General features: G+C 63.4%; 43 protein-coding genes. 22 read left to right on the top strand and 21 right to left on the bottom strand.

Annotated features, from left to right (window positions below; all coding sequences use genetic code 11):
- The 4 genes from icmH to ABI582_RS27805 all read right to left on the bottom strand — a co-directional run.
- The coding region (gene icmH, locus ABI582_RS27820) for a type IVB secretion system protein IcmH/DotU (protein WP_442120880.1) at positions 1–787 on the bottom strand (787 nt) is incomplete at its 3' end.
- Between the two features lie 216 nt (positions 788–1003).
- A complete protein-coding gene (locus ABI582_RS27815; RefSeq protein ID WP_442120879.1) occupies positions 1004–1975 on the bottom strand; it encodes a biotin-dependent carboxyltransferase family protein in 972 nt (323 codons plus the stop codon).
- Positions 1972–2859: a 5-oxoprolinase subunit B family protein gene (locus tag ABI582_RS27810; RefSeq protein ID WP_442120878.1), complete on the bottom strand. Its 888-nt coding sequence runs from the start codon at positions 2857–2859 to the stop codon at positions 1972–1974. The genes ABI582_RS27815 and ABI582_RS27810 overlap by 4 nt, the downstream gene beginning before the upstream one ends.
- Positions 2860–2949: 90 nt before the next feature.
- Complete coding sequence (locus ABI582_RS27805) at positions 2950–3708, bottom strand: 5-oxoprolinase subunit PxpA (protein ID WP_086979726.1); 759 nt, start codon at positions 3706–3708, stop codon at positions 2950–2952.
- Between the two features lie 120 nt (positions 3709–3828).
- Between ABI582_RS27805 and ABI582_RS27800 the strand changes: the two genes are divergently transcribed.
- The 4 genes from ABI582_RS27800 (at position 3829) to ABI582_RS27785 (ending at position 8494) form a co-directional block, all read left to right on the top strand.
- On the top strand, positions 3829–4746 hold the full coding sequence (locus tag ABI582_RS27800) for a LysR family transcriptional regulator (RefSeq protein ID WP_063423564.1): 918 nt from the start codon (positions 3829–3831) through the stop codon (positions 4744–4746).
- A gap of 228 nt (positions 4747–4974) precedes the next feature.
- Positions 4975–7041, top strand: a complete 2067-nt coding sequence (gene treS, locus ABI582_RS27795; RefSeq protein WP_338747257.1) for a maltose alpha-D-glucosyltransferase — start codon at positions 4975–4977, stop codon at positions 7039–7041.
- 112 nt (positions 7042–7153) lie between these two features.
- Positions 7154–7783 carry a riboflavin synthase subunit alpha gene (locus ABI582_RS27790; RefSeq protein ID WP_442120877.1) on the top strand — a complete coding sequence of 210 codons (630 nt, stop codon included), beginning with the start codon at positions 7154–7156 and terminating at the stop codon, positions 7781–7783.
- Between the two features lie 9 nt (positions 7784–7792).
- A complete protein-coding gene (locus ABI582_RS27785) occupies positions 7793–8494 on the top strand; it encodes a YoaK family protein (RefSeq protein ID WP_258657102.1) in 702 nt (233 codons plus the stop codon).
- Here ABI582_RS27785 and proP read toward each other — a convergent pair whose 3' ends face one another.
- The 6 genes from proP to glaH form a co-directional block, all read right to left on the bottom strand.
- Positions 8495–9997, bottom strand: coding sequence for a glycine betaine/L-proline transporter ProP (gene proP / locus ABI582_RS27780; protein ID WP_442120876.1), 1503 nt, complete (start codon positions 9995–9997; stop codon positions 8495–8497).
- A 160-nt stretch (positions 9998–10157) separates the two neighbouring features.
- Complete coding sequence (gene hemB, locus ABI582_RS27775) at positions 10158–11132, bottom strand: porphobilinogen synthase (RefSeq protein ID WP_016499972.1); 975 nt, start codon at positions 11130–11132, stop codon at positions 10158–10160.
- Between the two features lie 200 nt (positions 11133–11332).
- Complete coding sequence (locus ABI582_RS27770) at positions 11333–12226, bottom strand: PA4780 family RIO1-like protein kinase (RefSeq protein WP_442120875.1); 894 nt, start codon at positions 12224–12226, stop codon at positions 11333–11335.
- Between the two features lie 87 nt (positions 12227–12313).
- Positions 12314–13705, bottom strand: coding sequence for a GABA permease (gabP, locus tag ABI582_RS27765; protein WP_442120874.1), 1392 nt, complete (start codon positions 13703–13705; stop codon positions 12314–12316).
- Positions 13706–13854: 149 nt separating this feature from the next.
- Positions 13855–15105, bottom strand: coding sequence for an L-2-hydroxyglutarate oxidase (gene lhgO / locus ABI582_RS27760; RefSeq protein ID WP_442120873.1), 1251 nt, complete (start codon positions 15103–15105; stop codon positions 13855–13857).
- Between the two features lie 114 nt (positions 15106–15219).
- Positions 15220–16197 carry a glutarate dioxygenase GlaH gene (glaH, locus tag ABI582_RS27755; protein WP_258657093.1) on the bottom strand — a complete coding sequence of 326 codons (978 nt, stop codon included), beginning with the start codon at positions 16195–16197 and terminating at the stop codon, positions 15220–15222.
- A gap of 194 nt (positions 16198–16391) precedes the next feature.
- Between glaH and csiR the strand changes: the two genes are divergently transcribed.
- The 3 genes from csiR to ABI582_RS27740 all read left to right on the top strand — a co-directional run bounded on the left by csiR (position 16392) and on the right by ABI582_RS27740 (position 19338).
- Positions 16392–17087 (top strand): DNA-binding transcriptional regulator CsiR, encoded by a 696-nt coding sequence (gene csiR, locus ABI582_RS27750; RefSeq protein ID WP_012272506.1) that lies wholly within the window; start codon positions 16392–16394, stop codon positions 17085–17087.
- A gap of 201 nt (positions 17088–17288) precedes the next feature.
- Positions 17289–17969, top strand: coding sequence for a response regulator transcription factor (locus tag ABI582_RS27745; RefSeq protein ID WP_016499978.1), 681 nt, complete (start codon positions 17289–17291; stop codon positions 17967–17969).
- Positions 17947–19338 (top strand): sensor histidine kinase, encoded by a 1392-nt coding sequence (locus ABI582_RS27740; protein ID WP_442120872.1) that lies wholly within the window; start codon positions 17947–17949, stop codon positions 19336–19338. The genes ABI582_RS27745 and ABI582_RS27740 overlap by 23 nt, the downstream gene beginning before the upstream one ends.
- A 137-nt stretch (positions 19339–19475) precedes the next feature.
- Here the strand turns inward: ABI582_RS27740 and cysS are convergent, their stop codons facing one another.
- Together cysS and ABI582_RS27730 are read right to left on the bottom strand one after the other, a co-directional pair.
- Positions 19476–20858, bottom strand: a complete 1383-nt coding sequence (cysS, locus tag ABI582_RS27735) for a cysteine--tRNA ligase (RefSeq protein WP_258657087.1) — start codon at positions 20856–20858, stop codon at positions 19476–19478.
- Positions 20859–20867: 9 nt separating this feature from the next.
- Positions 20868–22571, bottom strand: coding sequence for a glutamine--tRNA ligase/YqeY domain fusion protein (locus ABI582_RS27730; RefSeq protein WP_338747249.1), 1704 nt, complete (start codon positions 22569–22571; stop codon positions 20868–20870).
- A 248-nt stretch (positions 22572–22819) separates the two neighbouring features.
- Here ABI582_RS27730 and ABI582_RS27725 point away from each other — a divergent pair, with 248 nt between their 5' ends.
- Together ABI582_RS27725 and ABI582_RS27720 are read left to right on the top strand one after the other, a co-directional pair.
- The gene (locus tag ABI582_RS27725; RefSeq protein ID WP_041168048.1) at positions 22820–23323 is read left to right on the top strand and encodes a peptidylprolyl isomerase; all 504 of its coding nucleotides are present in this window, start codon (positions 22820–22822) and stop codon (positions 23321–23323) included.
- On the top strand, positions 23320–24042 hold the full coding sequence (locus ABI582_RS27720) for a UDP-2,3-diacylglucosamine diphosphatase (protein WP_442120871.1): 723 nt from the start codon (positions 23320–23322) through the stop codon (positions 24040–24042). The genes ABI582_RS27725 and ABI582_RS27720 overlap by 4 nt, the downstream gene beginning before the upstream one ends.
- A gap of 158 nt (positions 24043–24200) precedes the next feature.
- On the opposite strand, the gene pvdQ is transcribed toward ABI582_RS27720, so the two are convergent.
- Entirely contained in the window at positions 24201–26507 is a 2307-nt protein-coding gene (pvdQ, locus tag ABI582_RS27715; protein WP_442120870.1) for a bifunctional acylase PvdQ, read from the bottom strand.
- Positions 26508–26702: 195 nt separating this feature from the next.
- On the opposite strand from pvdQ, the gene ABI582_RS27710 reads away from it, so the two are divergent.
- The gene (locus tag ABI582_RS27710) at positions 26703–27077 is read left to right on the top strand and encodes a hypothetical protein (protein ID WP_016499985.1); all 375 of its coding nucleotides are present in this window, start codon (positions 26703–26705) and stop codon (positions 27075–27077) included.
- A gap of 36 nt (positions 27078–27113) precedes the next feature.
- On the opposite strand, the gene ABI582_RS27705 is transcribed toward ABI582_RS27710, so the two are convergent.
- Entirely contained in the window at positions 27114–27302 is a 189-nt protein-coding gene (locus tag ABI582_RS27705; RefSeq protein WP_016499986.1) for a hypothetical protein, read from the bottom strand.
- 150 nt (positions 27303–27452) lie between these two features.
- On the opposite strand from ABI582_RS27705, the gene ABI582_RS27700 reads away from it, so the two are divergent.
- From ABI582_RS27700 to ABI582_RS27685, 4 genes are all read left to right on the top strand, one after another.
- On the top strand, positions 27453–27911 hold the full coding sequence (locus ABI582_RS27700; protein WP_338747245.1) for a hypothetical protein: 459 nt from the start codon (positions 27453–27455) through the stop codon (positions 27909–27911).
- Between the two features lie 249 nt (positions 27912–28160).
- On the top strand, positions 28161–28541 hold the full coding sequence (locus ABI582_RS27695; RefSeq protein WP_258657081.1) for a Mor transcription activator family protein: 381 nt from the start codon (positions 28161–28163) through the stop codon (positions 28539–28541).
- A gap of 62 nt (positions 28542–28603) precedes the next feature.
- The gene (locus ABI582_RS27690; protein WP_338747244.1) at positions 28604–29251 is read left to right on the top strand and encodes a DUF2589 domain-containing protein; all 648 of its coding nucleotides are present in this window, start codon (positions 28604–28606) and stop codon (positions 29249–29251) included.
- A 73-nt stretch (positions 29252–29324) separates the two neighbouring features.
- Complete coding sequence (locus ABI582_RS27685) at positions 29325–29879, top strand: DUF2589 domain-containing protein (RefSeq protein WP_132840449.1); 555 nt, start codon at positions 29325–29327, stop codon at positions 29877–29879.
- A 19-nt stretch (positions 29880–29898) separates the two neighbouring features.
- On the opposite strand, the gene ABI582_RS27680 is transcribed toward ABI582_RS27685, so the two are convergent.
- From ABI582_RS27680 to ABI582_RS27670, 3 genes are read right to left on the bottom strand one after another with little or no spacing between them, the layout of a single operon-like run.
- Positions 29899–33573, bottom strand: a complete 3675-nt coding sequence (locus tag ABI582_RS27680; protein WP_442120869.1) for a translocation/assembly module TamB domain-containing protein — start codon at positions 33571–33573, stop codon at positions 29899–29901.
- Positions 33570–35312 (bottom strand): autotransporter assembly complex protein TamA, encoded by a 1743-nt coding sequence (locus ABI582_RS27675; RefSeq protein ID WP_338747242.1) that lies wholly within the window; start codon positions 35310–35312, stop codon positions 33570–33572. Before ABI582_RS27675 ends, ABI582_RS27680 begins: the two co-directional genes overlap by 4 nt.
- 52 nt (positions 35313–35364) lie before the next feature.
- Positions 35365–36015: a GNAT family N-acetyltransferase gene (locus tag ABI582_RS27670; protein ID WP_258910076.1), complete on the bottom strand. Its 651-nt coding sequence runs from the start codon at positions 36013–36015 to the stop codon at positions 35365–35367.
- A 162-nt stretch (positions 36016–36177) separates the two neighbouring features.
- Here ABI582_RS27670 and xthA point away from each other — a divergent pair, with 162 nt between their 5' ends.
- The gene (gene xthA, locus ABI582_RS27665; RefSeq protein ID WP_442120868.1) at positions 36178–36990 is read left to right on the top strand and encodes an exodeoxyribonuclease III; all 813 of its coding nucleotides are present in this window, start codon (positions 36178–36180) and stop codon (positions 36988–36990) included.
- Positions 36991–37436: 446 nt separating this feature from the next.
- Here xthA and ABI582_RS27660 read toward each other — a convergent pair whose 3' ends face one another.
- The gene (locus tag ABI582_RS27660) at positions 37437–38189 is read right to left on the bottom strand and encodes an anti-sigma factor family protein (protein ID WP_338747240.1); all 753 of its coding nucleotides are present in this window, start codon (positions 38187–38189) and stop codon (positions 37437–37439) included.
- A complete protein-coding gene (locus ABI582_RS27655; protein ID WP_063423586.1) occupies positions 38186–38707 on the bottom strand; it encodes a sigma-70 family RNA polymerase sigma factor in 522 nt (173 codons plus the stop codon). The genes ABI582_RS27660 and ABI582_RS27655 overlap by 4 nt, the downstream gene beginning before the upstream one ends.
- 123 nt (positions 38708–38830) lie before the next feature.
- Between ABI582_RS27655 and ABI582_RS27650 the strand changes: the two genes are divergently transcribed.
- The 5 genes from ABI582_RS27650 to ABI582_RS27630 all read left to right on the top strand — a co-directional run bounded on the left by ABI582_RS27650 (position 38831) and on the right by ABI582_RS27630 (position 42634).
- Positions 38831–39883, top strand: coding sequence for a catalase family peroxidase (locus ABI582_RS27650; protein WP_442120867.1), 1053 nt, complete (start codon positions 38831–38833; stop codon positions 39881–39883).
- Positions 39880–40413 (top strand): cytochrome b, encoded by a 534-nt coding sequence (locus ABI582_RS27645; protein ID WP_016499998.1) that lies wholly within the window; start codon positions 39880–39882, stop codon positions 40411–40413. The genes ABI582_RS27650 and ABI582_RS27645 overlap by 4 nt, the downstream gene beginning before the upstream one ends.
- 86 nt (positions 40414–40499) lie before the next feature.
- On the top strand, positions 40500–41705 hold the full coding sequence (locus tag ABI582_RS27640; RefSeq protein ID WP_063423589.1) for an MFS transporter: 1206 nt from the start codon (positions 40500–40502) through the stop codon (positions 41703–41705).
- Between the two features lie 81 nt (positions 41706–41786).
- The gene (locus ABI582_RS27635) at positions 41787–42332 is read left to right on the top strand and encodes a cupin domain-containing protein (protein ID WP_063423590.1); all 546 of its coding nucleotides are present in this window, start codon (positions 41787–41789) and stop codon (positions 42330–42332) included.
- A gap of 2 nt (positions 42333–42334) precedes the next feature.
- Positions 42335–42634 (top strand): DUF7693 family protein, encoded by a 300-nt coding sequence (locus ABI582_RS27630; RefSeq protein WP_338747238.1) that lies wholly within the window; start codon positions 42335–42337, stop codon positions 42632–42634.
- On the opposite strand, the gene ABI582_RS27625 is transcribed toward ABI582_RS27630, so the two are convergent.
- Both ABI582_RS27625 and ABI582_RS27620 read right to left on the bottom strand, forming a co-directional pair.
- Positions 42607–43221, bottom strand: a complete 615-nt coding sequence (locus ABI582_RS27625; RefSeq protein ID WP_338747237.1) for a 2-hydroxychromene-2-carboxylate isomerase — start codon at positions 43219–43221, stop codon at positions 42607–42609. The genes ABI582_RS27630 and ABI582_RS27625 overlap by 28 nt on opposite strands.
- A 29-nt stretch (positions 43222–43250) precedes the next feature.
- The gene (locus ABI582_RS27620; protein WP_338747236.1) at positions 43251–43982 is read right to left on the bottom strand and encodes an SDR family oxidoreductase; all 732 of its coding nucleotides are present in this window, start codon (positions 43980–43982) and stop codon (positions 43251–43253) included.
- A gap of 89 nt (positions 43983–44071) precedes the next feature.
- On the opposite strand from ABI582_RS27620, the gene ABI582_RS27615 reads away from it, so the two are divergent.
- Together ABI582_RS27615 and ABI582_RS27610 are read left to right on the top strand one after the other, a co-directional pair.
- Complete coding sequence (locus ABI582_RS27615; protein ID WP_442120866.1) at positions 44072–44635, top strand: TetR/AcrR family transcriptional regulator; 564 nt, start codon at positions 44072–44074, stop codon at positions 44633–44635.
- Positions 44622–45215: an eCIS core domain-containing protein gene (locus tag ABI582_RS27610; protein ID WP_442120865.1), complete on the top strand. Its 594-nt coding sequence runs from the start codon at positions 44622–44624 to the stop codon at positions 45213–45215. The genes ABI582_RS27615 and ABI582_RS27610 overlap by 14 nt, the downstream gene beginning before the upstream one ends.
- Positions 45216–45302: the final 87 nt, after the last annotated feature.

Here is a 45302-nt window from a genome sequence, read left to right as displayed (position 1 = left end):
GGGCGGAGATTACCAGCGGGCTCCACCAGGGCCACTCCCAGCGTCGCGGGCGGTGGGGGCAATGAACGACGTTGGTGTAGGGGTCGCACACCTCTTGCGGCGTGGGGCCACGCAGTTCGCGGATGACCTTGTGTATGCGCGAGATCAAGGCGTTGATGATGTCATCGCACTTGGGGTCCAGCGCATGCTTGCCCCTGAGGCCCAGGCAAAAGCAGAAGTACAGGAACTCCAGTACATCCTGGAATTCCTTGGGCGCCTGCATGACCCGTTCGAGCAGCACGAAGATCTTTTCGCCGCCCTGGGTTTCGTCGTGGAAGATGCTGAGCAGCGGCTCGTGGCTCCAGCACGAGTTGTTGCCCCACGGGCGGCTCATCACGGCCTCGTCCAGGTACAGGCACAGGGCATAGGAATAGACTTCCTGGTGGGCGATGGGGTAGCCGTGCTGCTGCATTTCTTCGCGAATGTTGCTGACCTGGTTTTGCACGGATTTGTGCACGTAGGCGATGTTTGGCAGGTCATCCAGGGTACGCAGGCGAATGACCAGGCCGAACAGCGGGCTTGCCGCGTCGAGCATCAGGTTTTCGAAGCCGCCGCGCAGCTGGAACTCCGGGTCGGCGGGGTAACCTTCAAAATCCGGGTCACCTGCCCGCTGCCGCTGGTCAGCCGGATAGGGTGAATCGCTAACCTCCGGCACTTCGAGCATCGCGTAGACGCTGCGTTCTGAAGCGTCATGGGCATCGACAGCGCCGTCGGGTTTTACCGGAGGCAGATCGGATGGGCCGGGCATGAAGTGGTCCTTGTCTTCGAGAAACTGAGGACAAGAACACTATCGAGGAATCAATTCTCCAAGGAGTCTGAGGCTTCCCAAATGCTTGTAGGATCCTTCTCTACATCAAGTTTCCAAACGTTTCCCTGGCAACATCCTGCTAGCGAATAGCGCCCTGAAGGAGCGGGTTTTCCGCTCCTGCAGGAATCGCACACCCCTTCCACAAGCGCGTCGCGCTCAGCCAAAGAGCCTTGCCAGGCAGGCCAGCTTCTTCTTGTACGACCGCCGCGCCTCCAGCGCCTGCTCCAGGCTCACCGCCAGGAACCGTGCCTGCTGGTTGGGCTGCATCTGGCCGATCAGGTCGAGATCGGCGCTGATCACCGTGCCGATCATGGCGTAGCCGCCACCCGACACCGCATCACGGTGCAGGATGATCGGTTCCAGCCCCGCAGGCACCTGGATAGAACCGATCGGGTAGCAGCTGTCGACGATGTTCGACGGGTCCGAGCCGGCACCGAACGGTTGCTCCCGCGGCTGGAAGCTCAAGGCGCTGCCGCCTTTGTAGCGATAGCCGATACGGTCCGCTTCGGAGCCGACTGTCCAGGCCTGGGTGAAGAAGCTTTGCGCTGCGGCCTCGGTCAGCCGATGGAAGTACAGCCCCGGCACCACCCGCACCACCACCTCGCCGCCCAGGGCCTGGCGCAGGGCCATTGGCAGGCTTGCGCCGGCGCGCGTCTTGCCGCTGGGCACACCGACCGGCAGCACGTCGCCTGCCATCAGCTTGCGCCCGTGGAACCCGCCCAATGCCCCCAGCGCGTAGGTGGAACGGCTACCGAGCACCTCAGGTACATCAATGCCACCGGCCACGGCCAGGTAGGCACGCGCGCCCGCAGTCGGGAAGCCAAAGCGCAACACCTGCCCTGCGCGCACGGTAAATGCCGTGTCGGGGCGCTGCTCGCGGCCATCCAGCAAAGCGGGCATCTGTGCACCGCAGACCGCCACCAGCGCATCCTGCTGGAACTCCAGCTCCGGCCCCACCAGCGCGCACTCAAGGGCTGCTGCGCCCGCCGGGTTGCCCACCAGGTGGTTGGCCGCGCGCAGGGCGTACTGGTCGAGTGCACCGGACGGCGGAATGCCCAGGTGGTAGTAGCCTTCACGGCCCAGGTCCTGCACCGAGGTGGCCAGGCCGGGTTTGAGTACCTTGATCATGCCAGTACCTCCTGCAGCGACTTGGGGTAACCGACCGGGTCGGCAAGGAAGGCATCCAGGGAGAACTCGACCGGGCGAATACGCAGGTCGAAGCGGCCCTCCTCCACATCTGCCACTGCCTGGTCGTAGGCCCGGCGATCAATGGGCTTGAACTGCACGATGTCACCCGGGCGGAAAAACACCATGTGCGCCTTCAGGTAGTTCAGTGTTTGCTGAGGGTCGTAGATCGGTGCTGGGGTGACGCCGAACATCTGGTAGCCCCCTGCACCGCGCACTGAGTAGATGCAACCGAAGCAACCGCCATGGCCCAGGGTGAGCTTGGGCGTGTCGGTACGCGGGCGCAGGTATTTAGGCACCTGCAGCTGCCGCTCGCGCTCGACCATCTGGAACATGAACGGCAGGCCGGCCACGAAACCGACCATCGACACGAACCAGGGCGCACCACTGTGGGCGGCGATGAACGCGTCGACATCGGCCAGCCCATTAATGCGTGCCGCGTATTCCAGGTCGGTGCTGGCCGGGTCCTGGTGGCGGTCTCGGAAACGCATGAGGGTTTCATGGGTCCAGGGGTCGTTGTACAGCACCGGGATCTCGATGATCCGCGTCTGCAACGAGCGCTCGGCCACAGCCTGGGCCTCGGCACTTTGCACCGCTTCAAGCAGCGCCTGCGGCGCGATGCGGTCGGGGTCGAAGCGGATCTGGAACGAGGCATTGGCCAGGCACACGTCCAGCACGCCATCCAGAGCCAGCCGTTCAACGGCGCGGGTGACGGCCATGCCCTTGAAAAAGGCTTCCAGCGACATGCTGTCGCTGACTTCGGCAAACAGGTGCTCGTCTGCGCCGAAGCTGTAGCGGATCGGGGTTGTAGCAAGCGGTTCGGCCATGACTGTTCCTTTTCTTGGAATCTTTATAGAAAGGCAGGCGAAAACAAATTATACGGGCTCCGGCTTGTGCCAGACGGATGCCTCACGGGCTCAGCGCGGCGCGCGCACCACAATACCGGCCGCGTCCAGCGCCCTGCGCGTAGCCTCGACCAGGTCGAGAGCGCCGGGGGTGTCACTGTGCAGGCAGATGGAATCGAATTCGATGGCCAGGTCCTGCCCCTCGACCGTGCGCACCAGGCCCTGCTGGCATGCCCGCAATACGCGCTCGGCAACCGCGTTGGGCTCATGGCCGCGCACATTGCGGGTGAACACGATCGAGCCGCTCAAGTCGTACTCACGGTCGGCGTAGAACTCGCGAACCACCGGCTGGCCCAGTGCCTGGGCAATACGGCAGATCACCGAGCCCGGCATGCAGTACAACAGCAGTTCCGGCTCGATCACCCGCAGGTTTTCCACCAGCAGGCGGGCGGCTTCTTCGTCACGCGCCAGGTGCATGTAAAGCGCACCGTGCGGTTTGATGTGCTGCAGGCGCACCCCTTGGGCACGGGCAATTTCGCGCAGTGCACCCAGCTGGTAGAGCATGTCGTCGACCAGTTCCTGGGCTGGCGCGTTGATGTGCCGGCGACCGAAGCCGACAAGGTCACGAAAACCCGGGTGCGCACCCACCGCCACGCCCAGGGCCTTGGCCCGCTCGACGGTGCGGCGCATGGTACCGGGGTCGCCGGCATGAAAGCCGGTGGCGATGTTGGCCGTGCTTATGTAGCCCATCAGCTCGTTGTCGACACCGTCGCCAATGGTCCACGGGCCAAATCCCTCACCCATGTCCGAGTTGAAATCCACCACCTGCATGACTGTCTCTCCTGGTGCTTGTGACTGCATGCAAGCCACGTTAGATTCTCCTTACCCCCTTGGGAAGATCTATAAACAGATAGGGTGTCTTCTGAAAATCAGATACCCCAGGAGCCAACCGTGTCACTGACCCTGCGCCAGGTCCGCTACTTCGTTGCCACCGCCGAGATCGGCCAGATTTCCCAGGCAGCCATCCACCTGAACATCTCCCAGTCGGCGGTGACCACGGCAATCAAGGAACTGGAAGCCATGCTTGGCGTGCTGCTGTTCCAGCGCTCGGCCCAAGGCATGAGCCTGACCGAGGCCGGCCGGCACTTCCTGAACCGCGCCTACGTGATTCTGCGCAGTGTTGACGACGCACTGAACAGCCCGCTGCCGAACGTGCGCGCCAGCGGCCTGCTGCGCCTGGCGGCAAGCTACACAGTGATCGGCTACTTCCTGCCACACCACCTGCAGCGCCTGGAACACTGGCACCCGGATGTGACCCTGGAGCTGTACGAGCAGGAGCGCAGCGCCATCGAGCAAGGTTTGCTGGAGGGGCGGTTCGACATGGCGGTTGTGCTCACGGCCAACCTCACCCACCCCGACATCGTCTCCGAAACACTGTTCAACTCCGAACGCCGGCTGTGGCTGCCCGGCCACCACCCGCTGTGCGAGCGCTCGGCAGTAAGCCTGGCCGATGTGGCCTGCGAACCGTTCATCCTGCTGACCGTAGACGAGGCCGAGCAAAGCGCCATGCGTTATTGGGAACTGGCCGGGCAGCGCCCGAGCGTGCGAGTGCGGACCAGCTCGGTGGAAGCCGTGCGCAGCATGGTTGCCAATGGCAGTGGTGTGGCGATCCTGTCAGATCTGGTGCACAGGCCTTGGTCGCTGGAGGGCAAGCGCATCGAGACGGTGACCATCAGCGACCCGGTGACACCCATGAGCGTGGGGCTGGCCTGGCACCGGGAGCGGGCGTTCAGCCCGGCGATGCAGGCCGTGCGTAATTACTTCCATGATGCGTTTCTGGCGCCCCAACAGTTGTCCGCCCGGCGCTGAGAGTGTGCGCTAGCAGGGCCGGCCTCTTCGCGGGTAAACCCGCTCCCACAGCTACTGCACCGGCCTTGAGAACAGTGGCTACCTGAATGAGCCACCACCCCCTGGTGCGACGCGGTCAATGTGGGAGCGGGTTTACCCGCGAAGAGGCCATCACAGGTTTCAGCCGAACGATCAGGCTGCAATGCCGTCATAACCTGAGCCGGTGCCGACACGCAAAGAGGACGCGAAATGACCCAGCCCGACCCGTCATACGTCAAATGGCTCGAAGACCGCGCCATGCTCAAGGCTTCCCAAGACCGGGCCAGCCTGTATTCGGGGCAGTCACGCCTGTGGCAACAGCCCTACGCCGAAGCCCAGCCCCGCCGCGCCACTGAAATCGCCTCGGTCTGGTTGACCGTCTACCCCGACGCTATTATCGCCCCGCAAGACTGCTCCGTGCTCGGCGCGCTGGCCCACGAAGCGCTGTGGAAGCGCTTGTCGGAGATCGGCATTCAAGGCCTGCATACTGGCCCGATCAAGTTGTCCGGCGGCATCCGTGGCCGCGAACTCACGCCCAGCGTGGACGGTAACTTCGACCGCATCAGCTTCGATATCGACCCGCTGTACGGCAGCGAACAGGAACTGGTGCAGATGAGCCGCATGGCCGCCGCGCACAATGCCGTGACCATCGACGACCTGATCCCCTCGCACACCGGCAAAGGTGCCGACTTCCGCTTGGCCGAGATGGCCCACGGCCCTTACCCGGGGCTGTACCACATGGTCGAAATCCGCGAAGAAGACTGGCCGCTACTGCCTGAGGTGCCCACCGGCCGCGATTCGGTCAACCTGCTGCCGGCCCAGTGCGACGAGCTCAAAGCCCGCCATTACATCGTCGGCCAGTTGCAACGGGTGATCTTCTTCGAGCCCGGTGTGAAGGAAACCGACTGGAGCGTCACGCCGCCCATCACCGGTGTCGATGGCAAAACCCGTCGCTGGGTATACCTGCACTACTTCAAGGACGGCCAACCCTCGCTGAACTGGCTGGACCCGACCTTCGCCGCCCAGCAAATGATCATTGGCGATGCCCTGCACGCCCTGGACTGCCTGGGCGCGCGCGGCCTGCGCCTGGACGCCAACGGTTTTCTGGGCGTGGAAACGCGGGCCAGCGGCACCGCCTGGTCGGAAAGCCACCCCCTGTCGATCGTCGGCAACCAGTTGATCGGCGGCATGATTCGCAAGGCGGGCGGCTTCAGCTTCCAGGAACTGAACCTGACCCTGGACGACATCGCGCAGATGTCCAAGGGCGGGGCCGACCTGTCCTATGACTTCATCACCCGGCCGGCCTATCAGCATGCGCTGCTGACCGGTGATACCGAGTTCCTGCGCCTGATGCTCAAGGAAATGCACGCCTTCGGCATCGACCCCGCCTCGCTTATCCATGCCCTGCAGAACCACGACGAACTGACTGTGGAACTGGTGCATTTCTGGACCCTTCACGCCCACGACATGTACCTGTACAAGGGCCAGACCTTGCCCGGCAGCATCCTGCGTGAGCATGTCCGCGAAGAGATCTACGAACGCCTCTCGGGCGAGCACGCGCCCTACAACCTGCGCTTCGTGACCAATGGCATCGCCTGTACCACGGCCAGCCTGATCACCGCAGCGCTGGGCATCCGCAACCTTGAGCAAATCGGTGCAGCAGACATCGAGCTGATTCAGAAAGTGCATCTACTGCTGGTCATGTACAACGCCATGCAGCCAGGGGTGGTCGCGCTGTCTGGCTGGGACCTGGTCGGTGCCCTGCCCTTGCCCGCCGAAGCAGTCGCGCAGCGGATGCTGGATGGCGATACCCGCTGGATTCACCGGGGCGGTTATGACCTGGCCGGTCTCGACCCACAGGCGGAGGTATCGGTGCGTGGCATGCCACGGGCCAGGGCACTGTATGGCAGCCTCGACAGCCAGCTGGAAAACGCTGATTCATTTGCCTGCAAGGTGAAGAAGCTGCTGGCTGTGCGGCAGGCCTATGGCATCGCCACCAGCCGCCAGGTGCTGGTGCCTGAGGTCAGCAGCCCAGGATTGCTGGTGATGGTGCACGAACTACCAGCCGGGCGCGGTATCCAGATCAGCGCACTGAACTTTGGCCAGGAAACGATTGCCGAGGAGCTGCAGCTGACCGGGTTCACGCCCGGGACGGTGGTAGACATGATCAATGAAACGGTCGAAGGCGATCTGACCGAGGACGGGCGATTGCTGGTGAACCTGGACCCTTACGAGGCGCTGTGCCTGCGCATCGTCAACAGCAGCGCTCATGTGTAAGGGGCGCCGCAGCTAAGGCGGTGCAGTAGCCGTGGGAGAGGCCGGTCTTGCATTTACCGCTCCAGGGGCATAGCGTTCGGAAAGTTTCTTTTCCGTGCCCAGGAGCAACTCCATGTACACCGGCATCGTCCAGGCCGTCCGCCCTCTGCTTGATGTGACCACCTACCCGGGCCACAACCAGTTCACCATCGACCTCACCCCGGAACTGCTCGACGAACTGAAGATCGGCGCCAGCGTCAGTGTCGAAGGCACCTGCCTGTCGGTCACCGAAATCGCCGGCACGCAAGTCAGATTCGACGCCATGACCGCCACGCTCGAACGTACCAACCTGCGCTTCCTCAAGGCGGGCCAGGGGGTCAACATCGAACGTTCGGCGAAGATGAACGCCGAAGTCGGTGGCCACCTGATGGCCGGCCACATCGCCACCACCGCCGAAATCGTCGAACTGTCGATCAAGGAAACCGGCGCCTTCATCAAGTTCCGCATGCCGCCGGAATGGGGCAAGTACGTGTTCCCGCGCGGTTTCATCGGGGTCAATGGCTGCAGCCTGACCGTCGCCGATGTCGACGACAACGTCATCACCATCAACCTGATCCCGGAAACCCTGCGCCAGACCACTTTTGCCAGCTACAAGGCCGGCGAACAGCTCAATATCGAGGTCGATCACCAGACCATGGTGCTGGTCGATGTGGTGGAGCGCACCATCAAAGGCACTCTGGCCCGCGAAAAACTGCTGCCCTGAGGCCTGCCCATGCTGCCCAACGCCCTCCCCGCGCGCACGGCCAGGCGGCTACGCCTGCAAGTGTTGCGTGGCCGTGTCGGCCTTGGCCTGGTTGCCGGTTTGTCGGTGCTGGCTGGCATGACCGACGCCATCGGCCTGCTGGCGCTGGGTGACTTCGTGTCGTTCATGAGTGGCAATACCACACGCCTGGCCGTGGCCATCAGTGAGGCAGACCTGGCCTTGGTGCTGCGCCTGAGTGGCGCGATACTGGGCTTCGTCGCTGGCAATACGCTGGGCGTGCTGCTGGCGCGTGGCTTGCGCCGCCGGGCCTGGCCTGTGTTGCTGATGGTTGCGGTACTGCTGGCGTTCGCAGCGGCGTGGCCGTTGGCGGCCACCTTCCCGGCATTGTTGGCCGCCACACTGGCCATGGGCATGATCAATGCCGTGGTTGAGCAGGTGAACGGCCTGCCCATCGGCCTGACTTACGTCACCGGCGCCCTGTCCCGCTTCGGCCGTGGCCTGGGGCGTTGGCTGATGGGCGAGCGGCGCAACGGCTGGCGGGTGCAGCTGGTGCCCTGGGCCGGCATGCTGCTGGGCGCCGCGTTGGGCGCCTGGCTGCAACAGCGCCTGGGTCTGCAGGCACTGGCTGGCAGCTGCGCGCTGGCCGGTGTGCTGGCCCTGGTGTCGCGGTTCATCCCACGCGGCTGGCAGCGTGGCTACATGCCGCGCTGATCAATCGATGCGCGGGTGCTGCTGTGCCAGGGTCTGGCGCTTGGCTTCCAGCTCGGCAATCTGCGCATCGATGTCCTCGATCTTCTGCTCGATGTTGTCGTGGTGCTCCTGCAACAGTTCACGCGCTTCTTCGATGTCCGATGCCGCCGGTGCCGCACCGCGCAGCGGTTTGTTGGCGGTTTCCTTCATGGTCAACCCGGTCAGCAGGCCAATTGCGGCGATCACCATCAGGTAGTAGGCCGGCATGTACAGGTCGCCCGTGCTCTCCACCAGCCAGGCAGTGAGGGTCGGGGTAAGCCCGGCGATCAGCACCGAAATGTTGAAAGCGGCCGCCAAGGCGCTGTAGCGGATGTGCGTAGGGAACATTGCCGGCAGCGTCGAGGCCATCACACCGATGAAGAAGTTCAGCAGCACGGCAATGATCAGCAGCCCGGCAAAAATCACCCCCAGCACGCCGCTGTTGATCAGCATGAACGCCGGAATGGCCAGGGCGAACAGGCCGACACTGCCGACGATGATGAACGGCCGGCGGCCAAACTTGTCGCTGAGCAGGCCGATCACCGGCTGCACGAACAGCATGCCGACCATGATCGCGATGATGATCAGCACGCCATGGTCTTCGCTGTAATGCAGGTTGTGCGACAGGTAGCTGGGCATGTAGGTGAGCAGCATGTAGTAGGTGACGTTGGTGGCAATCACCACGCCGATGCAGGTCACCAGGCTGCGCCAGTGCTGTGTGGCCACTTCTTTGAACGACACCTTGGGCCCGGAGGCCAGGCCTTCGCGGTCACCCTGCTCCAGCTTGTCGACGTGCTGCTGAAACGCGGGTGTTTCTTCCAGCGCATGGCGCAGGTAAAGGCCGATGATGCCCAACGGCAGGGCCAGGAAGAACGGCAGGCGCCAGCCCCATTCAAGGAACTTTTCTTCGCCCAGAATGGTGGAAATCAGCACCACCACGCCCGCGCCTAGCACAAAGCCAGCAATCGAGCCGAAGTCCAGCCAGCTACCGAGAAAACCGCGTTTGCGGTCGGGGGCGTATTCGGCCACGAAGATCGAGGCGCCGGTGTACTCGCCGCCCACCGAAAAGCCCTGGGCCATCTTGGCCAGCAACAACAGGATCGGTGCCCAGATGCCGATGCTGGCATAAGACGGTATCAGGCCGATGGCAAAGGTGCTGAGCGACATGATGACGATGGTCGCCGCGAGGATTTTCTGCCGCCCGTACTTGTCGCCCAAGGCGCCGAAAAACAGCCCGCCCAATGGCCGGATCAGGAACGGCACCGAGAAGGTGGCCAGTGCCGCGATCATCTGCACGCTGGGGTCGGCGTTGGGGAAAAACACCTTGCCCAGGGCATAAGCCACGAAACCGTAGACGCCAAAGTCGAACCACTCCATCGCATTGCCCAGTGCGGCAGCGGTAATCGCCTTCTTCATCTTGGCGTCGTCGACGATGGTGATGTCCTTCAGGCCTATTGGCTGGACTTTTTTCTTGCGAGGTTTCATACCCGTATCCCTGTCGATGAATGCTCTAAGGGATCAGATACAACGGGACACTAAATAATTCAGCGCTTAATGATTTTTTGTGCGTTTGCGCGGCATCACAGACAGCGCTCAAAGAAAAGCCGCTGCAACTGCAGCGGCTTGTTTTACCGAAGGCCTGGCCTCAGATACCTTCGCGCGCCAGGTCCATGGCGAAGTAGGTCAGGATCAGGTCGGCACCGGCACGCTTGATCGCGCCGATGCTTTCACGCACCACCCGGCCTTCATCGATGGCGCCCGCAAGGCCGCCGAACTTGATCATCGCGTACTCGCCACTCACCTGGTACGCCGCCAACGGCAGGCGCGAGGCAGCGCGGATGTCGGCGATCACGTCAAGGTAGGCGCCAGCCGGCTTGACCATCAGCACATCCGCACCCTCTTGCTCGTCCAGCAGCGATTCGCGCACTGCTTCGCGGCGGTTCATCGGGTTCATTTGGTAGCTCTTGCGGTCGCCCTTCAGCGTGGTACCGCCGGCTTCACGGAACGGGCCATACAGCGACGAGGCGAACTTGGTGGAGTAGGCCATGATCGCGGTGTCGTGGAAACCGGCACCATCCAGCGCGCTACGGATAGCCTGTACCTGGCCATCCATTGCCGCCGACGGGGCGATGAAGTCGGCACCGGCAGCGGCGGCAATGACCGCCTGCCTGCCCAGGTTGGCCAGGGTGGCGTCGTTGTCCACGCCATGGTCATGCAGCACGCCGCAGTGGCCGTGGCTGGTGTATTCGCAGAAGCAGGTGTCGGACATCACCACCATTTCCGGCACGGTGTCCTTGCAGATGCGCGACATGCGCGCAACCAGGCCGTTTTCGTTCCAGGTGTCGCTGCCGGTGGCGTCCAGGTTGTGCGACACGCCAAAGGTCATCACCGACTTGATACCGGCACGGGCGTAACGCTCGATTTCCTGGGCCAGCAGCTTCTCGGGGATGCGGTTGACCCCAGGCATGCTGGAGATCGGCACGAAGTCATCGATGCCCTCTTCGACGAAGATCGGCAGGATCAGGTCTTCCAGGCGGAATTCGGTTTCCTGGAAGATCGTGCGCAGGGACTCGTTCTGGCGCAGGCGGCGTGGACGAACGGACGGAAATTGGTTGGACATGACAGCTCCAGGGCATTTTGAACGGCGTATACCTTATGCCTGTCGCGCGCCAGTGAAAAGGCTAAATGACGAGATTGTGTCTTGCGTCAATGGTAACGGCCGGGTTTGCCTGTGCCGGCCCCTTCGCGGGTGAACCCGCTCACGCAGAGACAGCACAGCTTCGGGAAAGCCCCACAAAGATGTGAGGCGCCTGCAACACCTTATTGCAGCCAGGGCGGCGTGGGCTCCTCTGCCTTGACCACTCCATGCTCAGCCTCGTCACGCGCTGCACGGCGGCGTGCATCATCCAGCCGGGCGGCGTCGATCTCGCGCATCACCCCGGACACGTCAGCTTCATGTTCGTCATCTGCGAACACCCCAGTCAACGGGCTGTCGGGCAGCAAATCACCGGCCTCGAACAGCGCCCACATCTCCTGCGCATACCGGGTGCTTTTCAGCTCCGGGGCAAAGCGCCCGAAATAATGGGCCATGTTATCCACATCGCGCTGCAGCATGCTGAAAGCGTGGTTGTTGGCGGCTGCATCCACGGCCTGCGGCAAATCGATGATCACCGGTCCGTCCGGGCCGAGCAGCACGTTGAACTCGGACAGGTCGCCATGCACCAGCCCCGCACAAAGCATCAGTACGATCTGACGAATGACAAAGGCGTGGAACGTGCGGGCTTCGTCCGCTTCCAGGTGCACATCATTCAGGCGTGGGGCGGCGTCGCCATCGGCATCGGTCACCAACTCCATCAACAGCACGCCGTCCTGGAAGTCGTAGGGCTTCGGCACCCTCACACCCGCACTGGCCAGGCGGAACAACGCCGCAACTTCGGCGTTCTGCCAGGCATCTTCGGCTTCTTTACGGCCAAACTTGCTGCCCTTGGCCATGGCCCGGGCCTGCCGGCTATTGCGCACCTTGCGGCCTTCCTGGTATTCGGCGGCCTGGCGGAAACTGCGCTTGTTGGCTTCTTTATAGACCTTGGCGCAGCGCACCTGGTTGCCGCAGCGCACCACGTACACGGCGGCCTCCTTGCCACTCATCAGCGGCCGCAGGACTTCGTCGACCAGGCCGTCTTCGATCAGGGGTTCGATTCTTTTGGGTGTCTTCATCAGGCTGTGTTCGGGGTCCTGGCTGTGATGGTGGACATCCTCTCACAGCCGGGGACGACTTGCTCGTCTGTCTTCAGCCCAGGCTGATCAGGCGCCCTGCCCTAAGCTGTTGATCGGCACCCCGCGCGCCCGCCGGCGCGTGACCAGCAAGCCGGAACACACCACCAACACAGCCAACACCATGGTCGACACCACTTCCAGGCGATGGTCCGGACGCAGCAGCATCACGACCAACACGCCGCAGATGAATACGATCACACCCCAGGTGAGCCACGGGAACAACCACATACGGTAACCCAGGGTCTTGCCCTGTGCGGTCAGGCGCTGGCGCAGGCGCAGCTGGGAAACCGCGATGACCAGGTACACCAGCAAGGCAATGGCCCCCGAGCTGGCCATGAGGAAGCCGAACACCTTGGCCGGCACCAGGTAATTGGCGATCACTGCCAAAAATGCCGCGCCAGTGGATAGCAGTACCGCTACCACAGGCGTGCCACTGCGGCTGGTCATCTGGGCGCAGGCCGGCGCATCACCGCGGCGGCTCAGCGAGTAGACCATGCGCGACGCGGTATACAGCGACGAGTTCAGGCAGCTGGTTACCGAAGTCAACACCACAAAATCGATGATGGCCTTGGCATTCGCCACGCCCAGGGTGTCCAGCACCGTGACATAGGAACCTTCCGTCGCCAGGCGCGGGTCAGTCCAGGGCACCAGCGCGATGACGATGAAAATCGACAGGATATAGAACAAGGTGATCCGCCAGATCACTGAGTTGGTGGCCCTGGAAATATGCTTGCCGGCTTCGTCGGACTCGGCTGCGGCAATGGTCACCACCTCGGCCCCAAGGAACGAGAACATGGTGATCAGCATGGCGCTCAGCACCGCACCGAAACCATTGGGCATGAAACCACCGGTATCCCACAGGCGCGAAACACCACTGACGCCAGTACCGGGCAGCAGGCCAAAAATGGCGCACACACCCAGCGCAATGAAAGCGACGATCGCCACCACTTTTACCAGTGCCAGCCAGAATTCGAACTCGCCATAGTTCTTCACGCTGAACAGGTTGGTGGCCGTCAGCAACAGGGTAATCACCAACGACAGCACCCAGATCTCCATCTGTGGAACCCAGGAATTGATGATGGTGGCGGCAATATTGGCTTCGATAGGGATGATCAGCACCCAGAACCACCAGTACAGCCAACCGATGGTGTAGCCCGCCCACTTGCCGATGGCGAGGTCGGCATAGGTGGAAAACGAACCGGTATCGGGCGAAGCAACCGCCATTTCGGCCAGCATGCGCATCACCAGCACCACCAGGCCACCGGCCAGGATATAGGCCAGGATGGTGGCCGGGCCCGCTTCAGCAATGGCACGACCAGAGCCGACGAACAGGCCGGCGCCGATCACACCGGCAATGGACAGCATGGTGACATGCCGTGATTTCAATCCATGACTCAAATTGTTCTTGTGGGTTTGCATGGCACTACCTTGTTGTTTTTGTCATGCCCACGCTGGGCCGCCGGCTGCACGGTCGCCGACGCAGGCGCGAAAAAGCCCGCCCTGCCCTGACTGGTGAGCAGGGCAGTTCGGGTTGAGTAAGGGAAACCGCGGAACCTGTTACCGCGTTATCAGCTCGCCGCCCGCTTGCTGGCCGCCAGGTCCGCCTTGGGCACGCTGCCACCTGCGAGAGTGACCTGCTCACACACCTTCTCGACGATGTAGGCGCCGATCGGGATGGCCGAGGTGGCCGCCGGCGACGGTGCGTTGCACACGTTGACGCTGCGCGCGGTGTTGACGAACAGGAAGTCGTCGATCAGCTTGCCGTCGCGCGACACCGCCTGGGCGCGCACACCGGCCGGGTAAGGCGTGAGGTCGGCCTTGGTGATGCTCGGGCAGTACTTCTGCACCTGCTTGAGGTAGCCGCCCTTGAACAGCGAGTTTTTCATCTCGATCAGGCCCGGGCGGAAGTTCTTCGCCAGCACCTTGAGAATGCCGGGGGTGGTCAGGGTCTGGAACAGGTCGCTGGGGCTGACGTCGGTCTTGCGGTAGCCCTCGCGCTTCATCGCCAGTACGGCGTTGGGGCCAACCGTGACCGTGCCGTCGATCATGCGGGTCAGGTGCACGCCCAAAAACGGCATCGACGGGTCGGGGATCGGGTAGATCAGGTGGTTGACGATCTGGTTGTGCTGCTTGGGCAGCAAGTAGTACTCGCCCCGGAACGGGCAGATGACAAACTCGGTGCGCAGGCCCAGCATGCTGACCACGCGGTCGGCCATCAGGCCCGAGCAGGTCACCAGGAATCGGCTACGGAACTCGTCGCGCTGCGTGCGCACGATCACTTCGCTGGCTTGTTCCTGCAGGCCGACCACCTCTGCCCCATAGCGGATTTCGCCGCCGGCACGCTGGAATTCAGCGCCCATCGCAGCAGTCACTTGGGCGTAATTGACGATGCCGCTGGACGGCACGAAGATGCCCCCCATTCCCACGATATTGGGCTCGCGCTCGCGCAGTTCATCGGCCGACAGCCAGTGGCGCTCCAGGCCGTTGGCCGCGGTACGCTCCCACAGCGCCTTCATGCGCTGCATTTCCAGCTCGTTGGTGGCCACCAGCAGCTTGCCGCACTCATCGAAGGGGATGCTGTGCTGGGTGCAGAAGGCCTTGGTGGCCTTGTTGCCTTCCAGGCAGAAGCGCGCCTTGAGGCTGCCGGGGGTGTAGTACACGCCAGCGTGGATCACGCCGCTGTTGTGACCGGTCTGGTGGCGGGCCGGGCCGGACTCCTTCTCCAGCAGGAGAATCTTCGCGTCCGGGTAGACCTTGATCAGGTGCATGGCCGTGGACATGCCCACAATGCCACCGCCAATAATGATGAAATCGTACACAGCCTTACCTCACACGCAGGCATTACCTGGCTCGCTCACCAAGGCCCGCTCGGGCCCTGGTGGCATCATGTTGTGCAACGACGCATGGGCGGGCGCCCGCCCTGCGCCCTGTCATTATTGCCCGCGCTGGTACAGCGGTTTGGGGAAGGCGACGTAACCACGCTGGCGCATCAGTTCACGGCGCAGGCCCTCGTGCGGGGTGAAGCGGTCGCGACCATGCAGCCAGAACAGGTTGTTGATCAGCAGGAAGCTGCCCACGCCCACCGGTACCGATACCTTCTTCCCGCTGCCTTCCAGCGAATCGGACAGGGCGTTCAGCCAGATGCCTTCCTCGTAGTTTTCCGGCTGCACGAACTGGTCAATGTAGCGCATGGTCGGGCGGCCTTCGCCATCGGTGTCGAAAACGGAGTGGAACACATCTTCGGCCACCTTCTTGCTCGGCGGTGCGGTCCAGCGCATTTCGCGGCGGGCCATCGGGTGGCGGAAGAACTCCTCGCACTGCTCCCAGTCATCCAGGTGCAGCAGCAGCGAGTTGCCGCCTTCCATGTTCTTTTCGTCGATCTTCAGCATCAGCACGTAATCGGTGATCTGGTTCACGAAAGTGCCGTCGTTGTGCAGTTCCATCACCCGATGCGGCTGGCGCAGGTAGCTGTCGGAGTTGTCGGAGTTGACCACCACGAAGCGCGCATAGAACTGGCCGCTCATGGCGTCGTAGTTGGAACGGCCGATCAGGTGTGCGCAGGCGGTAGTGAACTTGACCATGTCTTCGGCCTGGCTCACGTCATCCAGGCCCAGCGGGGTAATCAGCATGCCGCCGGTGGCGCGATCGAGGATGGTGTTGAGCAGCACAGGGCGCAGGGTGCCCTGGCACAGCTGGTCAAGGATTTCACCCAGCCGGAAACGCAGGAACGACTTGTACTCCAGCGCCTGCACCGGCCACTCGGCAACAGCCTGGACAAACGCTTCGACGGTTTCGCGGGCGAAGGTCAGTTCAAGCAGGCGCGGCGACTGTTTCGAAGGGGCAATGGTGTAACCACGCGGCTCGAGCGGCAGTGGCATCACAAGTTCTTCGATCTGCGTAAAAGCGTTCATGGCAGTGTCCTGGCAGAAAAGTGGAGAGCGCCGTCCGGTCGTGACCTGGATCAGTGCGGGCGAGGTAAAAATATCGCCACTAACAGAGAATGTCTACATTTTTGTAATTAGGCGACAAATTATCTTTTTATCCATTGTTTTTCGTCAGCAAGCGGTTTCGGTATGATCGGCAAAACGTTTTGAGGAACAGGATCTTGGAAGCGCTCGCCCCCCGACAAAACTCAGCTTTCAGCGGGTATGAGAGGCTCAAGAAGGACATCATCCGGGGCGTGTTCAAACCCGGTGAAAAACTGTTGATGAGCGCCCTGAAGGAACGCTACGACCTGGGCGTGGGCCCGTTGCGCGAAGCACTGTCGCAACTGGTGGCCGAGCACCTGGTCAACGCGATCAGCCAGAAGGGCTACCGGGTGGCGCCCATGTCGCTGGACGAGATGAACGACATCTACGATGCCCGCGCCAACCTGGAGGCGATGATCATCGCCCTGGCCATCGAGCGCGGCGACGACGCCTGGGAGGCGTCAGTGCTGGCCCACTCGCATACCCTGGCCAAGGTGGTGGAAGTAAAAACCCGCGAGCAGCGCCTGGATGTGTGGGACGAGCGGCACAAGGCGTTTCATACCGCCATTGCCTCGGGCTGCGGCTCCAAGCACCTGCTTCAGGCACGCACTTACCTGTTCGACCAGGCCGAGCGCTACCGCCACCTGTGGCTGACGCAGACGGTGTTCTCCGAACAGGCCCTTGAGCTCAAGCGCCAGGAGCATGCGGCGCTGGTCGAGGTGATCCTCGCCCGTGATGCCAAACGCGCCAGCGCCATGATGCGCTCGCACCTGATGACCCCGGTGCCGATCATTGCGCAGATCATGCATGCCGAAGGTATCGGCGCCCGCTGAAACACCGCGCCGCTTGCTTCGCGGGTAAACCCGCTCCCACAGGGCCCTCACCGATCTTGGGGAGCGCCGCTGTACTTGTGGGAGCGGGTTCACCCGCGAAGAGGCCAGTGCAGGTAAAAGACGCTAGATGAATTTTTCTTAAATCGCCGGTTGTCTATTCTTTGGCACAATCAAATCTCTATTAGATGCCCAGGAACCAGCATGCCTCGCGTACTGACCATCGAAGACGACGCCGTCACCGGCCAGGAAATCGTCGCCGAACTTACCAGCCACGGCCTGGAGGTCGAGTGGGCCGACAATGGCCGTGAAGGCCTGGCCAAGGCCATTGCCGGTGGCTACGACCTGATCACCCTGGACCGCATGCTGCCCGAGGTCGATGGCCTGACCATCGTCACTACCTTGCGCAGCCTCAAGATCGCCACGCCGATCCTGATGATCAGCGCCCTCTCCGACGTCGACGAACGGGTACGCGGCCTGCGGGCCGGCGGTGACGACTACCTGACCAAGCCGTTTGCCTCCGACGAAATGGCCGCACGGGTCGAGGTATTGCTGCGCCGCAACAGTGTGCCCATGACCCAGACACGCCTGCAGGTCGCCGACCTGCAACTGGACCTGATCAGCCACGAGGCGCGCCGCGGTGACAATACGCTCAACCTGCTGCCCACCGAATACAAACTGCTGGAGTACCTGATGCGCCACAGCGGCCAGGTGATCACACGGATGATGATTTTCGAGGAAGTCTGGGGCTACCACTTCGATCCGGGCACCAACCTGATCGACGTGCACATCGGCCGTCTGCGCAAGAAAATCGACTCCCCCGGCCAGTCGCCGCTGATCCGTACGGTACGGGGCTCCGGCTATGCCATTGCTGAACCCGTCTAAAGGCTGGAGCTCCTCGACAAGCCGCCTGCTGGCGCTGTACAGCTTTCTGTTCGTGGCCTGGAGCAGCATCCTCATGGGGGTGCTGTACTTCGAGGTGTCCAGCTACCTCAACAAGCTCACCCGCCATTCCATGTTGCAGCGCCAGCACCTGTTCGCGCACATGAGCGGCAAGCAGCTGGACGACGCCCTGATCGCCAGCCAGGCCTTCGAGGAGCGAAGCTTCGACGCCTATGGCCTGTTCGACACCCAGCTCAACCCGATTGGCGGCAGTGTGCGCGCCCTGCCCCCGGAGCTCAGGCTGGACGGCAAGATCCATGAGTTGAAACGCTGCCTGGATGCCGACGACCCACACCTGCCCCGCGACAGCTGCGATGCGGTGGCGATCAAAGTGCAAGATGGCCGCTGGCTGGTACTGTTCCGCGATAACGGCTCACTGTTTGTGGTTACCCGGATCATCCTCGATGCCCTGCTCTGGGGTATCTCATTGACGCTGATCCCAGGCTTTGCCGGCTGGTACCTGCTACGGCGCAGGCCGCTCAAGCGTATCCGCGCAATCCAGGCCCAGGCGGAGCTGATCGTCGCCGGCGACCTGACCCACCGCCTGCCGTTGTCGGCCCGGCGCGATGAGCTGGACATGCTGGCAGCCATCGTCAACGCCATGCTGGACCGCATCGAGCGGCTGATGCATGAGGTCAAGGGCGTGTGCGACAACATTGCCCATGACCTGCGTACCCCGCTCACCCGCCTGCGCGCCCAGCTGTACCGCATTCGCCAGCAGAGCGACGTGGACTCCGCGCAAGCCGAGGCGCTGGACCAGGCCATCGGCGAAACCGACACCCTGATGGCGCGTTTTCGCGGGTTGCTACGCATCAGCGAACTGGAAGACCGCCAGCGCCGGGCCGGTTTCGTCCAACTTGACCCACATGACTTGCTGGTCGAACTGCACGATTTCTACCTGCCTTTGGCCGAGGATGGCGGCATTCACCTGGAATTGCACCAGCCCGCGCAGCTGCCGGCACTGCACGGTGACCGCGAACTGCTGTTCGAGGCACTGGCCAACCTGGTGGGCAACGGTATCAAGTTCACGCCCGAGGGTGGGCAAGTGCGAATTAGCGCGACACACGACGACACAGGCGTGCACCTGGCTATCGAGGACAGCGGGCCGGGCATTCCCGAAGAAGAGCGTACTGCGGTGCTGAAGCGGTTCTATCGCAGCGATGAAGGCCATCGCCATGCCGGGTTTGGGCTGGGATTGTCGATCGTTGCGGCGATCGTCGACCTGCATGGGTTCAGGCTGGAAATTGGGGAGAGCGAGTTGGGCGGGGCCAGACTGGTGTTGCATTGCCCGCTTGCGGGGCTGGCCAAATAAAAGCAGGGGCCGCTTTGCGGCCCTTTCGCGGCACAAGGCCGCTCCTACAGGGGTAGCGCAAGCCTTGAATGCTGCGCTACCCCTGTAGGAGCGGCCTTGTGCCGCGAAAGGGCTGCAAAGCAGCCCCAGTACGCCGATCAGTCAGCCAAACGCCAGGTAGTCGTGCCCTTGCTGTCTTCCAGCACCACACCCATCGCGGTGAGCTGGTCGCGAATACGGTCCGACTCGGCCCAGTTCTTGTCGGTACGCGCCTGCAGACGCGCCTGAATCAGGCCTTCCACCTCGGCAGCATCGACCTTGCCTTCGGCACCTGCACGCAAGAAGTCATCGGCCTCCAGCTGCAGCACACCCAGCACTTCACCCAGCTCGCGCAGGCGGCCAGCCAGGCCGGCAGCAGCCTCCGGGTCGCTGTCGCGCAGGCGGTTGATCTCGCGCACCAGGTCGAACAGCACGGCGCAGGCTTCGGGGGTACCGAAGTCGTCGTTCATCGCCACGCTGAAACGCTCGACAAACGCTTCGCCGCCCTTGGCTGCCACCCGTGGCAAGCCGCGCAGGGCGTGGTAGAAGCGCTCAAGCGCACCCTTGGCGTCACGCAGGCTGTCTTCGGAGTAGTTGATCGCGCTGCGATAGTGGCTGGCCACCAGCAGGTAACGCACCACTTCCGGGTGGTACTTCTCGAGCACATCGCGGATGGTGAAGAAGTTGTTCAACGACTTCGACATCTTCTCGCCGTTGATCCGGATCATGCCGCAGTGCATCCAGGCGTTGGCGTACTGCTTGCCTGTGGCCGCCTCGCTCTGGGCAATCTCGTTCTCGTGGTGCGGGAACTCCAGGTCGCTGCCACCGCCGTGAATGTCGAAGCTCTCACCCAGGCAGCAGGTGGACATCACCGAGCACTCGATGTGCCAGCCCGGACGGCCCGGGCCCCATGGCGATTCCCAGCTCGGCTCACCGGGCTTGACGCCCTTCCACAGCACGAAGTCCAGCGGGTCCTGCTTGGCTTCGTCGACCTCGATGCGTGCACCGATGCGCAGGTCTTCGATCTTCTTGCGCGACAGCTTGCCATAGCCGACGAACTTGCCGACGCGGTAGTACACGTCGCCATTGCCCGGGGCGTAGGCATAACCCTTGTCGATCAGGGTCTGGATCATCGCGTGCATGCCGGCGATATGGTCGGTGGCACGCGGCTCCTGGTCTGGCGGCAGGATGTTCAGGCGGCGCTCGTCTTCGTGCATCGCGTCGATCATGCGGGCGGTCAACGCGTCGAAGCTTTCGCCGTTCTCGTTGGCCCGGTTGATGATCTTGTCATCGATGTCGGTGATGTTGCGCACGTACGTCAGCTCGTAGCCGCTCTTGCGCAGCCAACGGGTGACTAGGTCGAAGGCCACCATGCTGCGGCCATGGCCCAGGTGGCAGTAGTCGTACACGGTCATGCCGCACACGTACATGCGCACCTTGTTGCCATCCAGCGGCTTGAAGGTTTCCTTCGCTTTGCTCAGGGTGTTGTAAATGGTAAGCACGGCGTTTCCTCAGCTGCCCCAGGAGTCACGCAGGGTGACAGTGCGGTTGAACACCGGGCGGCCCGGCTGGCTGTCTTTCAGGTCGGCGCAGAAGTAGCCTTCGCGCTCGAACTGGAAGCGGTCCTCGGGTTGCGCCTGGGCCAGCGACGGCTCGGCACGGCAACCGCTGAGCACTTGCAGCGAGTTCGGGTTGATGTTGTCCAGGAAGCTGCCGCCGTCCTCGGTCTTTTCCGGGTTCGGCGAGCGGAACAGGCGGTCGTACAGGCGCACTTCGCACTCGACGCTGCCCTCGGCCGGCACCCAGTGGATCACGCCCTTGACCTTGCGGCCTTCAGGGTTCTTGCCCAGGGTGTCCGGGTCGTACGAGCAACGCAGCTCGACGATATTGCCATCGGCGTCCTTGATGGCCTCGTCGGCGCGAATCACGTAGCTGCCACGCAGGCGCACTTCACCGGCCGGTTCCAGGCGCTTGTAGCCCTTGGGCGGCTCTTCCATGAAGTCATCGCGGTCGATGTACAGCTCGCGTGCGAATGGCAGCACACGCACGCCCATGTCTTCTTTCGGGTGGCGCGGCAGCTCAAGCTGCTCCACCTGACCTTCCGGGTAGTTAGTGATGACCACTTTCAGCGGGCGCAGCACGCACATGGCGCGCGGTGCGGTGCGGTCCAGGTCGTCACGGATGCTGAACTCGAGCATCGACATGTCAACCACGCCGTCGGAGCGGTTGGTGCCGATCATTTCGCAGAAGTTGCGGATCGAAGCCGGGGTGTAGCCCCGGCGACGGAAGCCGGACAGGGTCGACATGCGCGGGTCGTCCCAGGCGTCGACGTGCTTTTCATCAACCAGCTGCTTGAGCTTGCGCTTGGACGTGATGGTGTAGTTCAGGTTCAGGCGGCTGAACTCGTACTGGCGCGGGTGCGCCGGCACCGGCAGGTTGTCGAGGAACCATTCGTACAACGGGCGATGCCCTTCGAACTCCAGGGTGCAGATCGAGTGGGTGATGCCCTCGATAGCGTCCGACTGGCCGTGGGTAAAGTCGTAGTTGGGGTAGATGCACCATTTGTCACCGGTCTGGTGATGGTGGGCATGGCGGATGCGGTACAGGATCGGGTCGCGCAGGTTCATGTTCGGCGAGGCCATGTCGATCTTGGCCCGCAGCACGCACTCGCCGTCCTTGAACTCACCGGCCTTCATGCGGGCGAACAGCTCGAGGTTTTCTTCCACGCTACGCTCGCGGAACGGGCTGTTCTTGCCCGGCTCCTTGAGGTTGCCGCGGTATTCTTTCGCTTGATCAGGGGTCAGGTCGCAGACATAGGCCTTGCCACGCTTGATCAGCTCGACCGCCCAGTCGTGCAACTGGTCGAAGTAACTGGACGCATAACGCACGTCGCCGGCCCAGTCGAAGCCCAGCCATTTGACGTCGCTTTGAATGGCGTCGATGTATTCCTGATCTTCCTTGGCCGGGTTGGTGTCATCGAAACGCAGGTGGCAGACGCCCCCGAATTCCTTGGCCAGGCCGAAGTTGACGCAGATCGATTTGGCGTGGCCGATGTGCAGGTAGCCGTTAGGCTCCGGCGGGAAGCGAGTGACGATGCTGCTGTGCTTGCCCGAGTCCAGGTCGGCCTGGATGATCGGCCGCAGGAAGTTCGCAGGGACAGCGGGGGCGCCTTTGGCAGCGGCGTTGGGCGCGTTGTCGGCAGTGGGCTTGCTCATAGGATCCTTGAATGCACGTGTCCGGCCTGGGTAGGCCGATTGAATCAAAGGGCCTATCATAGCCGAAGCAGTCAAGCTGCTGACAGTCGGGCCCGGACAAACTGGCGTGATTTATCACGGCTTTTTGCCCAAGCCTGGCAAAATGGCCAGTGCGCGCCATGTGTCGTGATCGCCTGAACATGCGTCAGGTGATAACCGGCGCCCTGCGCACCCTAATTCCCGATTGCCTTGAAAAAGCGAGTTTCAGCATGTCCAAAGTCAAACTGACCACCAACCACGGCGACATCGTCATTGAACTGAACGCTGAAAAAGCCCCGATTACCGTGGCCAACTTCATCGAATACGTCAACGCAGGCCACTACACCAACACCGTGTTCCACCGTGTGATCAAAGGCTTCATGATTCAGGGCGGCGGTTTCGAGCCAGGCATGAACGAAAAGCGTGACAAGCGTGCCAGCATCCAGAACGAAGCCGACAACGGCCTGAAAAACGCCAAGTACACCATCGCCATGGCCCGCACCATGGAGCCGCACTCTGCTTCGGCGCAGTTCTTCATCAACGCTTCCGACAACGACTTCCTCAACCACAGCGGCAAGAACGTACAGGGCTGGGGCTACGCGGTGTTCGGCGAAGTGATCGAAGGCCGTGAAGTGGTTGATGCCATCGAGAAGGTCGCCACCGGTTCCAAGTCCGGCCACCAGGACGTACCAAAAGAAGACGTGATCATCGAGAAAGCCGAGATCATTGGGTGATACTGCTGATCTCCGATCTGCATTTGCAAGAAGAGCGCCCGGACATTTCCCGGGCGTTTCTTGATCTGCTCGACGGCCGTGCCCGCCACGCCAAGGCGTTGTACATCCTGGGCGACTTTTTCGAAGCCTGGATCGGCGACGATGCCATGACCGCCTTCCAGCAGTCGATCTGCCAGGCCATGCGCCGGCTGAGCGACAGCGGTACGGCCATCTTCCTGATGCATGGCAACCGTGACTTTCTCATTGGCCAAGCGTTTTGCGACGCGGCAGGTTGCACGCTGTTGAGCGACCCCAGCGTGATCGAGCTGGGCGGTGAGCAGGTGCTGCTGATGCATGGCGACACTTTGTGCACCCGCGACCTGGCTTACATGAAGATGCGCCGTTTACTGCGCAACCCGCTGAGCCTGTGGGTGTTGCGGCACCTGCCGCTGTCCACCCGCTACAAGCTGGCGCGCAAGCTGCGCAGCGAAAGCCGCACGCAAACGCGGATGAAGTCCACCGAGATTGTCGACGTCACGCCCGAGGAAGTACCCAAGGTGATGGCGGCGCACGGCGTGCGCACGCTGGTACATGGCCATACCCACCGGCCGGCGATACACAAGCTGGTGGTTGATGGGCAGCCGGCACGGCGCATCGTGCTGGGGGACTGGGACCGCCGGGGCTGGGCCTTGCAGGTAGATGAGCACGGGTTTCAGCTGGCGCCGTTCGAGTTTTCCTGACGGGCATTGCGTGCCCCATGCAGGAGCGGCCTTGTGCCGCGAAAGGGCCGCACAACGGCCCCAGATCTCAGCATAACCACCGAAATTGCCGGGGCTGCTCCGCAGCCCTTTCGCGGCACAAGGCCGCTCCTGCAAGGTCGCAGTCGCAGCAGAAAGCGCTACTGTTGCGCCACTGCCCCTTTGTCCCGCTCACTGATCACCACTTCCCGATACGCCGGGTCTGCCTTGATCTGCGCTTCCGTAAATGGCATCACCGCCAGCTGCTTGGCCGCAAAGGCCTTGGTCTGGTCACTGGCATGCGCCGAAGCCGCTTCGCTCGACTGGGAGAACGCCAGCAACCCACGAGCCTCCGGCCCCTTGTCGGTGAAGCTGACCAGTTGCAGGTAGCTGGTACCGCTGACCACCAGCCGCTTGCCCTGCCCGTGCGGCACACTGTACATCGCGTTGTACACACCCAGCGCTTGCGGGCCACCCGGTACCGGCGTGCCATCGAGCGCCTGCTGCACCTGCCCCCAGCGCGCCTCCCCTGCTACACCGCTGTCGTTCACCTGCTTGAGCGATGCCAGCGCCGCGTCATGTACCAGCTTGCGCACCGCCGCCTGCTCCACCGCCAAACCACGCGGCGTGTGCTGCGGGTCGGCCGGGTCAAAGGCCACCCGCCAGCTTTCCGGGTGTTCGGCCAGGGCGTTGAACAGGTTCTGGAAATGCACGAGGCCAATGCCGCTGTCGAGGTCGGCCTTGCCATTCCAGGCCGCCAGGCTACTGCACACGGCCTGCACATCTGCGCCTGCGCTCTCGCACCATTGCAGCAGGTCTGGCAGCACCAGGCTGGCCAGGTAGACCTCGTCGTCGGTCACCATGCGCTGCAGGTCATCAACGCCCAGCTTTGCCGTGCCCTGCAGGCGCTGCAGGGCAAAGCGGCTGCGCATGCCCAGCGGCTGGTCACTGCGGCTGACCAAGGGTGAATAGCCGGTCAGCGGCTGCGCCGGGTTGACCATCCAGGCCGGGTCGTTGGAGTTCTGTACGAAATCCTGGCGTTCAAGGCTCGGCAGCAGTCGCGCCGGGAAGATTCCCGGTTGCGCAGCCTGCGGGTCGACCTTCCACTGACAGGCGCTGCGCGAACCATCCAGCACCACCATGCGCCCTTGCCCTTGCGGGTTGCTGCAGGCAGCCAGCAGTTGCTGGTCGACATACGGCACCACCGACTGGTTCAGGTACAACGCCCCACCGCCCTGGTCCACGGCCAAGGTGTTGACCCAAGGAATACCCTGCAACTGCTCGACCGAGCCTTTGAGCGCCGCCAGGCTGTCGGCACGGTTGATCTGGTACCACTGCTGCAACACCCGGGTGTTGTCCAGATTGGCGTCACGCAAGCTGTAGGCCGCGTGCGCATCCCAGTCCAGGCGCCCGGGCCATTGCACCACCGGGCCGAATTGCGAGCTGTAGACCTGCCGCTCTACCTGGCTCAGGCTGCCATCTTCTGCCTTGACCGCAACGCTGATGGTTTGCCGGGCCAGTGGCAGCGACTTGCCATCAAGCAGGTAACGGGTCGGGTCCTTGGGGTCGAGCTGCAGCCGATACAGGGTGAAGTGGTTGGAGGTGTCGACGGTGTGCGTCCAGGCCAGGTGCCTGTTGAAACCGATATTGACCACCGGCAGGCCCGGCAATGCCGCGCCCATCACATCCAGCTGGCCAGGGATGGTCAGCTGCATCTGGTAGAAGCGCATGCCGCCCATCCACGGGAAGTGCGGGTTGGCCAACAACAGGCCGCGGCCATTGGCCGAACGCTGCGCGCCCACGGCCACCGCATTGCTGCCGCGCTCCGTGGCAAAGCGTTCTTGCCGCGCCAGTGCGCTGGCGAAACCCGCCGACGCCTGCTGGGGGCTCTGTGCAGGTGGTTGCGCCCCCTCCAGTGCTTCGACGAACTGCCCGACACCGCCTTCGGCCAATAGCCTGCGGGTCAGCTTGACCAGATCCTGGCTGGTGATTGGCCGCAGCCACTCACCGTTGCCACATTCGGCGGGCAAGCCTTCGCGGCGACGCTCGGCCAGTGCCCGGTTGTAGCCGCTGGCATAGCCCGCCAGCAGTGCCTGCACCTGCGCCGGTTGCGCCTGCAGGAACGCTTCGACCGCCGTAGGGCTGTTGAGCCAGGTGAAGAACAGGTCACTGGCCAGGTTGTCGCGCTGCTCCAGGGTCTTGCCCTTGGCACCAAAATGGCGTGAACGCTCACCGCTCACGGTCAGCACCTCGTTGGCCAGCAGGCACAGGTTGTCCTGGGCATAGGCATAGCCAACGCCGTAGCCCAGGCCGCGCTCATCCTTGGCCACGATATGCGGCACCCCGTAACTGGTTCGACGGATCTGCGCGCTGGCATCAGTAGCGGGCTGCGCCTGCACGGCAACGCTGAAGGCCACCAATGCAGCGGCCAAGCCTGCGCGAGTCATGGGACGGGAAAGTGAAAACACGGGCGCTCCTCGGGTTCGGGTCTATCCCGATCAGACGAACGGCCAGGTGAAAATTTTACGTGTTACAAGGCGATGGAACGTCTTGAAGAGGAACAGCCATTTTTTTTACGAGTGGGTTGCAGTTTTTGCGTTCTCATTCGTCCTAGTAAGTGAGGCAACCACATTTCGGGTTCGTCCACGAAAAGGAGCATTCACATGTACAACCCGCAACCCTCGACTCACGCTGGGCGCGTCCCAGGCAAAGCGCCCAACGGACAGGACGTTTTTTCTGAGGAACGCATCGGCAACGAACAGATCCGCGAGCTGCTGCGCACCTTCGGCCTGCGTACCAGCCTGATCCGGCTCAAGGTGATCGATGCCTTGCACGCCGCTGACCGCAATGGCCGCAGTATTGGCGTACGCGGCGTGCACGCACAACTGGAACAGCTGGATATTCCACTGTCGTTCCTTAGCGTGCGAGAGGTGCTCAAGCGGCTGTGCACCGAAGGTGTCATCGAACTGGGCAACGACAAATGCTACAGCCTCAACCCCCAGGCGCGCGCCGTACTGGAGCAGACACACACGCGCTGAGCGCATGGCCGGCCACACCTGGCCGGCCCGCACGGATCAGGGCTTGACCTTGCGCCGCAGAATGCCGTTGATCACCACGACCACCACGGCGATGGCGATGGCCGCCATCTGGAAGGTCTGCTCACTGATCGTGCCCTGCTTCTGCAGGTGGGACAGGCCCAGCATCAGGCCCAGTACCACCAGGATGATCAGAAGGGAATATTTGAGGCGCTGCACGTGTGTCATCGAAAGTTCCTTGCAACATCAGGGGCAAATGGCTCGCAACGAGCCGTGGCAATGATACAACGCCCATAGGGCCCGGCGCTGCATTTCCTGCTGGGTAGGGCGGCGACCGCCTGAAAGCATGGGGCTCCAAGCACCCATGCCGGAGGCATCATGTACAAACCCCTGCTGTTCGCGTCCCTGATTCTGACACCGCTTACCCTTCACGCGCTGGACACCCGCGAGGTGACGACAGCGCAACTGCTTGAGCTGGGCCGCGACCTGGAGCGCCATGCCGGCGCCAGCCAGTGGCAACAACTGTGGCAACGCGTGCGTCAGGCCGGTTACCTGCAGGCAAACGGTGCGCCGGTGTATTTCAGTGCTCCCATGGCCCAGTTGCCCGATCTGGCGCGGCAGACCTTGGCCCAAGCCGATCAGGTACAGGCGCTGCACCAGACCCAGGCGCTTTACCGCCGCAGCTTTTCCGGCACGGTGATCGGGCAGCGCGGCGGCCAGCCATTGCATGCCTTGTGCCTGCTGGTCGACTGGCGGACGCTGCCCCCAGGCATGCTCGACGCCCCTCACGCCTACCTGCGCAGCGCCAGCCTGCTGAGCAGCTACCCCTGCAACTGAGGGTACCCCGCCCCATCATTGGACGAGCGGAGTGCCCTGATGGGAAATCAACGGCCACAGCCAGATCGTGAAGACATCTCCTACAACGCAGGATATCGCTGCCTGCAACCCCTGTTCACCGAGGCTACAAACCGCAACCCATATGTCGCCTAGCGACGCGCCGTGGCTGTCACACAGAATTTGCTCACACCGTCGACATAACGCCGCTGGTGATCGGGTCGCACATTCCCCATCCCGAAGGAGCGCCATATGGAATTACCAGACTTGAGCCTCATCGATATCAGCCAACTGCCCCACTCGCTGCAGGCCCTGGTCGACTGTATCGGCATCGACAACGCCTACCAGTTGACCTGCGCCTACGGCGGCAGGCCGAAATACATCCCCAAGTACCGCGAGCGTACCAAGCTCGCCGACGTACTGCCGGCCGAAGCGCTGGACGCACTGATCAAGCGCTTTGCCGGAGTAGCCCTGGAGATCCCCAAGGCTGACCACTTCCTGCGCCAGCTGCGCAATCAGCAGATCCAGAAAGAAAGCGCCAATGGCCTTTCACGCAGCCTGCTGGCCAACAAGTACGGCCTGAGCCTGCGCCAGATCGGCAACATCCGTCGCCAGGAAACCTGCGCTCGCTGACGGCCAGTACCTAGGCCGCCAAGGGTGGCCACCTTTCCCCTCAACACAAAGAGCAAACAGACATGTCGATAGACAACAGCCTCATCGGGTCCGTGATCAACGCCTTGCCCATGGATCGCATGATCGCAGGCCCCCTGCAGGCCATGGTCCAGGCACAGGTTACCGCGAGCAAGTCGTACGCCGACTTCCTGATGCAGGTGTGCGTGCAGGACGGCAAGGCCGTGGCCATCCAGTTCGACTACGACGAGACCATCGTCGACGAACAGGGTGAATACAAGGGTGTGGTCAGCAAGACCATGAAGGTGCCGCTGCTGGCGGCCATCACACACCCGAACATCTCCATTGATGAAGGCACTGTCGAATTCGAGCTGATCATCAATCAGATGTCGGAGGACACCTCCAGCACTGAGATGGGTGCAGAGGTGACCGGTTCGCTGGGCTGGGGCCCATTCAAGCTGAACGTAAAGGGCAGCGTCAGCCACCGGTCCGCCCAAACACGCAAGACCGATACCCGCGCTCGCTACGCCTTTAATACGACAATGAAACGCCAGGAGCCACCTGAAGCCATGATGAGGGTGATCGAGTTCCTGACCGACGCGGCGACCAAACCGACCGTGAGCAAGACCGCCACCCTGGAAAGCCCGGACGAAATCTCCCAGGCCGATACCTTGAAAGGCCCTGTTGCCAATACCGGCACCGTCACCCCTTGAGACGCCCCCTGCGCCGTACAACAGCCCCCTGGCCAGCATCGGGGGGCACCACCTGGCCTGAGGAGGCGAGCTCTTGAACACCCCCCCTGCCCCGATGACCTCCATCGACCTGCGTGAGATCACCCGTGGCCTGCAAGAAGCCGCCAGCGCCACCAACAGCCTGATTGCACAACAGTACATCAACCTGTTCGACCAGTTCTTCGAGTGCGACAGCGACGCCCTGGGCGCCCCCATGAAAGCCAAGATGGTCGAGGTGGCCATGGATGGGAAGCACATCATGCGCGTCCCCCTGTTTGCACTGGTGTCGCCCAAGGGCCTGGCCCTGGAGCGCATGCAGGTCGACCTGTCGGTACGGGTCAAAGGGACCGAAGCGCAACAGGCTCTGCTGACTGCGAGCGAGAGCAAGACTGCGAGCTTCAAGGTCACCATCGGGGGCCAGGGCCGTCAGGGCGAAAGCCGTGACCCGGACGAAGTGCAGATCCGCATGCAGTTCCAGGCCAGCGAGCCACCAGAAGCCCTGAACCGGCTGATAGACGAGTACACCAACCTGATCGTCCCGGTACGCGCCCTTGATCCGCAGCCCTCGCCAGAGACCAATGAATTCATCGAGGCGGCGACCGTCCGATAACGGCCGCCCCGACACCACTTCAGAAATCGCGCTTGTAGAAGATGTCCAGTGAGCTGGCCAGCCCACTGGCGGCTTCCAGGTACACCTTCTTGCTCAGCTTGTAACGCAACGCGATGGTGTTGGCAGGTTCGAACACACCCACGCCGTAACGCAGGCTCAGCTTCTCGGTGATGTTGCCACTGGCGACTACGCTGGTGGTGTTGCCCGAGCCTTCGGTGTCCAGCTGGAAGTCGTCGATGCCCAGGCTCGAGGCCAGGCTGCCGGTAATACCGGCGCTGCCAGCCAGCCCCAGGCCCAACGCTGCCTCGGCAAGCATGTTGTTGTCCTCGCCAGAGTTGCCCAGGGGGCGCCCCAGCACCAGGTACGACAGCGCCTGCTCCTGGCTCATGGCCGGTTCCGAAAACGCCTTGGTTGTGGGTTGCTCGGCACTGCCGCTCAGGCGGATACCGGCAATCACATCATCGACCGTGCGGATGGCTTCGATGTCCAGGTACGGCTGGTCGATCGGGCCCGCGAACAGCAAGCGCGCACGGCGGATGGTCAGGCGCTGGCCGTAGGCACGGTAGCGGCCGTCGGCAAGGCTCAACTCGCCACGGGTGTCGAGGTTGTCGCCGATATGCACGTGGCCGAGCAGGTTGGCGGTCAGGCCAAAGCCACTGAACGACAGCTTGTCGCGGCCCACCTCGACATCGATGTCCATGGCCATCGCCATGGGCGGTTTGCCCTCTTCGGTCTGGTGACCGACGATTACCGTGTCATCCGATACCTTCACGGTCGACGGTGGCAGTTCGCGCACGGTGATCTTGCCTTTGGGTACTTGCACCTTGCCGGTAACCGCCAGTTTGTCGTCGATCAGGCGCAAGGTCAGGTCCGGCGCAACCTCCAGCGTTGCATAGGGCTCGACCGTGACCGGCAGTTGCTGGCCTTGCAGGCGCAGCTCCATGCCCAATGCCTGCCCCCACGTGAGGTTGCCACTCAACTGGCCGCGCCCTGCAGCGCCGCTGCGCCAGTTGCCATTGAGTTGCACCTGCTCGCCAGCGATCAGTGCCTGCAACGACAGGTCCTCAAGGCTGGCCGGCAACTCCGCGCCACTGACTTCACCACCGCTGAGCATCAGGTTGCCGTTGACCTGTGGTGCCAGCAAGGTGCCCGAAAGCCCGCCGCTGCCGTTGAGCTGGCCGGCCAGGCGTTCGACCATCGGCACGAACGGACGCGCCACCGACAGGTCCAGCCCGGCCAGGCGGAAATCACCTGACAACGGCTTGTTCTTGCCCAGCGGGTCAAGGCGCATATTGACGTTCAGCTCGCCCAGGCGCTCCCCACGGAACGCCAGGCGGGTATCGATACGCCGTGGCGCCAACGTGCTGTCGACACGCAGGGCCTGATAGGGGAAATCGACCCAACGGCCCTTGTCGCGCACACGCAGCGTGCCGCCACTGGCATCAATGACAATGTTGCCTTTGGGGCCGCTGGCCGGGATGTCCAGATTGATATCCGCATTGAGCAGGCCCTGCCAGGCGAAGTCTTTTGGCAGCCATTGGGCAAGGCTGTCGAGCGGGAACTGCTTGAGGTGGTAGCGCAAGCGCGGCTCGGGCGCCAGGCGCTGGTCGTCACCACACAGGCTGGCCTGGCCAGAGCGCCAGCAATGGGCACCGAAGTCCAGCTGGCCGCTGGCCAGACGCTGCAGGCGTGCCGGCGATTGCAGTTGCCAATCCTGGCCACCGGCCTGGATACGCCCACTCGCAAGGCGGCCACGCCAGTCACCCTTGCTCAACTGGCCATCCAGGCCGAGGTCAAGCTTGAGTTGCGGGCCATCCAGCGCCAGGGTCAAGGCTTGCTGGCGAATGTCGCCTTTGCCGTTGGCCTGCAGCGTGCCCAATGCCGTGTCGCCCAGGTGAATGCCAGTGGCCTTTAGCTCGATCACACCGCGCTGGGCGTTGTCCAGGCGGGCATCCAGGTCCAGCTGTTGCAGCCGGTTTTCGGCCTGGGCCAAGCGCTGGCCCTGCAAGGTCAGCGTGCCTTGCGGAGCCTGCAAGGTGCCGGCGACATCCAGCCGGCCCTTGACCTGGCCTTGCAGCCTTGGCCACAGCTGGCCCAGGCGCGGGAGGTCAAGGTCGATTCGCCCGGCCAGGCGCTGCTGCATGCTGCCACTGCCGTTGATACGGTTGTCACCCAGCTGGATCGCCAGGGCGCCGAGTGTCCAGTTCTGCCCCGCCCCCTGGGCTTCGGCCTTGAGCACTGCCGGCTGGCCGCGCAGGCGGCCTTTCAGATCAAGCTGGGCATCAAGGGTGAGCACCTCGCCCTTCATCTCGCCTTTGCTGCGCAGCGGCCCTGCCAAAGTCCCCGGCAGCTCCGCCAGCCAATAGGCCGGGTCGAGCGCCGTAAGCTGCAAGTCGACATCCCAGGCCAAGGTGTCGGCAAAACGCACGGCCACACTGCCGGCGGCCTTGCCTTGCCCGGCGGTCAGCGCCAGTTGCGGCAGTTTCACCTGGGTCAGGTCACCTTCGAACGGGCTGGCCAGGCTGAACGCCCCTGCCGGGCCGTCCAGGTCGCCTTTGAAGGTGCCCTGGTAATTGCCATCGCGGTAATGCACCTGGGTGTTGAAGCGCTTGAGGGTGACCTCGGGCGGCGTCTCCAGCGGGTACAGGCGCAACCACGGGAAGTCCTGCCAGTCCAGTTGCGCGTCGGCGGTCAGGCCTTGCTGCCAGTCGGCCGTGGCCTGCAGTTTCACGCGCTGGGTGTCGCTGGCGGTCAGGTCAAGGGCATCGAGCCTGGCACCTTTGCTGTCGACCAACCCGGACAGCGCCAACGCGATTGGCGACTGTTCAGCCGGCAGGCTGGCCGTTCCCGACAGTTGATAACCCTTGAGCAGATCGCCCTTGGCATCAAGCTTGAGCTGATTCAACTGCAAGGTATCGGGCAGCGAGCCCGCCGGTTTGAACGCCTCTGAACGAATCTGCAGGGTCGCCGGCAGGTGCTCGGCCAACGCCTGCAACTGCCCGTTCAGCGTGGCGTCGAGGTAACCGCTGCTGGTGCCGGCAAGCTTCAGGGTCTTTTGCAATTCGCCGGTGGCGGTCAGTGCCAACTGCCAGGGTTTGCCGTCCACGGCCGGCAGTTGCAGCTGCGCCTGGAGTTGCACTGGCCAGTCACCTTCGGGCTGCAGGTCGCCCTGCAGGTTCAATTGCAGGTCATCGCGCTGCAGGTGCAGGCTGTCGATGCGCATCCCGCTGCCGGTCCAGTGCGCCGCCAGTTGCAAGTCACCCAGCAGGTCGCTGCCGTCCAGCCGCAGTTGGCCGACCTTGACCTCGCCGAGTTCTATGGCCAGCGGCAAGCGCAGCGCCGGCAACTGCAGCGGGCCGCTTTCGGCCGGCTCGGCACTTGGCGCAAAGGCCATGTCGATGCGTTGTGCCTGCAACCGGTCGAAGCACAGGGTGGCGCGCAGCAGGCAGGCAGGCGACCAGGTCAGTAGCGGTGCCTGCACCTCTACCGTGCTGCCGCCATCGGCCCAGCGCAGCATGCTGGCCTGCCAGCTGCCCGCCAGGCGGCCCTGGAAGTCGGCCACCTCAAGCCCGGGCACCTTGCCCAGCGCCCAGCGGCTGCCCGCCTCGGTACCCAGCAGCAGGCCCAGCACCAGGCCCAGGCTCGCAACCACCCCGAGCAGGCCCAGCAGAATGTATTTGATCACGCGTTTCACAGCTCAGGCCCCATGGAAAAGTGCAGGCGAATGCCCCCTTCGTCATCCAGCGCCTTGGCCAGGTCCAGGCGCAACGGCCCGACCGGCGATACCCAGCGCACACCAAAACCGACACCGGTCTTGAGGCTGGGCAGCTCAAGGTTGTTGAACGAGTTACCCTGGTCGACAAACGTCGCGATCCGCCACTTTTCGGTCAGCGAATACTGGTACTCGACACTGCCGGCCACCAGGTAGCGCCCGCCGATGCGGTCGCCATCGCTGTTCTTCGGCGACAGGGTCTGGTAGTCGTAGCCACGCACGCTCTGATCGCCACCGGCGAAGAAGCGCAGCGAAGGCGGAATGTTGTTCTTGAAGCCATTGGTCGCGCTGCCACCGAACTGTACGCGACCGAGAAGGCGGTGGTTGTGGCCAAGGGTGGTCAAGCCTTTGAGCAGTACGTTGCCGTGCAACAGGTTGGTGTCGGAAACAAGCCCTTCCTTGGCCACCTGTACGTCGAACTGCAGGCGGTAGCCGTTATGCGGGTCGATGCGGTTGTCACTGCGCAGGAACGAATAGCTCACGCCAGGCATCAGCAGGTTGCTCAACCCGGAATCGTCACCCAGGCGATACTCCTCGCGCTGGTACTTGAGCGAAATGACCCGCTGCCAGCCGCTTGGCAGCTTGCTGTGCCACTCGGGGCCGACTGTCAGCAGTTTGCTGAGGGTATCGGTACCGGCCAGCTCCTCGTTCTGGTAACCGCCGGCGAAGCGCAACTTGTCGGTCAGTGGCGGGTCGAGGGGGATGTCGTACCACAGGCCAACGTTCTGCCGGGGTGCCGACAGCTCGGTTTCCCAACCATAACTATGGCCCTGCGGGTTGACCCAATGGCGGGTCCAGTTGGCCTTGCCACGCGGACCGACGTCGGTCGAGAAGCCCAGGCCCAGGCCCATGGTGCGTGGTTTGCGGGTTTCCAGGCGGACATCCACCGGAATTTCTTCACCCACGGCGGCGGTGGGCGCAGCATCCACCCGCACGCCTTCAAAATACCCGCTCGATTGCAGGTCATTGTTCAGTTCGGCAATCAGTTCCGAGTCGTAGGGGGTGCCCGGCTTGAACGACACCATGCGCTGCAGCAGGTCATCGTCCAGCGGCGTGTCGCCGCCGAACGTGACGGCGCCCAGGTGGTAGCGCGGGCCGCTCTGGTAGACCAGTTCGATATCGGCCACACCGGCCTGCGGGTCAACCGCCAGGCGCTGACGGCTGAAGCGGCCACTGAAAAAGCCGTAGCGCGACGCCTGGTTCTGGATCAGCCGCTTGGCATCCTCGTAATTGCCGTGGTTCAGTTGTTCGCCTGCGCGCAGCGCCTTGCTGTCGGGCACCCGAAAGGCCTTCATTTCGCTGGCGGGGCCTTCGATGCGCACGGTCACGTTGCGCAGGCGGATCGGCTCGCCCGGGTTGATGCTGAGGATCAGTTGCGGGGAATGGTCTGCATCTTTGGGGGGCTTAACCTCGGCATCGATCTGCGCCTGGTAGTAGCCAAGTGCCTGCGCGGCTTTGCGCGCTTGCTCCTCTGCCCCGCGACTGAAGCGTAACAATGCTTCTTCATCGCGGTCACCAAGGGTGCCTATATAGCCTTCGACATTGGCCTTGAGCGCTTTGTTGGCTGGTTTTACCTTCACCAGCAGCTCGCTCTGGCCCCATGCTGCGAAACTGGCGGCCCAGATAACCAGGCCCCAGGTCAATCTTCCTGAATACGTCATGCGGGGAATGCTACCAGAGCCAGGCGCTCAAGGGAGCCGCCTGGCGGGATGTTCAGGCAAAAGTGGAGGTTGAAGCGACGGGATTTGGATGGAAGAACACCCGTTCCCGGATCGGCCCTACAGCGACCTCGCCGATTTCTTCGTAGCCTTGGCGCTGGTAAAAGGCCAGGTAGTGCTCGTTGCCGGTGTCCAGCACTACGCCCTGTGTGCCGGGGTCGTCCGCGCACCAGTCGTGCACGGCCTGTAACAGTTGCTCACCATAGTGCTTGCCTTGGAATTGCGGGTGCACGCCCAGCAATGGCAACACATGCACCTGATCGGTTGGCAGGCAGGTAGCCAAAGCAGCCTGGTAGTCCATGTAGCGCCGCGTGCAGGCCAGGCCGGTCCCCAGGATCATGCGCAGGCGCCAGGCCCAGCTGTCGGCCACGCCCAGCCGGCGCTGCGGTGGCACGATCAGGGCCAGGGCAATCAGGCGGTCGTCCAACAGCAAACCGATGGCAGGTAATTGCAGGTAGAAATGCTGGCGCACCCATTCGCGCACCATTACCCGCAAGCGGCGCTCATAACCCGGGCGCTGGGCTTCGAAGATATAGGCAAAGGTAGGTTCGTGGCGGTAGGCGTTGTACAGCAGCGAACGCGCCTCGCGGCTGTAGCCGTCATCGAGCAGGCAGACTTGAGCCGGAGCGGCAGTGGTTTCGGGCATTGCGGGCAGACCTCCTGGAATGGGCATACATTGCCTTGGAGGTGCACCACCGCGCTTCGTTCACCCCCTACAGCACGTTAGCAGCAGGCTCCCGAAGCCGCCATGCTGGTGATGTGGGGCGATGTCGGCTAGCATCCCGCCTTTTACCGGGATCGTCTTTCCATGAAGATCGTCTGTTTCAACATCAACGGCCTGCGAGCCCGCCCGCACCAGCTGGCAGCGCTGATCGAAAAGCACCAGCCAGACGTGATCGGCCTGCAGGAAACCAAGGTCAGCGACGATCAGTTCCCGCTGGCCGACGTGCAGGCGCTGGGTTACCACGTGCACTACCACGGCCAGAAAGGCCATTACGGCGTGGCGCTATTGTCGCGTCAGGCCCCGTTGAGCCTGCACAAGGGCTTTGCCACCGATGAAGAAGAGGCCCAGCGCCGCTTCATCTGGGGCACCTTCGCCGATGCCGATGGCAACCCGATCACCATCATGAACGGCTACTTCCCCCAGGGCGAAAGCCGCGACCACCCCACCAAGTTCCCGGCCAAGCAGCGTTTCTACAGCGACCTGCAGGCACTGCTGGAAGGCCAGTTCCGCAACGACCAGCCACTGCTGGTCATGGGCGACATGAACATCTCGCCGCAGGACTGCGACATCGGCATCGGCGCGGACAACGCCAAGCGCTGGCTGAAGACCGGCAAGTGCAGCTTCCTGCCGGAAGAGCGTGAGTGGATGGAGCGCTTGAAAGGCTGGGGCCTGGTTGACAGCTTCCGCCACCTGCACCCAGACGTGACCGACCGTTTCAGCTGGTTCGACTACCGCAGCCGTGGTTTCGAGGACGATCCCAAGCGTGGCCTGCGCATCGACCTGATCATGGCCTCGCAGCACCTGGTGCCGCGGATCAAGGCAGCGGGCGTGGACTATGAACTGCGTGGCATGGAAAAGCCGTCGGACCATGCGCCGATCTGGCTGGAACTGAGCTGATTCTGGTGTGGGCCCAAGGTGCACGCCTTGGGGATTGTAGTGCCGGTTAGACCGAGCGCCGCGCGGGCGGCGCTTCGCGGTGGCCCTGGCTCAAGAGATGTGGGGCTGGCGACATCGAGCGCCGCCCGCGCGGCGCTTCGCGGTGGCCTGGCTCAAGAGGTGTGGGGCTGCTGACATCGAGCGCCGCCCGCGCGGCGCTTCGCGGGGCAAGCCCGCTCCCACATTTGTTGCAACGTGGCCATGCCTATGGAAGCGGCGTGGTCAGCCTTGGTGCATGTCTTGAGATGGGTGGGGGGCGGCAGCGCCAGCCATGAATTTGCGTCGAGCCAACAAGGCTGACAACCATGGCCTGACAGGTTCGGTACGTTGCAAAAAATGTGGGAGCGGGCTTGCGCCGCGCGGGCGGCGCTCGATCGCACAGGCGCTGAAATTGTTATGGCGAGCACTCACAACCCCAACCGCAACGCCTCCCCCACCCCGGCCCCACGCACATCGTCCGCCGCGCTGACCAAAGCAAAGTTGTAAGCCCCATGCGACCAGTACCGCGCCTCCAGCTGGCCATCGACCCGCTGCCCGTCCGGCATGCGCCGATACAGCTCGCCCGGTGAGCGCAAGAACAGGCTGATGCGCTGGCCCTTGCCATCTTCAAACACCAGCAGCGCCGCCGGCCCCTGCTCGTTGCTGAGCAAGCGCGCCCCCACCGGTTTGAAGCCATAGCCTGCCAGGTCCGGCAATTGCCCCACGCGGCTGAAATGCCGCCCCAACCAGTCGCGCAACTGCCCCGCATCACTGGCCTGGATATCCAGCGCCTCGCTGCCGGCAAACAAACGGTGCGCCTGGACGGCATCGGCCATGGGCAGGTCGGCGCGTGCCAGGGACGCATCGCGCACCTGCCAGCCGCCCAGCCCTCCCACACCCAATGCCAGCATCACCACCGCCGCTGCGGCCCAACGCCGCTGCCGACGCTGGCGCAACTGCCGACGCACCTGCCCAAGGTCCAGCTGCGCCGCCCCGGGCAGTTCGCCAAACCCGGCCAGCGCCGTACGCAACCGGCGGGCATCTGCGCGCCAGCCCTCCACCCGCGCCGCAGCCTGCGGGTTGGCCGCCAGCCAGGCCTGCACCTCGGCCCGGCGCACAGGCGTCAGGCGCTCATCGACGTAAGCGTGCAATTCGTCTTCGCTGGGGATCAGGCGCGTCATTTCAGTCTCCGCAAGGCCGGGGGCTGGGGAGTGCCCTCGGTCAGTTCGCGCAAGGCACTGCGGGCGCGCGACAGGCGCGACATCACAGTGCCGATGGGGATGCCCAGGGCCTGGGCGGCTTCCTTGTAACTCAAGCCTTCGATGCTGATAAGCAGCAACAAGGCGCGCTGTTCGGCCGTCAGCCGGGCAAACGCCTTCAAGTCGGCCTGGGCCAGGACAATGGCCTCAAGGTTGGCCCCGACCGGTTCCTCCTCGCGCTCGGCACGGCCGAACCAGGACAGCCAGCGCGCATGCAGGCGGTCGCGGCGCTTACCGTCAAGGAACAGCCGATAGAGGATGGTAAACAGCCAGGCCCGCAGCGCCTCGGCATCGCGTTGCTGGTCGCGTCGGCTGAGGGCCCGCTCGACCGTGGCCTGCACCAGGTCATCGGCGCTGCCCGGCTCGCGGGTCAGCCACACGGCAAAGCGGCGCAGGCGGGCCAGCAGCTCGCGCCACTGGTGGTCATCCAGATCGTGCATGGAAAAGTCCCGACCTTTGAAGTTGTCATTGTAAAGGCAGACGCCTGCCAGGAAATTCTATTCCCGCCGATGGAATAAGTTTTTCCCTGCCGCGTCGTACTGGCACCTTCACCAAACCGGACGATGACCATGAACTCACCTTTGCACGGCCCGGCGAAAGCCGTGCGCCTGGCTGCCATCGGCGCCGTGATGCTGGCCGCAGGCGCCGGCTTTGCCTACGCCGCCGGCTGGCTCGGCGAAAGCCGGCTGACGCCACAGCGTATCATCGACACCTTCGAGGCCCAGGCCGGGCATTATCCAGGCTACCGGAAGAACCATGCCAAGGGCCTGTGCGTCAGCGGCTACTTCCAGGCCAGCGGGCAGGCCGCCAACCTCTCTACTGCGCGCGTCTTCAGCCAGGCACGCGTGCCGGTGACCGGCCGTTTCGCCATTGGCGGTGCCAACCCGTTCGCACCGGACACCGGCATACCCGTGCGCAGCCTGGCCATTGAGCTGAGCACCGACGACGGGCAGGTCTGGCGCACCGGCATGAACAACCCGCCGGTGCTGGCAATCAGCACACCGCAAGGGTTCTACGAGCAAGTACTGGCTAACACGCCAGACCCGACCACCGGCAAACCGAACCCTGCCAGCCTGCAGGCGTTCTTTGCAGCCCACCCGGAAAGCGCGGCGTTCCGCCAATGGGCGGCGGGCTATAAGCCCAGCAACAGCTTCGCCAGTACCCAATACCACAGCATCAACGCCTTCCACCTTATCGACGCAGGCGGCGCGCGCCATCCGGTGCGCTGGCAGCTTGAGCCGCAAACCGCGTTTACCGCGCTGCCCACCCAGATCGATGACAAGCAGTTCCTGCAGCACGACCTGCAGCAACGCCTGGCCCAGGGCCCGCTGCGCTGGACCCTTCGCCTGGTGCTGGCCGAACCCGGCGATGCGGTGGACGACCCTGCCCGGCCCTGGCCTGCCGAGCGGCGCAGCGTAGATGCCGGCACCCTGGTGCTGGAACAGGTCGACGCCCCTGAGCAGGGGGCATGCCGCGATCTCAACTTCGACCCGTTGATCCTGCCCCGAGGCATAGAGGCATCTGCCGACCCGATACTCGCCGCCCGTTCGGCTGCCTACTCGGAATCGTTCAACCGCCGCAGCCGTGAATCGCTCAGCACCGGAGCCCGCCCATGAAACCCGAAGCCTTCCACCCTTTCGCCCGCTTGCTGCACTGGCTGATGGCCGTGCTGATCCTGGCCATGCTGTTCATTGGTGTGAGCATGGTTGCAGACCTGTCGCTACGCCACCCTGTACTGATCGGGTTGCACAAGGCCACCGGCCTGGCACTGCTGGTGCTGGTAGTGCTGCGTATCGGGGTGCGCCTGGCCGTGCCTCACCCACCCTTGCCGCGAGACCTGCCAACCCTGCAGCGCTGGGCCGCCGGGGCATCGCACTTGCTGCTCTATGGCTTGATGCTGGCCATGCCGCTACTGGGCTGGGCCATGCTGTCGGCTGGCGACTACCCTCGCCCGCTGGGCTTACCCGCCATCGCCCCGCACAACCTGCAACTGTATGCCGTGTTGCGCCTGGCACACGGCTGGGCCGGCTACCTGTTGTTCGCCACGGTGCTGGTGCATGTGGGTGCAGCCTTGATGCACGCGTGGGTGCGCCGCGACGGCGTGTTGCGTAGCATGTGGCCTGGCCCCCTGCGCCGCAGCGAATGACCTGCAGCAGCCCGGGGCATTCGACAATCAATAATGATTCTTAATAAGATCGGCATTCTTTTTGCCTTATTGCCCTGGACTGCCCTATGAACGTCGCAAAGGATCCTGCAACCCTTAAACCTGCCAGCACCCTGGACTTGCGTCCGCTGCTGCTGGCCAACATGGCCTGTACCATGTCGATGATGGCCTTCGTCGCCCTGATCGGCCCGATTGCCCGCCAACTCGGCATGGCCACCTGGCAGGCCGGCGCTGCCGTGACGGTGGCCGGCGTGGTCTGGGTGCTGCTGGCCCGGCCTTGGGGCCGTGCGGCAGATCGCCTGGGCCGGCGACGTATCCTGTTGCTGGGGACCGCCGGCTTCACCCTGGCTTACTGGCTGTTATGCCTGTTTGTCGAGGGCGCGCTGCGCTGGCTGCCGGGCGCGACCGCAGCGTTCATTGGTCTGATGGTCGCACGCGGCTGCATCGGCGCCTTCTATGCTGCAATCCCGGTAGGCTGCAACGCGCTGATCGCCGACCATGTCGAGCCGCAGCGGCGTGCCCGGGCCATGGCTTCGCTGGGGGCGGCCAACGCTGTCGGCCTGGTAGTAGGGCCGGCACTGGCGGCGCTACTGGCGCGGCATAGCCTGAGCCTGCCTTTCCATATCATGTCGCTGCTGCCGGCCAGTGCCTTCCTGGTGCTGCTGTTCACCCTCAAGCCGCAGGCGCTACCCCACAACTATGCCCCGAGCCCGGTGCGTTTGAACGACCCACGCCTGCGCCGGCCCTTGCTGGTCGCGTTCAGTGCCATGCTCAGTGTTACCGTGTCGCAGATCATTGTTGGCTTCTTTGCCCTGGACCGCCTGCACCTGGGCCCGGCAGAAGCTGCCCAGGCCGCCGGTATCGCTTTGACCACGGTGGGCGTGGCACTGATGCTGTCACAGGTACTGCTGCGCAAGCTGGAATGGCCGCCACTGAAAATGATCCGGGTAGGGGCCACGGTTTCGGCCCTCGGCTTTGCCTGCGGCTCGCTCGCGACCACCGCACCCTGGCTATGGGGCTGCTACTTTGTCGCGGCCGCGGGCATGGGCTTTGTGTTCCCGTCGTTTTCAGCGCTGGCGGCCAACGCCATGCACGCCTCCGAGCAAGGTGCCACAGCCGGTTCCATTGGTGCCGCCCAGGGCATGGGCGCGGTGATCGGGCCACTGGCCGGCACCCTGGTGTATGCCCTCGATCCGCGCCTGCCATTTCTGGCCGTGGCCGCGCTGTTGCTGCTGGTCGGGCTATGGCCGATGCCGCGCGACCAGCGTGCCTGAGAAGCACAGCGCGCAAGCGTGCAGAGTGTGTTTTAATGCGCGTCGCTCATTATTTTTTACACCTCTGATTACAAGGCGGCTATGGACACGGGGACGCGACTCAAACTGGTGCGTGAACGCAACAACCTCTCCCAACGGGAACTGGCCCGCCGCAGCGGGCTGACCAATTCGACGATCTCGCAGATCGAGCAGAATCGCGTCAGCCCTTCGGTCAGCTCCCTGAAAAAACTGCTCGAAGGCATTCCCATGAGCCTGGCGGAGTTCTTCAGCTTCGACGAGCCGGTGCGAGAAGAGCGCTTTGTGTTCCGTGGCGGCGAGCAGCCCGATCTGGGCCGAAACGGCTTGCGCATGCTGCTGGTCGGCGCCAGTGTCGAGGGCCGGCAGATGCGCATGCTGCGCGAACTGTACGCACCGGGTGCGGATTCCGGCGAGCCGATCGTGCATGCCGAGGGCGAAGAATGTGGCCTGGTCACCCGCGGCACCGTGGAGCTGTGGGTCGATGGCCAAGTCAGCGTACTCAACTCGGGCGACGGCTACTACATCCCCACTACCCTGCCGCACAGTTTCAAGAACATCGGCCCGGACGAGGCCGAGATCATCAGCGCCAACACACCGGCGAACTTCTGACCTTGATGCGCAGCGCTTCGCTGAACACCCGGGCCATCTACCAGAGCCTGCGCAACGCGGCCCTTGGCGTGCATCACCTTGAGGTGAGTGCACGCCGCGAAGGCGGTTTGGTCGATGTCGACATCCAGGGTTGGCAATTGACGCTGACCCTCGATGCCGAAGGCCTGGCGCAGTGCATCAGTTGCCGCTGCCCAGACGGCCAGCAAGCCGGGATTGAGGCGTGGCAGCGCTACGGCACCAACCCAGTCGACCTGCTCAGCCTGTGGGAACGCACTCAGCTCGAGAAGCTGCTGGCCCCCTGACTTAACGCCTCCTCGACAAAGTCCAAGCGGTCCTGCCCAAAGAACATTGCCTCACCGACAAAGCAGGTCGGCGCGCCAAACACGCCGCGTTCGACTGCCACCTCGGTGGCCTGCTTGAGCGCTGCTTTCACTTCAGGGTCAGCCGCCAGCGCGTGAAACGCCTGCGGGTCGAACCCTGCCTGGCTCAGTGTTTCGTCCAGAACGGCGCTATCGCTCAGGTTGCGACGCTGCACCCACAGCCCATTGAACAGCACCGACAGCAATGCCTCCAACCGCTCTGGCGAGCGCAACTGGGTGCCCATCACCCCGCGCATCAAGGCCAAGGTATTGACCGGAAACCCCGGCGGTAGCCCAAACGGTACCCCATAGCGCGCGGCAAAGCGTGCCAGGTCGGTAAACATGTAGCGCCCCTTGGCCGGCACCATGGCCGGCGAAGCATTGCCGGTGGCCTGAAAAACCCCGCCCAGCAGCATAGGCCGGTAATGCAGCGTGGCACCCTGGCGGGCACACAGGCCTGGCAGTTGGGTCCAGGCCAGGTAGCTGGCCGGGCTGCCCAGGTCAAAAAAGAAATCGACAGTCTTGTGCATGGTTACGGTCCTTGCGTGGTGAGAGGGGCTTACCAGCGTTCCATCCAGGGGCGCAGGTCCAGTTCGAACGTCCAGGCGTCTCGGGGCTGGGCGTGCAGAAACCAGTAGCTGTCGGCAATGTGCGCCGGGGCCAGGATGCCATCCTGGTCCTTGAGGGCATAGCGCTCGGGGAAGCTGTCGCGGATAAAGGCGGTGTCGATGGCCCCGTCCACCACCACATGCGCGACATGGATATTCCGTGGCCCCAACTCTCGCGCCATGCTCTGGGCCAGGGCGCGTAAGCCGTGCTTGGCCCCGGCGAAAGCCGCGAAACCTGCCGCACCCCGGGTGCCAGCGGTGGCGCCGGTGAACAGGATCGTGCCGCGCTCACGCTGGACCATGCGCCGGGCAACCGCCTGAGCGGTGAGAAAGCCGGCGAAGCAGGCCATTTCCCAGATCTTGAAGTACTTGCGCGGGGATTCCTCAAGGATGCTGCAGGGCACATTGGCGCCGATATTGAAAACAAACGCCTCGATCGGGCCGATATCGCGCTCGATAGTCTCGACCAGCGCTGCCACCTCCTCTTCCTTGCGCGCATCGGAGCCAAAACCATGGGCCTGGCCGCCAGCGGCGCGGATTTCCTCCAGCAGCGGTTGCAGCTTTTCTGCCTGCCGCCGCGTCACGCAGGCAATGTAGCCCTCCCGGGCAAAGCGCTTGGCAATCTCGCCACCGGTAGCGTCCCCCGCACCGATCACCAGCACTACTTTTTGTTGTTCTGACATGCCTGCCTCCATTGGTGAATGATCGTTTAGTAAACGAACGCTATGTTATGATCCCGGTCATCGTCAAGCCCGCCTGCAGAGGCAAGTGAATGCGTTATTCCAACGAACACAAGCAGCAAACCCGCGAACGTTTGCTGAGCAGCAGCGGTGCGCTGGCCAAGCGCGGGGGCTTTTCCAGCACTGGTGTCGCCGGGCTGATGAAGGCAATCGGGCTGACCGGCGGCGCCTTTTACAACCATTTCCCTTCCAAGGACGACCTGTTTACCGAGGTGGTACGCCAGGAGCTGCACAACAGCCCGCTGGCCCGCCTGGCCACTCAGGGCGCCAGCCGCGAGCGCCTGGGCCGCTGCCTGCAGCAGTACCTGAGCCTGGCCCACCTGCACAATGCCGAAAGCGGCTGCCCGCTGCCGCCGCTGGGTGTGGAAATCGCCCGGGCCGCAGCCCCCGTGCGCGAAGAGGCCGAGCACTGGCTGGTCGAACTGCACCAGGCCTGGAGGGCAACACTGGAGGATGATCAACTGGCTTGGGTGCTGATCAGCCAGTGCGTAGGTGCATTGATGGTCGGGCGCATGCTGGCCACTGAACATGTGCAGTCGCAAGTGCTGGACGCAAGCCGCCAGTTTGTCGAAAAGGCCCTGCATGAAGCGGATTAGCCTGCTGCTGGGCCTGACCCTGGCACTGCCCGCGCTTGCCGAACAAGCGTGCCCACCGGGGCAATACCAGGTGTGCCTGATGGGCTGTTTTTGTGCGCCGATAGACCCTGGGCAGGCCGGCCAGATTCTCAAGGACGTGGAGGTCATGGCCACGTCCAGCCTGACGTTCGCCTTGCGCCAGGCCAGGGATGAGGCCACCGCCAGCGGCGTCGAACCGATCCCGCTGCATATCCGTGCGCAGCTTGAAACATGGTACGACTTTGCCGTGCTCGATGCGGCGCGCTTTCGGGTGGGTGACGAACAGCAGATGAGCGCAGCCAACGCGCTGCTGCAGAACCCCGACGTAAACGCCGTGACGCTGATCGACACGATCATCTTCCGCCGGGCCGGCGATGCCGAGGACAACGTGGCCCTGTGGGCGCACGAGCTCAAGCATGTGCAGCAGTACCAGGAGTTGGGCGTGGATGAGTTCGCCCGGCGCTATACGCGCAACTATGACGACCTGGAGGGGCCGGCCTACCAGATCGAGGCCGAAGTCGGCAAGGCGCTGCGCGAACGCGCTTCGGGGCAGGCCCACTGATATCAGTTACTACGCTCCGACAAGGAAATGGCAAGCCTGAGCGATTGGGCCATTGCCGGCAAAATTGCCATGGTGGATATCCGCACC

Source organism: Pseudomonas sp. SAS7, from assembly GCF_052112345.1.
GTDB classification, from domain to species: Bacteria; Pseudomonadota; Gammaproteobacteria; order Pseudomonadales; family Pseudomonadaceae; genus Aquipseudomonas; species Aquipseudomonas putida_Q.
The sequence above is the reverse complement of the archived record's forward strand: the minus strand, read 5'-3'. Positions and strand labels throughout refer to the sequence as shown.

Bases quoted from the DNA above. Each gene is read 5' to 3' on its own strand.
- ABI582_RS27815 (WP_442120879.1), bottom strand. From the start codon at position 1,975: ATGATCAAGGTACTCAAACCCGGCCTGGCCACCTCGGTGCAGGACCTG.
- ABI582_RS27810 (WP_442120878.1), bottom strand. From the start codon at position 2,859: ATGGCCGAACCGCTTGCTACAACCCCGATCCGCTACAGCTTCGGCGCA.
- ABI582_RS27805 (WP_086979726.1), bottom strand. From the start codon at position 3,708: ATGCAGGTGGTGGATTTCAACTCGGACATGGGTGAGGGATTTGGCCCG.
- treS (WP_338747257.1), top strand. From the start codon at position 4,975: ATGACCCAGCCCGACCCGTCATACGTCAAATGGCTCGAAGACCGCGCC.
- ABI582_RS27790 (WP_442120877.1), top strand. From the start codon at position 7,154: ATGTACACCGGCATCGTCCAGGCCGTCCGCCCTCTGCTTGATGTGACC.
- ABI582_RS27785 (WP_258657102.1), top strand. From the start codon at position 7,793: ATGCTGCCCAACGCCCTCCCCGCGCGCACGGCCAGGCGGCTACGCCTG.
- proP (WP_442120876.1), bottom strand. From the start codon at position 9,997: ATGAAACCTCGCAAGAAAAAAGTCCAGCCAATAGGCCTGAAGGACATC.
- hemB (WP_016499972.1), bottom strand. From the start codon at position 11,132: ATGTCCAACCAATTTCCGTCCGTTCGTCCACGCCGCCTGCGCCAGAAC.
- ABI582_RS27770 (WP_442120875.1), bottom strand. From the start codon at position 12,226: ATGAAGACACCCAAAAGAATCGAACCCCTGATCGAAGACGGCCTGGTC.
- gabP (WP_442120874.1), bottom strand. From the start codon at position 13,705: ATGCAAACCCACAAGAACAATTTGAGTCATGGATTGAAATCACGGCAT.
- glaH (WP_258657093.1), bottom strand. From the start codon at position 16,197: ATGAACGCTTTTACGCAGATCGAAGAACTTGTGATGCCACTGCCGCTC.
- ABI582_RS27745 (WP_016499978.1), top strand. From the start codon at position 17,289: ATGCCTCGCGTACTGACCATCGAAGACGACGCCGTCACCGGCCAGGAA.
- ABI582_RS27740 (WP_442120872.1), top strand. From the start codon at position 17,947: ATGCCATTGCTGAACCCGTCTAAAGGCTGGAGCTCCTCGACAAGCCGC.
- ABI582_RS27730 (WP_338747249.1), bottom strand. From the start codon at position 22,571: ATGAGCAAGCCCACTGCCGACAACGCGCCCAACGCCGCTGCCAAAGGC.
- ABI582_RS27725 (WP_041168048.1), top strand. From the start codon at position 22,820: ATGTCCAAAGTCAAACTGACCACCAACCACGGCGACATCGTCATTGAA.
- ABI582_RS27710 (WP_016499985.1), top strand. From the start codon at position 26,703: ATGTACAACCCGCAACCCTCGACTCACGCTGGGCGCGTCCCAGGCAAA.
- ABI582_RS27705 (WP_016499986.1), bottom strand. From the start codon at position 27,302: ATGACACACGTGCAGCGCCTCAAATATTCCCTTCTGATCATCCTGGTG.
- ABI582_RS27700 (WP_338747245.1), top strand. From the start codon at position 27,453: ATGTACAAACCCCTGCTGTTCGCGTCCCTGATTCTGACACCGCTTACC.
- ABI582_RS27695 (WP_258657081.1), top strand. From the start codon at position 28,161: ATGGAATTACCAGACTTGAGCCTCATCGATATCAGCCAACTGCCCCAC.
- ABI582_RS27690 (WP_338747244.1), top strand. From the start codon at position 28,604: ATGTCGATAGACAACAGCCTCATCGGGTCCGTGATCAACGCCTTGCCC.
- ABI582_RS27675 (WP_338747242.1), bottom strand. From the start codon at position 35,312: ATGACGTATTCAGGAAGATTGACCTGGGGCCTGGTTATCTGGGCCGCC.
- ABI582_RS27670 (WP_258910076.1), bottom strand. From the start codon at position 36,015: ATGCCCGAAACCACTGCCGCTCCGGCTCAAGTCTGCCTGCTCGATGAC.
- xthA (WP_442120868.1), top strand. From the start codon at position 36,178: ATGAAGATCGTCTGTTTCAACATCAACGGCCTGCGAGCCCGCCCGCAC.
- ABI582_RS27660 (WP_338747240.1), bottom strand. From the start codon at position 38,189: ATGACGCGCCTGATCCCCAGCGAAGACGAATTGCACGCTTACGTCGAT.
- ABI582_RS27655 (WP_063423586.1), bottom strand. From the start codon at position 38,707: ATGCACGATCTGGATGACCACCAGTGGCGCGAGCTGCTGGCCCGCCTG.
- ABI582_RS27650 (WP_442120867.1), top strand. From the start codon at position 38,831: ATGACCATGAACTCACCTTTGCACGGCCCGGCGAAAGCCGTGCGCCTG.
- ABI582_RS27645 (WP_016499998.1), top strand. From the start codon at position 39,880: ATGAAACCCGAAGCCTTCCACCCTTTCGCCCGCTTGCTGCACTGGCTG.
- ABI582_RS27640 (WP_063423589.1), top strand. From the start codon at position 40,500: ATGAACGTCGCAAAGGATCCTGCAACCCTTAAACCTGCCAGCACCCTG.
- ABI582_RS27635 (WP_063423590.1), top strand. From the start codon at position 41,787: ATGGACACGGGGACGCGACTCAAACTGGTGCGTGAACGCAACAACCTC.
- ABI582_RS27625 (WP_338747237.1), bottom strand. From the start codon at position 43,221: ATGCACAAGACTGTCGATTTCTTTTTTGACCTGGGCAGCCCGGCCAGC.
- ABI582_RS27620 (WP_338747236.1), bottom strand. From the start codon at position 43,982: ATGTCAGAACAACAAAAAGTAGTGCTGGTGATCGGTGCGGGGGACGCT.
- ABI582_RS27615 (WP_442120866.1), top strand. From the start codon at position 44,072: ATGCGTTATTCCAACGAACACAAGCAGCAAACCCGCGAACGTTTGCTG.
- ABI582_RS27610 (WP_442120865.1), top strand. From the start codon at position 44,622: ATGAAGCGGATTAGCCTGCTGCTGGGCCTGACCCTGGCACTGCCCGCG.